The sequence below is a fragment of the Exiguobacterium sp. s143 genome (assembly GCF_018618895.1).
GTDB lineage: Bacteria > Bacillota > Bacilli > Exiguobacteriales > Exiguobacteriaceae > Exiguobacterium_A > Exiguobacterium_A abrahamii.
The window spans coordinates 1-54,350 of the sequence record NZ_JACSMX010000001.1; the positions used below are offsets into that span (position 1 = coordinate 1).

Sequence of the window (54,350 nt, forward strand, 5' to 3'; positions counted from 1 at the left end):
GATAGTTTGTATGCCACGATCTCGCGTGTGGCGACGTCCTTCACACAAGACAGATAGACGTTCTCGCCGGAGGCGATGGGGAGATAGGTAATATCGGTCACGAACACCTTCCCAGGCTCGCTCTGCCGGAACTCGCGATTCAATCGGTTCGGCACGACGCGGTGCTCGTGCGTCGCCCGAGAGAGCTTGCGGTACGGGTTCATCCTTCGGATTTTAGTCACGATGTTAAATTTGCGCATCAGTCGGAGAATCCGTTTATGGTTGATCGGGAAACCGATGGTGGCGAACACCTCCATGTACAGCCCCCGATAGCCGATTTGCCTTTATGGCTATCATGGATGCTCTTGAGGAGTGTCGCATCTAGATGATCACACTCTTCCCGGAGGGAATCCGCCTCGGCACGATTCAACCAAGCGTAATAGCCACTGCGGCTCACTCCGGCAATCTCACATAGTGGGCGGACGAGATTCTTAATCTGTGCGGTGCGGATGACGGTGTTGATGACCTGATATTTCTCTGCTGGTGTCAGTTCGTACGTTTCGCCTGCCCCTCTAATTGCTCTAGCTTTTTTAAGAGCTCGTTCTCTGCCGTCAGGTATTTGATCCGTGCCTCTGCCTTCGCCAACCGTCTCTCCATCGACTCGTCTGTCTTCGGGCGTCCGCCTCCCAGAGCCTTTCCACGTTTATCGTTCCGGAGACCCTCCTCTCCGTCTTTTCGGAACGTTTTGCGCCAGCGAATCAACGCAGAATGCGCTTTTCGTTTCCCGATCACCGTCAGGTCGAATCCGGCCTCCATGAAGATTTGTTGAGGTCCCTTTCCTTCCATATTCTCACGTACGGCCCTGACATTGAACTCGGTCGTGTACTGGATCGAGCGTTCTGATACGGAAGCGACGTTCGGATTTTCTTCGAGCTGATTGATTTGGGTCATGGTGAAGATGATTTTACTCATGATTGTTTCTCCCGTCTGATTGAATAGGTTCATTATAGCGATTCGTATCCACACGAAAAACCCCGAATGATGCACTTTTTTTTAAGTGTCTATCATTCGGGGTTCAGTTCACTGTGAATTTTATCATATTTAGAATAGACCAGTTTATTGGTTATCCTGAACTTTTTAATAAGGGTTTTGGAACGAGAATGATAAAGTTATTCATTGAAGATATTGCTCGAGACAAGGAAGTAAATCGAATTATTTTAGATCCCACCGTAGCAAATCTTAGAGCAATTAGAGCTTATGAAAAATGCGGGTTTCAGATAGTGAAAAAAATCAATGAAGATACATGCTGGATGATGGAGTATACGATTGACCGTTTATAATGTGTGCCTATAAATTTGCATAGAAAAGATCCATGAAACGATTGTCTGTTTCGTGGATCTTTTGCGTATGAAATGTTTCGGGTCATTCAACGATGAGCGAATCAAATGAATAGGTGACGATCGCATCGCTTCGTTTATGTCCGAGATCGGTCAGAACCGGTGGACGGGGCGACAAGACATGAAAATCCTGCTCGAACGCACGGAGCCAGTAATGGACCCAGTCTTTTGTAGGATCGAGTCCCATCATTTGTGACTGCAAAGAGGAAGACAACAATCCACGACGATTTAAATCCAACACTTCTCGAATCAAATACTTCTTCGCTACACTGTATTTAGAACAGATGTAGGGAGATGAACTAGGAGTGGAAAAGTGGATGATCTACGGAACGATTCATCAATTAAAATCCAAAGGATTTAATGTTTCTCAAATTGCAACGCAGCTCAACGTGAGTAGAAATCGTGTCTATGATTATTTATCAATGGATAGAACGACGTTTGATCAGTGGGATAGCAAACGACAGCGTAAAGTGAGAAAGTTGGATCCCTATCGGGAAGAAATTTTGTCATGGCTACAGGAATACCCAACCCTGAAAGCTTCCCAAGTGGAAGACTGGCTCAGAGAACGTCATCCAAATCTTCAGGTCGGAGAAAGTACGGTCCGACTCTATGTACGTGATTTGAGAAAAGAGCATGGTATCAGCAGAATGACGAAAGAACGAAAGTACGTTGCCGTTCAAGAGTTACCGCCAGGTCAACAGATTCAAGTCGATTTCGGGATGGTTACGCTCTCCCATGAAGATAATTCAGAAACGAGAGGACGGTTTATCGCCTTCGTTTTGGCACATTCTCGTTACAAGTATGTCGAATGGCTCGATCGACCGTTTAAAGTAGCAGACATGATGAGGTGTCATGAAAATGCGTTTCGTTTCTTTGGCGGACGGACTCGTGAACTGGTCTATGACCAAGATGCTTTGGTAGCCGTAAACGAAAATAAGTGAGACTTACTTTTAATGGAATCGTCACAGCTATTCTTGATCGGCTCTTACATCGTGCAGAAATCATTCAAATGGACGAGGAAAGCTACCGGATGCGCTATCGGTCTACTATTTTTACAGAACATAAAGAATGATCGAAAAGTTTTGTGCTTAAATCATCGTAATATGACTTTTCTTCTTGACGGTCACACCGAATTTAGCTCAGGAACTTCTTGTAAAAAACTTTGATCTAAAAATTGTGATACGTTATTCATTAGTTTTTTTGGATCGCTTAATATTTGATCACTTACAACTACTTTTTTATTTGTTGTTTTAATACCTAAAACGTTAAACTTAGATGTCATACCAAAATCATTGATTAAAAATTTCATCGAATATCTCATCCATTTTTCATCTAATACGCTGTGTTTGTTTTTCTTCTGATTGCGTAAGGTGCTGGGAATGTTGAATTCATAACTTTTAAAACTGCTTTTGCTTGTAGTGATACTGTTTTAATAACTTCAAGAGTTGAATCGTCATCTTGGATTAATCCTGTTTCAAACAGTTCAGCATATATTAATGATGTACATATACGTACTAAAGGAGATAAGCATGACAAAAATCTGAATTGAGGAATATGCAGTGACGGGTGATTTAGGTCGTCTGTTCGGTCACTTTTTAGATATGGACGAGTCAATTAAAACGGCATACTTAATAAGTCCGTCAGAGGGAGACGAATGTATTACACCGACGAAGAAAATTTTGTTTGAGTTTTTAGAGCATCGAAATGATTTTCCACTGTATCTGTATTTTTCAGATGAATATGTATTAAGAGAACGACATCAGCAGTTCTTTCAGCAACAGGATGTTGACTATACCATTCAAATGGTTTATCCGAATCGCAAACATCATTTAGATCCGCTTGTCTATTTTACAGTCGAGTTAAAGAACAAGAAAGCACTCAGACGCGTCGTTCGTAAGACGTACTGGTTGGGAGAAGAGAATGTCTTCTACGTGATTTCGAATTATGATAATTTAAAATTTACGTTTGAGGAAAGGTAGCATTGGGGGTTTCAACAATATCTGTCAGTTGCTTCATTTGATCGAACTCCTCCATCAGTGCTTATTAAGCCTGGTCATGACGGATGTGGTTTTTTCATATGTTCAAACGATCGATCGGTGAATTCGTTAGAAAACGTCATTCGGAGTATGTCAGAAGAAATCATCACGTATCAAGTCAATGATGAACTATATGAAGCTGAGAATGAAGAGTAAATTCACTCTTCAGCTATCGGAGGTGCTGCATGAAACCAGCCATCAAACAGATCAATCCATCGTCTAAACGCCCGGGTGTATCACTAATCGATCTAAAGCGTGCAGAAAAAATCCTCGGTGTAAAATTCTCGACGGATTACATTTCACTCATGCAGGAATCAAATGGTGCAGCCTTTCATGACTGGCAACTCTATTCGATACCTACTGAATCGAGTCATTCTGAAGTCGAAGATATCATCCACCATCACATAAATCGTCCAGATGGTTTACCGGAGGATATGATCTGCTTTGGTGAACATTTAGATGGGAGACGGTTGTGCTACCGGATTCGACGTCGTTTTTTACAAGAGCTCGTCTTCACGTGGCATCCTAAAAAGGGACTTGAAAAATATTGTGCCTCTTCACTCAACGAATGGGTAGAATCCGAAATGTTACGTGACCGGGCAAATAAAAAGATTGCCCTTGGTACTTTTAGTGTTAGTAGTCATCGACTGCTCGTGACGGATTCAAATGAAAAAGACGTAGCATCGATTGTCTTGGAGCAAGTGAAGTCTGGGGCATGGACGGCTTCCGTCACATATGATTCAGATGGAACGGTTCGTTTGCTTACAGTATACGAAGGTGTCGATCAGCCGACGGGCAGATGGACGCGCTCGCATGAGATTGCGATTGATTCGGGATTTGTACTGATTGGTGATGATGTTGCGTTTCGTGAGGAGGAACTAGCCGAGGAACTCTTTTTCGGTCAAAAGGACGTCCATTTGTTTCAAGCGGGTATCATGACCGAGTCTGGATATGGAGACGGCATCTATCATCTAAAAGTAAAGAAAAATCGAGATAAACAAATCATCGGAGTACGAATCAACTTCTTGGAGTAGCAATTGAAAGACCGGTCGAAGGATCATTCCTTTGACCGGTCTTTTTGCGATATGTAGTTATTTGATATTGTCGATGGCGTTTCCGTCCTGATCGACTTGAGTAGAAAGTCCTGTCCAGCCACGACCTTTTGTCTCTAGCCAGCTTGTAAATTCGACGAGAAATTCTTCTTGTGGTAGATGGCCACCTTCTTTTTTGACGACGACGTACCCGTCAAGCATTACATATCACTCCTTCAGCGATTCCATTCATGATCTCCTTCTAAGCAGTGGATGCGAAAGTAAGAGTATATAACTCGAAACACTCATTTACAAATGATATCCATTTATCTTCCTACATCAACAAATGATCCGCTCGACATAAGATCGTCACCTTCACACCATCAGCGACAGAAAAGCCATTCATTCGCGTGCCATCATTCATGCGAAGCGATGTCGTTTGGACGATGTCCTGAAAGAAAAATAGGTCACTTCGTAAACGACGGAGAAGCTGACGGACATGATCGTACGTTATCGCTTGACCACTCAATTCCGTCAATCGATCGGCTAGCGCAGGATATGTTGATGTCGTGTTCGTCATAATCATGAAGAGTGTCAAGAAACCGTTCGGATTCAGTAAGATGGTTTTATTTCTCCACTCGACAAAGGTTCCCTCTGAACTGCTCCGTAAGACGATTTCTTGATCGTCAGCTTGATATTCTTGAAACGAACGTTCATTGATTAACGTCTCCGTTCCGTCTTGAATTTTTCGATAATAAAGACGATCAAACAGGTGCTCATCTTCAACGAGTAATTCGTTTCGATATTTGTTGAGTCGTGCCGCTTCGCTCGGATGCTCCTCGTGTTCTCGGTATTCGAGTTCAGCAAGTGATTCGCGCGCTAGGTAGATGCTGCAGTTGACGACAAACATATGCGTCAGTGTCGTCTGGATGTCGCTCAGAGCAGCGTCGACCGTACCGTCGAGCGCTCGGCTGAAGTGACGTATCGCTTCCGCATACTGGCGTTTGACATAAAGAATATAGCCAAGACGATAATTCGCAAGTGGATGCTTCGGACGAAGGCGGATTGCCATAGTCAATGCGCGACGCGCTGCGCCATAATCCGGCGTCTCCGAAAATTTCGAGTACTCCGCTTGGCGGACGTACAGATTCGTCAGTTCGTCTTCCAATTGTCTTCTTTCATCTCGATCCGTCGTTTCCCGAATGGCGTGCCGGAGTTCTTGCGCTCGTGCATAACTCGTTATCATCCCGTTCATCCTTTCTGTCTCTTTTCTTTCATCATAGGGCTGACCAACGCGTGTGACAAGCTGTCACAGTGGTGTTGCTACTCTATAGGTATCAACATTAAAGGAGTCGATGTGAGATGAAAAACGAAACCAAATGGATCCGATATGGCATTTTAAGTGGGGAAGTCATCAAAGAACCAACATGGTCAGCTTGTGTACAAGATGTCGTGCAACGTGCGGGTCAACAAGAAGCGACGGATGAAGAGATTCTTGATTGGATCGAACAAGCAAAACATCGCTATGCACCACTTGACGATCATGGGGTGGAAGCATTGTTTGATCCAAGAAGACAGGCGTTACCCTATCACCTGTTTGACGGGCATGTCCGAGGCGTTGTCCGTATGTTGAACGAACTTGGGATTTTGACAAGTTCCTGTTGTGACGGTCACGGTAAACGAGCTGCTCGGGTTTATACGCAGGATCTGCTGACGAACCAGCAACGGTATCTGCTTCGTTTAGCGGCAGATGCGGTTCCAGGGTTGACTGTGTCCTTACAGAGTCGGTGGATTCAACTTGAAGTGAAAGATCAGCGTTCGCTGTTGCTGGATTTTGCGGAAATCTTATATCGCATCAAACAAGACGCATCAACGATACAAGAGCTGGAATTGCAACGCTTCAGAAAGCGTCTTTTAAGATGGCTCGCTATTCCTGGACAAAGCAGAAGGGAACAGATGGTTCGTAGTCGTGTACAACAGGCAGTCCGCCGGTTTGCTGACGATTCTTTTGTCGATGAAAAAGGGAACCTGCTCGTGACCTACCATCAAGGGGAAGGACCGGTCATTTTATTATCGGCACATCTTGATACCGTCGAACGTATCGATTCGTACCGGACGCTGTTTCAGGAAGGAACAATCTTAACGAGCTCAAACGGGATTCTCGGGGCAGATGATCGAGCGGGCATCGCTGCGATTCTTGAACTCATGGAACGCATCCCAGCGACTGACTTCCGCGGAACGATCAAGCTCGCTTTTTCAGTCGAAGAAGAAATCGGTTGTCGTGGTGCGGAAGCGATGGACGCGTCCTTTTTAGAGGACGTCGACGCAGCAATCGTCTTTGATCGCCGCGGTACACGCGACATCGTTACAGGTTGTTATGGCGAGTTTGATTTTTGTGAGACGGCTTTTGGCGCATATTTTGAGCAAGCCGGTCTGTTGAGTGATATGCCAGATTGGCGAACGACACGGTACGGGGGGAGCAGTGATGCGAAACTATTCGCGCTACGAGCTATTCCAGCTGTCAACTTGTCCGTCGGCTATCTGCATGAGCATACGGATTTTGAACAGGTTGATTTTGCAGCGACGCTCGAAACCGTCCGTTTGGTCGAAACGTTACTCCATCATCGGCTGCTCGAGCGTTATTTCGCTGAGCGAACAGAAAATCCAACTCTAGGCGGATATACCGAGTAATGGATTCCAAATATAGTAAAAATGAGAGGTGAAAGGAGACGATACGATGTGGATCATACTGGGTTTACTGGCGATTGGATTTACGGCACTGAATATTATCTTTTATTTGATCGGTAAGGACTATCGTTTCCTGATGGTGCTCGGACTGAGTTTTACGGCACTGACGCTGTGCGCCGAATACCGACTTGTCGCGGAATTCGTGGCGCGAGAGGACTGGGCAGCGTTACAAGACGTCGTACCGGGCATGGAGCGGGCACTGTGGGTGTTGACGTTCATTTCGATCGGATTAAACGTATTGCCGCTACTGTTAGACTACCGAAAGAATCGATCTCGTTGAGGAATCCAAGAGGAGCTGAATCCTGATGAGCTATACATTTTCACCGCTGACGCAACGACAGGCGGAACAGATCGCCTACGAGTGGCAATATGACGGGACGTTTGCATTTTATGATATGCCGAATGACGAAGAAGATTTAGCAGAATTTCTCGATCCAGCAAAGCGAACGGAACATTACTTCGCTGTGTTGGATCGGGAAGAATTGATTGGTTATTATGTATTTGAACCAAACGCAGACGTCGTTGATGTCGGGCTTGGCATGCGACCAGACTTGACAGGACGAGGAAATGGAGTGGCATTTTTAGAAGCCGGTCTTGCGTTCATCATGGACCGGTATGCACCTAAACAAATTGAATTAGCTGTCGCGACATTCAACGAGCGGGCGATTCGCTTGTATACGAATAGTGGCTTCCTTCCCGTCGAACGGTTCCAACAGGCGACGAATGGTGGAAGCTATGAATTTTTGAAGATGCGTTTACAACCCATCCACTCGACGGAACCTTTTCCAAAATCTATAAGTAGATAACAGAAAAGGGGATGATGTCATGGCACGCTGTACGAATTGTCAGTATAAGTTCAACACAAAAGAACTACTCGCTGTCAGTGTTGCGATACATGGGAAAGGCAAGACGTGTCCGAACTGTGGCGTGAAACAATACATGTCCCGAAAGTCACAATTTTATCTCTCACTTGGGAATATCAGTCTCTTGTTCGTCCTGTTCTTGCCGTTTCTGATTCGGTTGAGCGGCCGAGAAGAATCGATGAGGTAAGATGTCGATTACCTTCGATTTCATGAAACTTTTTCCTGAATCCACCAGTAGATAAGGAAGAAGGAGATGATCAGATGGTACGTTGTACGAATTGCCAATATAAGTTCAAAACGAAAGAAGTGCTCGCTGTTGGATTTGCGAAACATGGGAAAGCATGTCCGAACTGCGGCGTGAAGCAATACATTTCAAAAGACTCGCAACATTACTTATCGCTCGGTTATGTCAGTCTCTTGTTCGTCTTGATCCTACCGTTCGTCATCAAACTGAGCGACAAAGAAGAGACGATCTGGTAAAGCATTACGCGCATGCCTGAAAACGACAGGGTGCGCGTTTTGTCTTATACTCGGGGCAAAGGAGCTGGGAAACATGCAAACCGTATACGATGCAACCGTACAAAATGCAGCGGGCGAGACTGTATCATTAGGTGACTATGCGGGGCGTGTCCTCGTGATCGTCAACACGGCAAGCAAATGTGGGCTCGTCAAACAACTTGGCGAACTACAGGCATTGTACGATAAATATGACGAGCAAGGAGTCACGGTGCTTGGCTTTCCGTGCGATCAATTCAATCAGCAGGAGTTCGCGAGTCAGGAAGAGACGATGCAGTTCTGTCAGCTGAACTATGGCGTGACGTTTCCGATGTTTCAGAAGATAAATGTCAATGGACCAAATGAACATCCGCTTTATACATTCCTAAAACGCGAACGGTCGGGTCTACTGTCGTCAAAGATCAAATGGAACTATACGAAGTTTTTAATCGATCGCCAAGGACGTGTCGTACAGCGGTTCAGTCCGGTCGATTCCGTCCAGTCGGTTGAGAAAACCTTATCCTTGTATCTATAATCATAGTAACCGTCCGGCGCGAGTCGTTGGGCGGGACGAACGAATACCCTACCTTTGGCGAGGTAGGGCTTTTTTTATGTCATTCAACGATGAACGAATCAAAGGAATGCTTGACAATCGCATCGCTGCGCTTATGCCCGAGATCGGTCAGAACCGGTGGACGGGGGGACAAGACATGAAAATCCTGCTCGAACGCACGAAGCCAGTAATGAACCCAGTCTTTTGTAGGATCGAGATTCATCATTTCACGTGCGAATGTCAGCAGCTTTGAATCGGTCAGCGTCAGAAGTGGAATCGAGTTGATCTCGACATCTTCTTTTAGTTCATAGAGGTCCGGTGAACGAAGCAGAATCGCATCCGCCTCGAAGGTCAATCGGAAGTAATTACAGCTGTAGTCGCCGACGATGACCATCGTCTCCTCCGTATGCCCACGAAAATGAAAGATCAATCGGTTACCATTTGCGACATCCATCAAGAACTGATTGAGTCCGATGTGATAATCTTCACGAAATTGTAGTTTCTCAAGCGTGATTTCTTGCATGATTTAGCCTCCAGTCCGAGTTTGTCGTTCTTCTGTCAAAACGGTTTGGCGCGCTGCTAGGCGAGACGAACCGATCAATAAGGCGATTCCGAGTAACAATAACGAGATCCCGAACCAAGCCGTGCCACTTAACTGTTCGCCGAGGACGAATACACCGAGCAAGGCAGCTGTCAGCGGTTCACCGAGCGAGAGCGTGACGGCAGTCGACGATGGTACGTTCGATAGTCCTTTTGCGAATAACCAGTAAGCGATTCCGGTCGCAACGACACCGAGATGGAGGCTGATTCCAGCACCACGTGACGTGAACAACCACGAGAGGTCGAATAAGAAGAGCAGAGGTGACAACAGCAAGGCGCTTGTCGTGAAAATGACGGCAACGACTGACAGCGGCGCGTGTGTCTTGACGAGGTCACGGCTGACGAACGTATACCCGGCAAACGATAGTCCGGCACCGAGTGCAAGGATGATCCCGATTGGATCGATCGCAACCGTTCCTTGATTGTTCAGAAGCAACAGACATCCGGTGATCGATAGTCCGGTCGATGCCCACCACAGCAGCGCTGGACGTTTCTTTAGGAACAGCCACTCGATACACCCGGAAAAGATCGGTGCGCTACCGATTGCGACGACGGTACCGACGGCGACACCGGTCATCAAAACAGCTGAGAAGAACAGCGGTTGGTAAGCCGCCATGCTGACGGCAGCAAGTAAAATCGTCCGCACCGGCCAGTCGCGTAACGTCAGCGTTCCTTTGAAGAGAACGAGACAGAGTAAGAACAGTCCACCGACAGCCAGACGAACGGCACCAATTGCAATCGGATGTGCATCCTCTGGCGCAAAGGCTTGTGAGGTTCCCGTCGTGCCCCAAAAGATCGCAGCAAGTAATATGAGCAACATCGATGATGATTTAGACATGGGTCACCTCAATTCTTATTTCATAAAGAGGATTAAATATATAGTCACAATTTATGTGTGAAATTTACTTACCTAATAAGTAAAAAAAAACAATTTATAAATAAAAAAAGGAATAAAATAGTATTTATAAAACTATTGATGAGGAGTGAATAGATGAGTGTATAATGAAACGAATATTTTAAAAATTGCGGCGGACTTTAGTATTAGTTTAGATGAAATGATAAATGAACTTGATGCATCTGGGTTCCACATACAACACGGTCAAATTAATATTTCTAGAGAAAATGGATATAAAATATACAAAATACTATCAGAAAACAGAAAAGAATTAGACGCAGGTAATAACCATAAAACAGAAATCGAAATGAATTCAATTAGAAGATTAAAACATTATGTTAAAAATTTTAAAATATTTTTAGATACAAGTAGTTTGTTAGATGATGAAATTAATTTATTTATCAAAAATATAATTCCGATATTAAAAGAAACCAACGGGAAATTAATAATAATTCCTCAAGTTGGAATGGAATTAGAAAAACATGCAAATGAATCTTCAAACAGACAGCTTAAAGAAAAATCCAAAAAGATTATTTTAATTTTGAATCAACTTAAAAAGCAAAATTTAATTGAGATTAGAGGAGGTTTTGATGAATCATTCGCCGATAATGTTTTTTTATCAGTTTTTACGAAGTTAAGAATTAATCACAATTTACTACTGATTACCAAAGATAAAAAATTGGCAAGTGATATAGAAAATTTAAGTAATATAACCTCTGTAAAAACTAATAAAGTAATAAATGTAAGAACGGTGAATAGATACGGATTTCTAAGTAAACATAATATAAGTAAAAATATCATTAAAGATGGATCAAATAATAAAGGAATAAAAATTTCTGATAAAAAAACAAATAATACAAAGCATGAGGTATTTAAACTATCTACAAAAGTTGTTGAAAAAGCAAACTCTCCGTTAGGAATTTTAAAAATTCCGATAAATGGAGATGTATTACTTAGTGGTAAGGGTCTTGAAATTAAACTTATTAGTGAAATTGCCAGCGGAGGAGAAGGAGTTATATATGATACTAATACAAAATATCTAGCTAAAATATATAAAAAGGATCAACTGAATACAAGAAAGTTTGAAAAAATAAAGAAAATGATTAGCATAAAAATTGAGAATGAAAGCATTTGTTATCCTCAAGACATACTTTACACAAAAAACAATGAATTTGTAGGTTATCTTATGCCTAAAGGAAAAGGAAAAGAACTACAAAAAACCCTTTTTATTAATCAATTACTACAAAAAAACTTCCCTACTTGGAATCGAAAAAATTCTGTAGAGTTATGTTTAACCATTTTAAAAAATATAAAGTATCTTCATGAAAGAAATATAATCTTAGGTGATATAAATCCTATGAATATATTAATAGTTTCTTCTAAAGAAGTATATTTTGTAGACACCGATAGCTATCAGATTGAAGAATATCCTTGTCCAGTTGGAACTATAAACTTCACTGCACCTGAAATTCAAAGAAAATCTTTTCATAATTTCTTAAGAACGTTTCAAAATGAATATTTCGCAGTTTCAACATTAATGTTTATGATCATGCTACCTGGAAAACCGCCTTATTCTCAACAAGGTGGGGAAAGTCCAATTGATAACATTATAAAAATGGATTTCTCATATCGACTAGGTGAAAAAACTAATCATAAAACTCCAATCGGACAATGGAGATTCATGTGGAGTCATCTTCCTTATTTTATAAAAGAAAGTTTTTATAACACTTTCCATTTTGAAGGGTTAAATAATAAACCGGAGAATAGAATTAATGTAGATGAATGGATAAAATTTTTTGAGCGTTATGAAAGATTAATAATAGACGGTACTCTTATCAATCAAGATGAAATGGCACTAGATGTATTTCCTAAAAGAGCAAAAAAAATATCAAAGTTTAATTATGAAACGTGTACTATCTGTAAAATGGAGCATAAAGATAGCTACATGACAAATGGAATGTGCAATGAATGTCTAAAAAAAGGTGAACATTATCCATGTGAGAATTGCGGAAAACTTATAATCTATAGTAATAGGCAAAAGCTTATCCAAAATAAACCCAAATATAAGACTTGCTATGAATGCCATGATGGAACTAGAAAATCATATCAAACGTTTAATTGCATTGATTGTCATTCCTCATTCTCAGTTTCTAATGAAGAATACAAAGTATTGAAAAGAGAAAATCGTCGAATTCCTAATAGATGCAAAAATTGTGATTTTAAAAATAAAGAAAGAATCAGAAAAAATACTACTGTATCTAAAAATATAAATTCAAATAATACTCAAAAAAATAAACAAACTAATAGTGGTCCATACAATGTTTTAAATAATGCTTTAACAAACTTTTTGAACTTTTACAAAAAATAAAATTACTAAATAGGAGTGTTTAACATGAATGAATATGAATTAATGGTTCTAAGACAAGAAGACTTAATAAGTAATCCTACTGCTCGCGTTCCAGTATGCTTGTGTTTAGATATTAGTAGTTCAATGAATGGATTAGCAATTGATGAACTAAATAAAGGAGTAGAAATGTTCTATGAAGCTATTAGAAATGATGAAACCGCTCTGTTTGCAGCTGAAATAAGTATTGTAACGTTTGGTGGAAACTATGAAGCGACATGTCTTCAAGATTTTTCTAATATTCAAAGACAAGAAACACCAGTTCTAAGTGCTAACGGAATGACACCACTAGGTGAAGGCGTTGAATTAGCCTTAGAATTATTAGAAAGAAGAAAGCAAGAATATAGAGATAAGGGAGTTGACTATTATCAGCCTTGGTTAGTGTTAATGACCGATGGTGCTCCAAATGGTAATCAAGAAACTCTAAAATATGCTATTTCAAATACAGTTGATTTAGTCAAATCGAAAAAATTGACTGTGTTTCCAATAGGTATTGGACAATATGCTGACATGAGTGTACTGGGTAAATTCTCTCCAGATCGCTCTCCGTTGCGATTACAAGGATTAAAATTTAAAGAATTTTTTGCTTGGTTAAGTAATAGTATTTCAAGAACTTCAATGTCAACTCCAGGAGAAGAAGTGAAATTAGATATAGATGGAGTAAAAGGATGGGGAAGTTTGTGATAAACGAATGGAGTGGTCTATCCTTAAGTTTAAAAGGACGTAGTCACGAATTATCTGGAATGCCATGTCAAGATAGTTCTAAATTTTCTTCAGAAAATGGTGTTTATTATGGAATACTATCTGACGGTGCTGGGTCGGCTAAAAATTCGGATGTAGGTTCATTGACAGTAGTAAATGTATTGAGTAAATACGTTTCTTCTTATTTTGAAAAAATTTATAATGAGGAATCAGTTGAAAATGTGCGAATTGAAATTTCTAAGCTTATAAAATCAGAAATTCAAAAAGTTGCTGACGCTGAGAGAAATAAAATTGAAGATTATGCTGCCACAGCAATGTTCGTAGCTATAAAAAACGATCGTTTTATAATAATGCATTTAGGAGATGGATTAATTTCATATTCAAAAAATGGAGAGATTAAGGTAGCATCAGCTCCTACAAACGGTGAATTTATCAATTCAACTATTTTTATAACCTCCAAAAACATTGAAAATAAAATTAATCTAATCAAGGGAAAACTTGATAGTATAGATGGTTTTATTTTAATGTCGGATGGAACAGCCGAAAGCTTTTACCAAAGAGAATCTAAAGTAATTGCTCCTATTTTAAATACCTTGCTTCATAGAAGCTTGATTTCATCAAAACAACAATATACAAAAATTTTAAAACAATCTTTTGAAAATACAGTTCTTAGAAATACGAAAGACGATTGTAGCATAGTTATGATGTGTAGAGAAACTGACAATTTGCCTAATATAAACAGTATAGAAAATTACAAAAAATATGATCTCTTCAAAATTAATACTAAATATAACAGGAAAAAAAAGAGACTAAACAGATTACTATACATTTGGGATTTCTTAGAGAAAGACAGGAATCTAGATGAAATTTCAAGTAATATAGGATTACCAGAAAAGTATACTAAAAAGCATTTAAATCATTTGTTAAATTTAGGGTTTATAAGTAAAGATAAAAATAAAATGTATTCAAGGAAATAATAAATAGAGAACCTTTAGACACAAAAAAGTCTAAAGGTTCTCTATGTTTTGTAAAGAAATTTAATTTCAAATTTAAATAAATAATATTGAATTAAAATTTCTTAATTGTATAATAAAGGGAGGGAAGAGAAAGGGTGAAGCAGATGTTAGATCAATTAGCAACGGAACGTCGGAATGAACAGACGATGCAACTCGATGAGATGACAGTCGAAGATGTCTTACGGGTGATGAACGCTGAGGATCAAACGGTCGCGTCGGTCATTCGGGAACAAATTCCTGTCATCGCGGAAGTCGTCAAACATGTCATTGCGTCATTCAAAAACGGAGGACGCTTGATTTACATCGGTGCTGGTACGAGCGGGCGGCTCGGGATTCTCGATGCGGCAGAATGTGTGCCGACGTTCGGGGTCTCACCAGACATGGTCGTCGGTTTGATTGCTGGCGGCGAACGCGCGTTAATCAAGGCGGTCGAGGGAGCAGAGGATAGTCGGACGCTTGCCGTCGACGATTTGAAAGGGCTCCAGCTAGAAGCTCGTGATACGGTCATCGGGATCGCAGCAAGCGGTCGGACGCCGTATGTCATCGGCGGGCTTGATTACGCGAAGGAAGTCGGAGCGGTGACGGCAGCAATTTCTTGCAACACGGATGCGGTCATCAGTGGGCACGCGCGTTATGCGATCGAAGTCGAAACAGGTCCGGAAGTCTTGACGGGGTCAACAAGACTAAAGGCTGGAACGGCACAAAAGCTCGTCTTGAACATGGTTTCGACGGCGGCGATGATCGGTGTCGGCAAGGTCTATCAAAACCTGATGGTCGACGTCCAGTCAACGAACGAAAAACTGGAGATTCGGGCGAAGCGGATGATCCGTGAGGCGACAGGAGTCGATGCCGTAACGGCGGAGCGTGTCTTCCATGAAGCACACGGGCACGTCAAGACGGCAATCGTCATGATTCTCGCGAATGTTCCGCATGCGGAAGCCGTCGAACGATTACAGCAAGCGAACGGATTTGTCCGAGACGCACTCTAAGGGGGAAACACGATGAAGAAGGAAGAAGTGCTGGCACACGCGATTCTCGAGCACGTCGGTGGAAAAGATAATCTCCGGCAGCTTGCGCACTGTATGACGCGGGTTCGTTTATCGCTAAAGGATCCGACGCAAGCAGATATCGATGCGTTAAAGCGGATTGATGGGGTCATGGGGGTCATCGATGATGAGACGTTACAAATCGTCGTCGGTCCGGGAACGGTCAATCGGGTAGCCGACCACTTAAGTCGCGAAACAGGACTCGCGATCGGGGAAGAGTCCGTTGATCCGAACTTGACGCCAGAAGAACGAGCTGCCGTCGAACGGCAAAAAGTAAAAGCAAAACAACAGTCACCGTTCAAACGCTTCTTGCGCCGAATCGGGAACATCTTCATTCCGCTCATTCCGGGTCTTGTTGCTTCCGGTATCATTAACGGTGGTGCGAACTTTGCTAAGAATGCGGGTGTCGATGCAACACAGACATGGATGCAGATTTTACTCTTGATCGGTGGGACGGTCTTTTTATATCTCGCAATCCTTGTCGGATGGAATACGGCGAAGGAGTTCGGCGGCACGCCGGTGCTCGGGGCGATTGCTGGTGGGATTCTATTCAACCCCGTGCTTGCGGACATCACGATTTACGGGGAACCGCTCGTTCCAGGCAGGGGCGGCTTGTTTGGTGTCATCTTCGCCGCTTGGCTGATGACCTATCTTGAGAAACACATCCGTCGCTTCATGTTCGCATCGATCGATATCATCTTTACACCACTGTTGACGGTGCTGATTGTCGGATTTGCCTCGCTCTATGCGATCATGCCGGTTGCTGGACTGCTGTCAGACGGTATCATGAAAGCAATCAATGCCGTACTTGAGGTCGGTGGACCACTCGCCGGGGCAGTACTGGCCGGCTTCTTCCTACCACTTGTCATGGTTGGTCTTCATCATGGACTTACACCAATCCATCTCGAGTTCTTGAACACGATTGGCAACACGCCACTCTTACCGATTCTTGCAATGGCAGGAGCGGGTCAAGTCGGGGCGGCAATGGCGATTTTCGTCAAGACGCGCAATCCGCGCCTGCGTAACATCATTAAAGGTGCGATTCCGGTCGGTTTCCTTGGAATCGGTGAACCGCTGTTATACGGTGTTACGTTGCCGCTCGGCCGTCCGTTCGTAACGGCATGTCTCGGCGCAGCAGTCGGTGGTGCCTTCCAAGCAACGATGAAGACGACGGCGCTTGGAGTCGGCGTATCCGGTTTATCATTGACACCGTTGATCGACAACGGAATGTATTTGACGTACATCGGTGGTCTCGTCATCTCGTACGCGGCAGGATTCCTGTTCACGTATTGGTTCGGTTTCAAAGAAGAGATGGCAGACGGTATTTAAGGTGTTGACCAGCAGTTGAATCCTTCTCAAAAGAAGGAATCAGCTGCTTTTTCTCTAAGTAGAGAAGAGAAGGAGTGAGTCGATGAAAGGATTATCAATCTATTTAAGTGAACCGATCACAGACGAGACGAGCGAGTGGCTACAGCGGATGCGCGCTGTTGGCTTTACGTCGCTCTTTACATCGCTACATATTCCCGAGGACGATTCTTCACTGTACGTCGAACGCTTGCAAGCGCTCGGTCGTTTAGCATGTGAGCTCGGATTCGAACTCGTGGCGGACATCGCACCAGCGTCGCTCGCGACGCTCGGCAAGACATGGGAAACGGCAGCGACGTTAACGGACTGGGGTGTGACAGGACTGCGTCTTGATTACGGCATCAGCCCGCAGCAAATCGCGACGTTATCGAAACAGATGATGGTCGCACTGAACGCCAGTACGTTAACAGCAGATGAATTGACGGAGATGAAGGCACACGGGCTGCGAATCGATCGAACGGAAGCGTGGCATAATTTTTATCCGCGACCGGAAACGGGACTCGACCGGACATGGTTCGACGAAAAGAATGCCTGGTTGCAGGCGCAAGGATTACGAGTTCAAGCGTTCATACCGGGTGACGGGACACTTCGTGGACCGTTGTTTGAGACGTTACCGACACTTGAAGAACACCGGCATGCGGCACCGTTCGTCAGTTACATCGACTTACAATCGACCGTTGATCGAATTCTTGTTGGGGATCCACGATTGACGGAGGCGACGATTCGGCAATTCGAAGCAGAGCAAGACGGCATCATCATCCTCCGAGCCGTGGCGAACGGACGACAGGTACAACGAGATACGGAAACGAATCGGTTTGATCCGGCGCGGGATGTCATTCGGTCCGTCGAGTCGCGAATGAAGCCGTCGACGATCGATCTAACACCGCAAGATCCGTCTGCCCGTCCGCTTGGAACGATCACGATTGATAATGAAAAATACGGGCGATACGCGGGCGAGGTTCAAATCACGAAACGTAATTTGTCGGCAGATGAGCGAGTCAACGTCATCGGACGCGTGATTGAGGCTGATCAACCATTGATCGCACGGCTTGGTCCAGGAAGTAAGTTCCGGATCGAATGGGTGACGCCATGAAGCAGCTCGTTGCGGAACGACTCGCCTATCTGTACCGAGGGGAGCTGTTCACGGTCGTCACGATTTTACCGCTGAGTTGGTTTGGTAATCGTGTCTTTCCACGACTGCAGTTATTTGAACTCAGTGCCTTTTGGATGTCACTGTTTTTGTTTGAGCTGTTGTTGATTCAAGGAGCTTGGTATTGGTACAGCAAGTCAAGGCGTCTGAAGAAGGAAGGAACGTCAGTCACCCCGGTACCCGTCGTCCGACGATTACGTCACTGTCGTGTCATCAATCTGGCTTTGATCGTTCTGACAGCGTGTGCGTTCGGAATCGATTGGATGCGTTTCCGATCCGAGCTTCCCGTCTCCGGAACACAACTTGCCTTGTTATTATATGTATTCGCAATTCTCGAATATATCAATTATTTCCATATCCAACTTATGTACGATAACCGGTCAGATGTGCAATACTTAATACGGAACAGACGTTTGAAACGATCAGCATTGAATAAGGATATGCAACGACTTCGTCAAGTAGTCTAAGGGTTCATAGAAAATAGGAGGGATTGTATGCTCGATATGCTCATTCGTGGCTATCGAAAGTTACGGAAGCTAAGAGGACGTTAATAAGTTTTGCAAAATGGATGGTATGGAGTGTGATGAAAAGTGAAACGAATTGGTTTACTCATCATGTTAAGTCTATTGATTGGAAGTGCGATGCCACTCGATGGACAGGCGAAATCGACGTCAAAGAAGGAAACGATTTGTATTGATCCAGGTCATCAAAAAAAGCAAAACTTAGCAAAAGAACCGGTCGCTCCACGTTCGAAGGTCATGAAAGTGAAAGTGAGCGCGGGGACGAGCGGAGTAAAGACGAAAATTCCAGAGTATAAACTGAATTTACAAGTCGGATTGAAATTAAAAGCTGCATTAGTGAAAAAGGGATATCAGGTACATATGACGCGAACGACACATGATGTCAACATCAGTAATGCAGAGCGTGCAAAATATTGTAATGCGAAGAAAGCTGCCTTAACCGTTCGGATTCATGCAGACGGAAGCACGGATCGAAAGGTAGAAGGAATCTCCGTCTTATATCCAGATGATCAAGTGACGAAGGCGATCAATAAGACGAGTAAAAAACAAGCAACCATCATGTTGAAGCACTTGATTGAATCGACGAAGGCGAAAAAGAGTTACGGAACTGGACTTGTTCCACGAAAAGATCTGACGGGTTTCAATTGGTCGAAGACTCCTGTTGTGTTGATTGAAATGGGCTTCATGTCAAATCGAACAGAAGATCAAAAATTAGCATCTGACAGTTATCAAAAAAAGCTCGTGAACGGGATGGTAAAAGGGATTGATGCGTCGCTAAAATAAAGAGGCAATCAATCATCAATGATTAAAAAGGGGAGAATTCGATGAAGAATACAAGTTGGTTAAACCCACCGACACGTATCGAACAGGAAACACCGTTACGTTTCATGACGGATCCGGATACGGATTTTTGGCGCAATACTCATTATCAGTTCAACCGTCTGACGGGGCATGCACTGTTGCAGGATGCTCCGGAAGGGGAGTTCAAGTGCCGGATTGAAGTAAAGTTAAATCCGAATGCGACATATGATCAGGCGGGGATTTTGCTTTATGTGAACGACGATCACTGGGTGAAGGTCTCGGCTGAGTTCATTCCGGATGGTCCATCGCATCTTGGTGCCGTCGTGACGAGCTTCGGGTACTCGGACTGGTCGTGTCGGGATGTCGACAATACGCTGTTTGATGCACCGCTTGTCTTTGAACTCCATTACCTCAATCAAGACGTCACGCTGTATCACGTGACAGGAGAGCACAAAGAGCAACTCCGAATCGCACACTTACATGATGTGACCGATTTAAAGATTGGACCGTATGCGTGTAGTCCGGATGTAGAAGCGGCAGGGTGTGAAGTGGAAGTACTAGATTTCTCATTAGAAACTATCGTTAAATAAAACGCCATAGCAAATGGACCGATGTCAGGCATCGGTCCATTTTTTGATCGTAACTAGAGATTAATCAAAACTTAGCTGCTTGTTCCGGCATCTGTCCTGTATATGACGATTGAGGTCTGAAGATCCGGTTGTCTTGCGATTGTTCGAGGATGTGTGCCGTCCAGCCGATGATACGGCTAGAGGTGAACGTCGGTGTGAACAGTTCTTTCGGAATGTCGAGTCCTTTTAAGACGGCTGCCGCGAAGAATTCAACATTCGTATACAGTTTTCTACCCGGTTTGTATTCCTCGAGTAAATCGATCGCTGTTTGCTCCATTTGTGTAATCAGGTTGAACCAATCGCTCTCTTGTGCGAGATCCTTTGAGACGACTTTCAAGGCTTCTGAACGCGGATCGCGTGTTTTGTAGACGCGGTGACCAAAGCCCATCAGTTTTTCGCCTTTCTCTAACTTGTTCCGGATCCACGGTTCGATGTTGTCGATTGTTCCGATCTCATCAATCATCTCAATGACTTCTGACGGAGCACCACCATGAAGCGGTCCTTTCATGGATCCGATCGCGGCACAGACGCCAGAAATCATTTCCGATTCCGTCGAGACGACGACACGAGAAGCGAACGTTGAAGCATTCATGCCGTGTTCAATTGTTAGGATCAGATACGCCGTCAGTGCTTTGATCTCAACTTCACTCGGCAATTGTCCTTTGATCATATAGATGTAATTCGCGACGTGATCAAGTTCCGGATTCGGTTCGATGAAGTCAGCACCTTGATTTTTTTGATATTTATAGGCAATGATTGTTGGTAAGAGTGCTGTTACGTGCATCGCTTGATCAATTGTCGGTGGCCAAGCGAAAGCGGGTGTACCAAGTGCCGAGATTGCTGTTCGCATCGTACTCATGACATCCATCTCGTTCGGCAATGTATCGAGAATCGTTTTAACGTAAGAAGGAAGTTCGCGATAACTCGTCATCTGTTCTTTGAATGTCAAAAGTTCCGATTCAGTTGGGAATTCACCATTCCAGATGAAATACGCCACTTCTTCGAATGAATAGGATAATGCGAGTTCCTTTGCCCAGTGTCCGCGATAGATAAGGTGACCTAACGTTCCATCGACTAAACCGATTTGTGTTTCAGCGGCAATGACGCCTTCGAGTCCTTTTTTGTATTCCATCTTCAACACTCCTTTTCTAATATCTACTGTCAGTATGACTTACAACGATACCAAATCACCAGTTATTTGAATGCGTTTCCAAAATTATTCTGAGGTGTTCTATAATCAAAGAAGAAATTATAATGGTTTAATAGAAAATTGTATCTACTATGACGTACATAGTTGAAGAAGGAGTACATATGAATAAAGCAATGATAATTCGCTTATTGGGATTTTTCTTTGTATTACATGTCTTTTTAATGATCGATATTTTCTTTTCAGTGAGCCGAACGATTCTTGAGCCAATGGCATTAGTCGTTGCTTCATTGACCATGCTCATTCCCGTAAAACGATTTAAGCCACTAGAAGAACAAACGCTGTCGGTTTTCAAATCGAGTATCGCTGTCCTAGTAGGAATGCTCTTGATGAGCGGATTATTCTTACCCATCGTATTCATCTTTGGATGAGTAACTATTGATAGAGATTTAACTATTGATCCGAAAATTTCACCAGGCGTTATTTAGGAATACGACGTGGAATAGACGTATTTTTGGCTTAGATGCCTGATTTGTTCGACTATGTGAGATTCTAAATGACTGGTGGAGTCAATGGTGTGATCTGCGTAAAAACGGAGTGATTTATGGCTTCCGATCATGACCGCATACTGTGCTCCTTTGAATAGCTCGATATCATTCGCGTCATTCCCAAAAGCAATGTATCCCTCGTTCTCGATACCGAGTGTTTGTAAAGCAGTCCGTTTATTGATGGTAGTCGGACTAATGTCCAATACTTGTTCCGATCCATGATAATGAACAACGACATCCATTCGAAGTAGCTCGTTTTCTAAGGCTTTCAGATTGTTGGCACTCAAAATAAGTATTTTTATGATTCGATCATGGTGAGCTAACGGAACGTTTTGTGCCGTCTTAGCCGGATCTAGATTGTTCAGGATAGGATGGTCTTGCGGTCCGTTATATGTATAATTCCAGTCACTATCGATTAAATATGTGGCTTTATGCTTGTCGAGTAATCCCGTAATAAGGGAAAGCTCACGATCGTCGAACGATTTGGACTGAACGATTGTTTGTTCCGATGCGACCAACGATCCGTTTCCGCCGATTAAGATATGGTCGTGGAATGAAGGATGAATGACGGGTAGCATGTCACGGATAGGACGTGCTGAAGCAAAAATCACACGGTGTCCGTCGTCCTCGACTGCATGAAGCGCCTGTGCGATGTCTTGAGACATCGGTTTTCCTTTAAAACAAATTGTTCCATCGAGATCAAATACAAAATTCATAAGCAACCCTCCGAAAGTCAGTTGATGTACTTATCATAACAAATATTTACAGATAACATACCAATTCTTTATTTTGAGAAAACAAAAAGACTCCAGTCAATGCTGAAGTCTAATCATTGGTACCTTATGCTAAAAACGTATCTCGCTGGTCCTGACGTTTATCAATCATGATTTGTACTGCCGGAATGTTAGCAGCCTGCAACACGTCAATCGTGTCTCGGAGAAATTCATCACTACCAACGATGTAGAACAACCCTTCCTTGTCCGCTGTCATCGCTTTGACAGCATCGTAGTAAGCGGAGCGACTCTCGACATAAGCGGGGCTAAACTGCTCGTGCGAAGGAAGCTGAGTTTTGAATAGTTCAGTGCGCGCCGAGTCGACATTCAACGAGTACATGTGCGGAATGCCACTTCTGTCAGCCTGATGTTGCAGGATGATTGGTCGAAACGTTGCCAGACCAACGCCTGCTGACAGTAAGTACACCGTACGATTTTCCCGGCGTAGCGGAACGTTCGAATGCGTCTTAAACAAAGCAATCTTCTCACCTAGTTTCAGCTGTCGAAGTGTCTCCTTAAAGACGGAACATTCCGGTTTAATCCGTGTCGTGATGCCAATCGTTCCTTCATGAGGGAGCGTCGAAATCGACATATGCCGAATCAGACTGCGGTTCGGCTTATCGCCTGCATTAAACCCTTCTAGCGCCATATGCGTATGGGCGCCTTCCTCCCAAACGAAACCATCTGGGCGTTGCAAATGAAACGTGTAAGTGTGTTCGCCTTCTTGCGTTACCTGTTCTAGTGGTAGCCAATCGATCTGCATCATTCATTCCTCATTTCTATATAAATATCAATAGACAGCAATTGGACCGTATGGACCTTCGATGATCTCAAGATGAGTCTCAAAGATCTCGGATAATAGCGCTTCATCCATGACTTCGGCAACCGTTCCGAAGGCGGCGATTTGTCCATCCTTCATCGCACAAATGTGGTCTGCGTATTTCGCAGCAAAATTGATATCGTGCAAGACGGTGATGATCGTCCGTCCGAACGTATCAGCGACGTGTCGTAGATAACCCATCATCTGGACCGAGCGGGCGATATCAAGGTTATTGAGGGGTTCGTCGAGTAGAATGTATTCTGTTTCCTGACAGAGTACCATCGCGACATATGCCCGTTGCCGCTGTCCGCCCGATAATTCATCGAGGTAGCGGTTCTCAAGCGACGTCAACTCGAGAAAATCGATGTATTTCGAGATGATCGTCTCATCGTCAGCCGTCAAGCGACCTTTTGAGTAGGGGAAACGTCCGAAGCCGACGAGCTGCCGGACTGTCAGCCGGGTTACGAAATGATTTTCCTGCCGCAGGATGGTGATGATCTTCGCTAAGTCTTTCGATTTGCTACTCGTGACATCCATGCCAGCGACTTCGATCTGCCCGGCATCGAGATCAAGCAAACGACCGATCATCATTAATGTCGTCGACTTCCCGGCACCGTTTGGACCAATCAACGCCGTGAATCCACCTTTTGGAATCGTTAAGTCGATTGGACCGATCCGGACCTCATCCGTATACGATTTTTTAACGCGTTCGAGTGATATCATAGGGACCTCTTTCTAAGCAACACGACAAGGAAAATCAGACCGCCGAACAGTTCGATGATGACGGAGACGACGCTTGGCGTGTTGAAAATGTGATACATGAAGAAATAGGCAGTCGTCAAAACGAAGAAACCAATCGCGAATGCCATCGGGAAGACGTATTTGTGATCATACGTCGCAGCGACCTGATAACTAAGTGTCGCGACTAAAAAGCCGAAGAACGTCAACGGTCCAATCAATGCCGTCGACATCGACATCAGGAGTGAAATCAGAATCAAGAAGTAGATGACACTGCCACGATGATTGACGCCGAACGATGTCGCGACCTCTTTTCCAAGCGCGACGACGTTGAGTCGTCTTGACGAGAAGAAGAGCAACAGACCGACGATGAGGACGACCGGAATGACGATCGGGAAGTAAGCCGCGTCGGCATTCGTAACCGAACCGAATAATCGTGCTTGTAAGATATCGAACTCGGACGGTGCGAGCATCTTTCGCATGAATGACGACAGCGAGTTCAGACCAGTGCCGAGAATGATTCCGACGAGCAACATCAGCTGCAGGTTCGCGTATTTTCCGGATAAGAGCCATCCGTATAATAAGAGACTCATCGCGAGCATGATCGCGACCTGTGTCAAAAAAGCGCTCGTGCCGGTAAAGCCGACGAGTGCTCCCGCACCGAAGAAGAAGATCATCGATGTCTGGATCGTCGAGTAGAGAGCGTCAAAACCAAGCAGGGATGGTGTGATGATTCGGTTGCTCGTAACCGAATGAAAGGCGACGGTCGCAAGACTTTGACAAATTGCTGCAATCGCCATCGTGATGACTGCGGTGATCCGGCGTTCGACGACCGGCCAAAAGGACGGAGAATCAAACGGAACCGGATTATTGTAGAGCAAGAGACCGATCGTACTGAGCACTCCGCCGCTGAGGAACAGGATGAGGAGAATCCAGTAGCGGCGCTCGAGTCGTTTCGACTGAAACGCAGACGCCCGGCGATTGGTTTCACGTGTAACGCTCGGTTGAATTCGTGTATGTTCTTGTTGTTTGATTGCGGTACTCATCTGACACCTCCAGTCTTCCGTCGACGTAACAGAATGATGATGAAGACGGCTGCCCCGACCGTTCCGAGAATCAAGGAGACCGGTAGTTCAAACGGACGGATGATCGTGCGTGAAATCAAATCACTGATTAGAATCGTCGCCATCCCAATCAGACAGACCCACGGCAGATTACTACGGAGATCGTCACCGCGAAACATCGAGACGATGTTCGGAACGATCAAGCCGAGGAAGGGCAGATTGCCGATGACGGTCGCGACGACACCGACTGATAGGGCGATCAGCCCGGTCGCGATCAGCATCAGTCGATTGTAGTTGACGCCAAGACTCGTCGCGACGTCTTCGCCGAGTCCGACGAGCGTCAAGCGACTCGCAAGAAAGAAGATACAGACTGTGACACCGATGATGATCCAGAGGTATTCGTAGCGACCGATCTGGACGGATGCGAACGAGCCGACGAACCAGCCTTCGATCGCCTGGCTGGCACGGAAAAACAACCCGAGGAACGTCGAAATCGCGGAGATGACAGCTCCGAGCATCAGACCGATGATCGGGACGATCAACGATGAACGCAGTCGGACCGAACGGAGAAACCAGAAGAAGACCATCGTCCCGATGAACGCAAAAAGAATAGCACCGCTCATCCGCATCATCAATGACGGTGCCGGAACGAGTAAGTAAACGGCTAACAGTCCGAGTCCCGCCCATTCGATCGTTCCCGTCGTCGTCGGTTCAACGAGCCGATTTTGCGTGATCAGTTGCATGACGAGTCCAGCCATTGCCATCGCAGCACCCGTCAGCATCAAGGCGAGTGTCCGCGGAACACGTGTGATCCAGAACATATCGAAATCGTTCGCTGCACTCCGTAGTTCGTAGACGCCCGTGAAGAGGGAAGCCGCTGCGAGCGCTAAGACGAGACATAAGGTCAAGACGAACGGCTTCGTCCAAACGACAGAAAAGGAAGGTCGAGCGGGTGGCTCAACTCTTCCATTCATTTGTTGCTGTGCGTGTGCCATTACTTCGCAAGTGCTTTCGCGATATCGTTGAAGAATTCCGAGTAAGTCTGGATCGATTCATTCAAGTACGTATCTTTTGGTGCGTAGACAATATTGTCGTCTTTGATTGCTTTTGTTTTCTGCAGGGCAGGCGCGCGGTCGATGACGTCTTGCGCCGGTACGGCACCTTCAGCGTTTCCAAGTGGTGCGTCGCGGTCAAGGACGAGTAACCAGTCCGGGTTACTTTGAGCGATTGCTTCGACCGAGACTTCATCACCTTGGTCGTTGCCCGATTTTTGTTTGACTTCGAGTGCTGGTTTCCAGTCGAACAAATCATACATCGGTCCGAAGACACGTCCACTCATCGGAGCCGAGAATCCGATATCGCCGCCCGAGACGATGACCGACATGACGCTGTCCTGTCCGTTATACGATTTTTTAACGTCTTTGATCGATTGCTCAAGCGTTGTCACGAGCTGGTCCGCTTCTTGTTTTTTATCGAAGATTTGTCCGAGTGTCTCAGTCGTATCTTCAAGTCCTTTGACGAGTAACTCACCTGGCGTACCGGAGTCTTCCGGTAAAGTGATGTCAAGGTCGATGACAGCAGCGTTCGGAACGAGTTTTTTGATGTCTTCATAATGATCAGCGAAACGTTGTCCGACGATGACAACGTCCGGATTAACACCAGCGATTGCTTCGAGATTCGGTTCGAAGTGCATGCCGACATCGACGATATCCTTATCTTTCGCATACGGTGACTCAGCCGGGAGCAGTCCGACTGGTGCTGCTGCAAGTTCGACGTCCCATGCGGCAAGTGTTTCGAATGTCCGGTTGTCGAGTGCGACGACCTTCTTCGGATCAACCGGGACGTTGACCGTTCCGTGAGCGTCCTTGATTTTGACCGTCTTCGGTGCTTCCGCGTCCTTCTTTGTGTCTGCTTCTCCTGCGTTCCCGCATGCCGCCAGTAAGACAGCAAGCGAACTCACGACGAGTGGTGTTTTCCATTTCCCCATGATGATTCAGCTCCTCTTGTTTAATTTGATAACGCATAAATCACGGATTAAGTAGCAGATGGATTATGTAGTTCTATCTGAGTCATCTGCTCTCAATAAGTGATAATGATTATCATTGTCATGTTCACCGAGAATGATAGCAGACGATTTTAGAAGACGCAACGCTCATTTCCAGCCAAATGGCTGTCCGAATTTTTACCTTCTATAAACTATACGAAAATAAAAAAATGATAATCTTTCTCATTTAGGACTAGAAATAGGACCATCGAACGCTTTTTACAAAAACAGGTTTAAACGATAGTCAAAAGAGAAAGTGGTAATAAATGTAACCTTTTCGTTTTTCAAATCAGAGACGCTACAGAAGATGACTTCGAAATGAGGTGCTGTATGAATCAACCATTTGAAGACTTGAAGATGTATCAAAATTTTGATGAATTGGCAGATGATGTTCTCGATTTCGCAAAAGAGATTCTACCGGACCAGATGCTGTATTTATCAGCGATCGAAGCAGGACAACAACGGATGTTGAAGATCACGAACGATAAAGCAGATATCCCGATGGTGGAAGGCATGCAGATTGAACTGAACCAATCGTTATGTAAGCTGATTGATTTCGAGACGAGACAGCCGGTCGTGCTCGAAGATATTCCGAACGCGGAACAACTCGGCGACTGGCGAAAGGGCTTGGAGGAGGCTCACGTCCGCTCCTATCTAGGTATTCCAATCGTCTTGACGAGCGGGGAGACGTTCGGCACATTATGTGCAATCAATAATCGGGTCAGCTTGTATGAACAGAAGAATGTTCAGCTATTGCAACGGATCGTCCGACTCTTCTTGTACTATTTGGAGCTTGAGCGTCATGCTTGGAAGGACGCGTTGACAGGACTGCACAATCGGCGGTACTTAACGAAGCAGTTCGAGGAGCATCCCGGGCAGACAGGAGCCGTCTTCTTCCTTGATCTCGATGGCTTTAAGCAGGTCAACGATGTCTATGGACACGAGACGGGGGACATCGTCCTGCAAGAAGTCGCGCGACGCTTGCGACAATTCGTCCGCGAACAGGACGACGCGGTGGCCGTGCGATTAGGCGGTGATGAATTTATCCTCCATTTCGGTCATTCGGATTCGAGGGAAGGGTGGGAACGACTCGCAGAGCAGGTCGTCACTGCGTTAAGTGAGTGGGAAACGGACTACCGCGTGTCGACGAGTATCGGGATCGTGATGTATGACACCGCGTTTCGTCCAGAGTTGCAAGCATTGTTACAACAGGCGGATGTTGCACTATATGCCGCTAAGTCGTCGGGAAAGAATACGTATCAGTTCTATGAGATGGCGAAGAAATGAACGAATATCAAAAGACCTGACGCTTCTGAATCCCTTCAGAAACGATCAGGTCTTTTAGTTGCCATGAAGACGGTAGACGATCCGAATGATGTCCTTTTTTGGAAGCTCAGGGTATTTAAGGCATAACGTCTCGACGCAAGTCACGGGATCTTCATTCTCTAACAAGCGTATGGCGTCCTTTACGACTGGATCATGTGGTTCGGTGACTTCGGAAGCTTTAACAGTGGCGTCGCTCGATTGATGAATCAGGTAAAACAATAGCGTGTGTACAGATACGAGCACGACTTTTGTCGCAAGCGAGATTGTAATGGACTCCACGTAGAGATCCATCCAGAGTAAGACGCTCAAACTGACGGAACCGTTCACGACAGCAAACAGTATGTCCGAGAAACGACGCTTAAACAGTCCGCCAAGCGCACGCATCATCCCGTCAAAGACGACGCTGACGACCAGGCTAGCGAGATAGAAACATACGAGAAACACCAGACAACCAACGAACGAATCGTAGGACACATCTCCGACGTAGAAAATCAGTCCATCGATCATCAGTAAAGGGAGCACTAAGAGCAGACTGAGCAACACAAGCGAGACGGAGGAAACCAGTCGTGACATCCTATCATCCTTTCCGTGCAAATGATTTCGTTAAACAAGAAACGCAGCATCCAAACTAGGATACCGCTTAACACAGCTGATTACAATTATTAACAAAAAAGAAGCGTACACAGAATGTTACTCAGTTATGCGTGGAAATCCTGTCAAAAAGCGTCTTTAGGTCCAGTTAACATCTGGATTATCCATTGACAATCCTTACCTTTCCCTCTTACAATTGAAAATGATTATCAATACAAGTTGGGAGTTCTGCCTACCATGAACGTTAACCGTAAAAAATTACTGATTTCTACTGTCTCGATCCTGTCTTTGACATCATTATTGATCGGCTGCTCGAACCCGGGCGAGTCGACAGGAGAGCGAAAAGATAAAGATACATTGACGCTCGCGTGGCCACGCGACGTCGGAACGATGAACCCGCACGTCTACAACCCATCACAACTGTTCGCACAGTCGATGATCTATGAGCCACTCGTCCACTACGGAGAAGGTGGAAAGCTCGAGCCATACTTAGCCTCGTCTTGGAAGATTTCTGAAGACGGAAAAACGTATACGTTCACGCTCCGTGACGGCGTCAAGTTCTCGGACGGTTCGACGTTCGACGCAGCGATCGTCAAAAAGAACTTTGACGCGATCCTCAAACAAAAAGCCTTACATAGCTGGCTTGGCTTCATCACGAAAATCGAGAAGACAGAAGCCGTTGATGCGAAGACGTTCCGCCTGACATTATCCGAAGCGTACTACCCGACGATTCAGGAACTCGCGGTCGTCCGCCCGGTCCGTTTCCTCGGAGAAGCGGGATTCCCTGAAAACGGAGATACGTCGAAGGGTGTCAAAAAGGAAGTCGGGACAGGTCCATGGATGCTCGACGAATACAAACCGGATCAGTATGCGACGTTTAAGGTCAATAAGAACTACTGGGGTCCGAAACCGAACATCGATCACATTAAGGTCGACATCGTCCCGGATGCGGAGACACGTGTCTTAGCACTCGAAAAAGGACAAGTTGATCTGATTTACGGTGAAGGGGCGATCAGCATCGATGCCTTCAACCAGTTGAAGACGGATAAATCCTACAAGACAGAGATGTCCGAACCAGTCGCGACGCGTCTTCTCGTCTTGAATACGAAAAATAAGCGTCTGTCTGACGAACGCGTCCGCCAGGCGCTCCAGCACGGGTTTGATAAAGCCGCTCTCGTCGAAGGGATCACGTCGGGAATAGAAGCACCAGCTGACTACCTATTGCCACCGAACATGCCGTACACGTCGAACCTGAAAGTGAAGCAACGGGATTATGACGTCAAGGAAGCGAATCGTCTCCTAGATGAAGCAGGTTGGAAACTGCCGAAAGGTGAAAAGGTCCGCGTCAAGAATGGTCAGCCGCTGCAAATCGGGATGATGTATGATGCGGCAGAACAGGTCCAAAAGGCAATGGCCGAGACGTTACAATCGGAATGGTCGAAAATCGGCGTCGAGCTGAAGACGGAAGCTGTCGAATTACCGGATCAAGTCCAGCGCTTCAAAGACAACCGATTTGACATCAACTTCTACAGCAACTTCGGTGCACCGTATGATCCGCATACGTTCGTGAACCTGATTGATACGGATGGCTTCGGCTTCAAAGAAGCGATTTCGGCTTATCCGAATAAAGAACAACTGTTGCAAGAGATCAAAGATGTCTTGAAGACGACAGACGAGACGAAGCGTCAGAAGATGTACGCCGACATTCTGCCATCTCTCCAAGATCAAGGGGCATTGATTCCGATCTCGTACTTGAAGAAGATGGCGGTCTATCAGTCGGACGTGACGAACTTCCAGTTCCCGGCTAACCGGGATGAGAGTCCATTTGCCCGAATCGGAATTAAGTAAAGGAGGGATGACATGGGGGTCTTCCTCGTCAAACGCATATTATCCGTCATCCCGATCTTGTTACTTGCTGTCTTGATTCTGACAGGGTTGATTCATTTGTCACCAGTTGATCCGGCACAGGCCTATCTATCTGCTGCCCACATCCAACCGACGGATGAACTGCTCGCTGCAAAACGAGCAGAATTCGGACTCGATCAACCGTTCTACAAACAATACTTCGATGCCGTCATCCGCTTGGCGCAGCTCGATTTCGGCACATCGTATCTTTCCGGAAAACCGGTTTTAGAAGATGTCTTGCTTCGCTTACCACCGACGGTCGAGCTGGCAGTGACGAGTCTGCTGCTCGCACTCGTCATAAGCATCCCGCTCGGGTTCCTTGCTGGGATCAAGAAGAATGGCTTCTTTGACCATCTCAGTCGGGGGATCGCATTCATCGGTGCCTCGATTCCGTCGTTTTGGCTCGGGTATCTGTTCATCTTCTTCTTTGCCGTAAAGCTGGATTGGTTTCCGGTCGGTGGAACGGGAAGTGTGATGCACTTGATCTTACCGGCATTGACACTCGCGTTTCCGTTGATTGCCCTTTATACACGATTGCTACGCGGCAGTGTGATCGAAGCATTGAACGAACCGTATGTCTTGTTTGCCCGGACACGTGGATTAAAGGAAGGACGGATTCTTGGGAAACACGTCCTTCGGATGGCGATTCCGCCGATGATCACGGGTCTTGGGATGAACCTTGGGAAGTTGCTGACGGGAACGATCATCGTCGAGACCGTCTTCTCGTGGCCAGGATTCGGTCGCTACTTCATTGAAGCAATCTTTGATCGGGATATGCCGGTCATCCAAGGCTACGTCTTTCTCGCGGCACTCGTCTTCATCGGCAGCAGTTTGCTCGTCGACATCATTCAAGCCGTGCTCGATCCACGACTAGCGAAAAAAGGAGGGACGGTATGAATACTCCACTTCCAGCAACGATGATCCGGTCGCGGTATACACCGCTTCTTTATCTTTGTGCCCTCGTCTTAATCGGGATGGCAGGCATAGCTTTGTTTGCGCCATGGATTGCGCCGCATGATCCGAACCTCGTCGACTTGACGCAAAAGCTTCACGGTCCGTCGTCAGCCTATCCGCTCGGAACCGACCAGCTCGGACGCTGCCTCTTATCGCGCTTGATTTACGGCGCGCGGATTTCACTCGGTTGCGCCGTGTTGATTTTCATCGCCTCACTTGCGATCGGACTGTTTGTCGGAACACTAGCCGGCTATCGTGGCGGTTGGGTCGACCAACTCTTGATGCGTCTGTGTGACGGTGTGATGGCATTTCCGAGTCTGATTCTCGTCCTCGGCCTCGTCGGTATCTTCGGTCCAGGTCTCAAGCAAGTCATCATCGCCTTAATGCTCGTCCAGTGGGTCTACTACGCGCGGATGTTCCGCGGAATGGTCATGACGTTGAAGACGGAAGCGTTCATCGCCGCCGCTCGCGTCAACGGTTCGTCTTCGTGGAAGATCATTCGGACGCATATCCTGCCGAACATCTTACCACCGTTGCTCGTCATCGGGACGCTTGAGATGGGCTGGGCGATCATGGATATCTCGGCGATGTCGTTCCTCGGGCTTGGTGTCCAGTCACCGACAGCCGAGTGGGGGGCGATGATTCACGAAGGAAAATCGTACATCCGGACGAATCCGGAATTGATGATTTATCCGGGACTTGCGATCATGCTCGTCATCATCAGCTTTAACCTAGTAGGAGAACAGTTAGCAGAACGATTCGGTGTGTCAAAAACGATGAAATGAGAGGAGGTGCCCGTATCGAACCGATTTTAGCTGTCGACGGTCTGACCGTCCGTACGAAACAACAAGTGACACTGATTGAAGAGGTATCATTCTCGATTCAACCAGGTCGGATCCTCGGTCTTGTCGGAGAGAGTGGCTGCGGAAAAACGGTGACGAGTCTCGCTTTGATGCGTCTGCTCAATCCGCAGACGACAGACGTCACCGGTGACATCCAACTGAATGGCAGATCAATCATGTCTCTATCCGAACGAACCGTCCGAACGATTCGAGGCGGTGAGATTGCGTTCATCATGCAAAATCCGATGAGTGCCTTCACACCGGTCTACTCGATCGGGCACCAGATGATCGAGACGATTCAGACCCATTCACGTTGTTCAAAACGTGAAGCGAAACAACAAGCGATGACGGCACTCGAAGAAGTCAATCTGACGGACGCCGCCCGGTTGCTCAAAGCTTATCCATTCGAACTGAGTGGCGGGATGTTGCAACGGATCATGATCGCCTTAGCTGTTGCCCTGCGCCCAAGCGTCTTGATTGCCGACGAACCGACGACGGCACTCGATGTCTTTAATCAGAAGACAGTTCTTGAGTTACTCGAACGGATGCGCGCGACCTATGGAACGGCGATGTTACTCATCTCACACGATCTCGGTGTGATCGCTGAACTCGCAGACGATGTTCTCGTCATGCAGCAAGGACGGATCGTTGAGCAAGCAGATGTTTTTGATTTGTTTGATCGACCGCAACATCCGTATACACAGTCCCTTCTCGCCCAGCATCTAGGAAGGGAGGCGTTCGGATGAGTTTACTACAGATCGATCAAGTCTCACACGTCTATAAACGCCGGTTTCAACCAGCAGAGACCGTCTTACACGAGGTCTCATTGACGCTTGAAGCAGGACGCTGTCTCGGATTGCTCGGGTCGAGTGGTGCCGGGAAAAGTACGCTCGGACGATTGTTGCTCGGACTCGAACGTCCGTCAAGCGGCACGATTTGGTTCAATGGTGTCGATCGCCACGCGACAAAACGACCATTTCAAGGTGACGTCCAAGTCGTCTTTCAGGATTCCTTCGCTGCGGTCAATCCGAAGCTGACGGCTGCCGATATCATCGCCGAACCGCTTGATAACTTCATTCGTTTAAAGGGTGAAGCACGGCAACAGCGTCTCGTCACGCTTATCGAACAAGTCGGGCTCAAGGCGGCGGATCTGACAAAATATCCGGCGCAGTTCAGTGGTGGGCAACTGCAGCGAATCGCGATTGCGCGAGCGATTGCTGCTGAACCACGTCTGATCGTTTTAGACGAAGCAGTCAGTAGCCTCGACATGGTCAACAAACGATTGATTCTCGCATTGCTAGCTGACTTGAAACGGCTACACGGTCTAACATATGTCTTTATCACGCATGACATTAAAGCTGCCGAGCAACTTTGCGACAGCTTCGCGATCTTAGAGCAAGGACGCCTCGTCGGGCATTACCCGAGTCTAGTTGCATTTGATGCTGCGACGGATCCTGCCGTTGAACGGATGCGCCAAGCAAAGCTTGCCGTGCATCCAAGGCAACGAACGATTCGAAAGACACAATCAAACAAAGGATAACGGACTGCTGAACGGCTCCGTTATCCTTTTTTGTTGTAGAGTCGGATTAGTAAGACGTTTTTCGAAACCGAAGACCAGACCAGCCAAGTGTTAGGGCAATCCAAACGAGACAAGAAGCGACACCGATTAGATGGGACGAAGAAAAAAACGACGTGTTCGATGGAAGCGACAGAAGCGCACCAGGCATAAAGAATAGAATGTCTGGCATTAGCGAAGGAAGTGCAACAAGTAGTAAGGAAACGACGAGCGACAGGATGCCGATCGGAACAGCGCGTTGCAAAAAGGTGCTGATCAGTAGTGTCAGACCGACGACGAATAACGTCCAAAGACTAAAATCGAGGATGATGCGTAGCGCAAGCATCGGCGAAAGGGATCCGAACCAATAGACGGTCAGACAATAGGACGTGAGTGCGCCGATCAGAATCCCGAATAGACTGATCATCCCGTGACTGAACCATTTCGACAGCAGATAAACATTCCGAGAGACAGGGCGCGTCAGAATGAAATCCTGCATGCCGGTTTGTCGGTCTGAAGCGAGCAGTCCCATGAAGCTCATGATCAGGACGATCAAGCCAAGCTGATTGAATTGCCCATGGATTGTTGCGCTGAAGACGTCAAGCGGTTGCGGAGTAGGACGATTCGGATCAACGATGATTCCGTCTGCATTTCCGACGTGTGCGAGCAAGACATCCATGTACATCAACAGTAATGGTTGTGTCACCCCGAGGGCAATGAAGAACAGCGGTAACCAAACGATCTTCCATTCTTTCCATGCTTCCAACCACTCGGTCCATGTCAGCGTATAAAAGGTCCTCATACGTCTGCCACCATGTCGAGGAACCGTTCCTCGAGTCCGATCGGTTGATAGGCAATCGAAGCAATCGACCATCCTAGCTGAATCAGAGTAGTCGCTAACTGCGAGAGATCAAGCGGCTGCTGCGCGGAGAACTGATAGCAGCATGGGTTGATTCGATCAATCTCGACTTGTGGAAATCGTGTCGCAGAAAACGACGAGACAGGGAGAAGCGTCTCGACTTGAATCCGATATTGATCCACGTTACGTTGATTATCGAGCGGCCCCAGCAATTTTCCGTGTTTAATGACGAGGAAGCGATCGCAACACGTCTTTGCGTCTTCTAACAGGTGCGTTGAGACGATGATCGTCATCCGTTTCTTTAAGCGGAGGATCAATTGATTGATATCATGTCGACCACTCGGATCAAGTGCAGAAGCCGGTTCGTCAAGAATCAAAAATGTCGGTTCATGTAAGATGGCTTGGGCGATTCCGAGACGTTGGCGCATGCCGCCGGACAGGCGTTCGATGATTTCTGTTTGTTGATCGTAGAGTCCAACTTCATGTAGAACGTCCGGAATCCGCTTATTTAACGTTGCGCGATCAAGCCCCGACAAGCGTCCGAAAAAACGTAATGATTGTTCGCACGTCATCCAAGGCTTAAAGTCGGTCTGTTGTGATAAGTAGCCGATCGATTGCTGCTGTTGACGGATGGGGCGCGAAGACATCGTGATGGAACCACGGTCACTCTCGATCATGCCGCTCAGACATTTCAGGAGTGTCGTCTTTCCGGCACCATTCGGACCAATCAGTCCAAGACATTCATGTTCGTGAATCGTAAAGGAAATATCGTCTAAGATAAGACGTCGTTGAAGTGAAAGCTGGAGATGAGAAATCTGAATCATGCTGTCATCCTCCTTCCGAGGACGAAGTAGAGAATCGAGCCAATCGGCTGGACGAGGAGAATAATCAATAACCAAGTAGTCGGTGTCGCGATCCGGTCCTTCCGTCTAAACCAATCGATACAGGCGCAGCTGAGTAGAATCAGGTTGATGGAGATGTAAATCAATAATAGGGGCAGGAATTGTTCCCAGTTGATTTGTGATAAGGCAGAGAAATCTGTGTTCATAAAAAACCCTCCTTTTCTATTACCATTATCAATAATGAAAATAGAAAAGTCAATGCCATAGACGAATCATCGTTAGTTCTCAATCAGTTAGAGCTATGATAAACTTCTCTTATCAAAATTTTCCAAATGCGATTTGAATCAAATCGTTTAGATGAAAGGCGAACTATCAAACGAATCATGATGTCGAGGAGGATTATATGCAGATTTATCAATTCAAAAAAGAGGTTGGTAAGAAGATTACGAAATTCGATTCGAACTTCGTGATGTCACGGATCATGCAGACGGAAAAAGTGACGCACATCGGATGCATCCATTTAGAGAAGGATGGCGTAGTCGGTTATCACCAGGCGGTCGTGCCGCAACTCTTGTTAATTGTAGAGGGTGAAGGATGGGTAAGAGGGGAAACGGATGACTACATAAACGTTCAGCGTGGGGAAGCCGTGTATTGGAATCAAGGAGAATGGCACGAAACGAAGACGGGTACGGGGTTAACAGCGATTGTAATTGAAAGTGAAGAAATCGATAGATCATCTCTCGTTTCCATATGACGAAACTAAGTGCGATACATAAAGAGGCTGACTCAAAAAAAGAATGATTCGCTTCCTCACGCGAGACACAAGCCAGTATTCCTGCTTCATTCAAGCAGGAATACTGGCTTGTTTGTCTCTGACAGCGCAAAAATGCGCTTTTCCTGTAGGAGTGGCGTGTAAAGCATCATTCTTTTTATCTTTGTAGAGACTAAAGTTTGCGTCAGCCTCTACTCTGATTCAGTACACCATTTTTCTAATTCTTCGAGGCATAGATGTAACCGAGCAGTGATCATTTCTCGATTACCCATCTGTTGCGTTGTTTTATGAGTGAGTTGAGGCTGATGTAGAATGTCGTAGTGCTCATACGCTTCTTGCAATATCCATAATGTATATTCATCCAGTAATCGTTGAATTTGAGTGGTGCGTTCGTCTCCAACCACGTTAAAGCAATATCCACTTATGAATCCGTCAGCGATTTTGTTAAGAATATTATTTTTTTCTTGATACGCTTGCTTTATGTATCGTGGTGCATTTGAAAAGGCTGGTAGCAGAAATTTGTAACAAAAAACGAAGTAAGCCGCATATTTCAAATCAAAATCCAATCTTGGAAACGGGTCAATGATTGCAATGTGTTCATCACTTAAAATTAAATTTTCTGGGGTTACATCTTGATTCACGAGAGAGATGTTTTGAACCTGAGTTCGTCTATTTTCAATTAAAGCATGAATATGTTTACCGACTTTTTCTTTATCAAAGCAAAGACTAGAGTGAATGAGAGCATTTAAGGCAGTTAAGACGTGTTCATTTTCTTCCTGCCATAATTCATCCTCGTTTCTTAAATCACTACCTTGTAAAGTTTCCCCTTGCCAGTGCAGTTCCCCGAAACCAACAATAGAGGTTTTCTGGTTGTGTATACGATGAAAAATTTGTCCTAATTTCGTACCGTAAGAATGGGCTTTATTCTGATCGAGTAACAATAAATCTGTTCCACGACCCATGAACGTTTCTACTGTAAATACTGTGTCATCTTCAATAAAATACTGATAAAAGTCAGGACAGACATTTTGGTCACTTGTATTGGCATGTAAATAGTAAGCTTTCGTAGACTCATACTCTGTAGTCAGCTCTTGTTCATCAATCTGTTGCAACTCCCCATAAGCCTCATTCTTTTTTATGCGAATTACAAGGTCTTGATCATCTACTCTCTTTAACTTATATACAGTGTGCCAAGCTCCTTCACCAATCTTTAGAATCTGTTCTGCTTTTATGTTTAACGTATCCAGTACAATTGCATCAAGATCTTCTTTGATCCGTTTCATGGGGTCTATTTTCTCTCCCTCACAATGTTGTCTCGTTTCAGTTTGGTGAAAATACGCTTCTAGAAACGGAGCGTGTTTAGGGCAAGATGACGAGTGAGACGGTCCGTTCAGTTGCCTGGTCTTCTGTCTCTAGGTGATGATATTTTTCGAGCAATGTTCGCATGTCCTGTTGGAAATCGTTGAAGGTTTCATCCGTCAGGTGCAATTTCGCGATCGAGAACGTCGAATGGTCCTGACCTTGCGTTTGAACGGTCTGTTCGAAGTACGTCTGGTACTGCTGCAAGACATACATGAAGTAGAACGAGACGAAGTTCACTTTTTCATCGTACGTCGCACTGTTCCAGTCTGCTTCGCTGATTTGATAACCGCTCGTGTTCAAGGCATAGATTTTTTCCTCGACTTTTCCGACGCGCTGGACGGCGACGATTTTCAACAACTGATCGTCCATCATCGCATTGACTTGCCGGTACAAAGTAGACTGCGGTACATCCGTTAAAAGTTGATTCAGTTGCATGATTGATAAGCCGTCTTCGCGATCAATCAATTCGAGTGCAATCTTAAACCGGACATGATTTTTGAATAAGTTAAAGTTCACGACGTATTCCACTCCTTCGTTCAATCGATTCTAAAACTATCTTATCATGCTTTTGGAAACATTCTTAAAAATGATAATGTAAAAAGAGGTAATTTGATATGTTCCTTGAATGATTTACATTAGAGTATGTTTAGAAAGGAGCCTTCATATGAAAAATACAAGTTATCGCTACGGTACATATGCCCTCATTACAAGTTTTTTCTTATTCTTCATCGTTCAGATGTTCCGAGCGTATATTGAATTATCTCCAGAATTTCTAGGAGAAAACCTTGGTGAGTATTACTTAACATATTTCCCGATGAGTGCGTTGATTCTTGGACTCGTCTTACTGATCCACGGCTGGTGGACTGAAGATGAGAAAAAACAGCGTGAAAAGCTAGTTGCAAAAAATCAGCAAGAATCAAATGAATCGGTGTGACATCATGCCGTTGATAAAGAAGACCGACAACGAATTTTCGTTGCCGGTCTTTATTGTTTCATATGTCTTATTTCGCAAAACGCTTAATCGCGAAAGGTCCGATCGGTTCAGTCGTCGATTGTTCCATAATCAATTCACTAAGTACTTTTCCGACTAAGCTACTGAACTTGAATCCGTGACCGGAAAAGCCAGCGGCGATCGCGATGTGCGGATAGTCCGGATGCAAATCGATGATGAAATCCTCATCTGGCGTTATCGTATAGAGACACGTTTTGCCGTGAGCTAAAGTATCGATCGAGGGCATGAACGTATTCGTGAACTGTTGTAAATCAGCCAGATCACTCGTCTCTTGACCGAATGGACGGCGTGGTTGATTCGGATCAACGGGAATCCCACCGTCGTGGCGTCCGATTTTCAGGCCGGCTTGAGCAATGCTTGGAAAACCGTAATAATAACCGGCGGGTGTATCAAAGGCGAAGGCAGGGAACGCCGCGTCGTTAAATATCTCTTCGGCTGCTTCGAACCAGGCGAACGTCTTGCGGACCGGGCGTAGCGGTAAGGAGAGTCCAGTCTGTTCGAGTAACGATCCGGACCAGGCACCGGCTGCGACGATCAACTCGTCAGCCGAATAGGTGTCTGATCCGACGGTCACGTCAACGCCAGTGGCGTGGGCAGTGAGCGTCGTCACTTTCGCATTCGTCCGAATGTCGACGCCGTTCGCGACAGCAAGATCGCGATACGCTTCAATACAATCCGCGCACTTCAATACACCAGACGTCGGTTCAAAACAACCGATATAATCGTCGGGCATCGTTAAGCCGGACCAGCGGGTTCTCATTTCCTCAGCCGTCAGGACCTCGAGCGGCAAATCGTATTGCGCTGCACTCCTGATGATCGTCTGCATCGAACGGGACGAGCGGTGACCAGCGTTTAAGACTCCGGTGTTCAGGAACAGACTCCGACCGCTGATCTGTTCTAACTCATACCACAAGCGTTGCGCGGCTAACGCCAGCGGCACATAAGCTTCACCTTCACCGTAGGCATGGCGAATGATCCGAGTCTCCCCGTGATGGCTCGCCTGATCATGCGGTGGATTATGGGCATCTAACAATAGGATTTTTTGATCGGTTCGTGAGAGATAGTAGCTGGCTGCCATCCCCATGGAACCGGCACCGACGATGATGACATCATAATGGGACATCTGGTTCGACTCCTTCATATGTAAGTTCACACCAGTATAGAGTGAGAACTAGAAAAGAACAAATGAAAGATTAAATCTCGAAGCGACGGGCTTCTTGTTCTAAGTGTTCTGTCCGCTCGTTCAAATCACCGACGAGCGTATGCAGCGTCGTGATCGTCGCGATCATCTGTTCAGATGCAGCGGCGACTTCCTCGTTACTTGCCGTATGTTCTTCCGCGACAGCGGCAATTTCCGTCAAGGCATTACGAATGAACCGTTCTGCCTGCAAGACGTCTTCCATCTGTTGGGTCATCTGCTGTGTTGCCGTTGAGACGTGCGTGACTTGATCCGTCAACCGTTCGAACGTCGTATCCGTATCGAGAACGATCTGTTCACCGGCTGCAGTTGCTTCGACCGTCGTCTTGAAGCTATGTTGCATCTGCTGCGCACTGGCTTCAATCGACGTGACGATTGTTGCGATCTCACTGACACTGCTAGCGACATGGCTTGAGAGATTCTTGACCTCGGTCGCAACGACGGCAAATCCTTTTCCTTGTTCACCAGCTCGTGCCGCTTCAATCGCGGCATTAAGCGCGAGTAGATTCGTCTGCTCGGAAATACCGCGGATGATGCCGACGAGCGTTTGGATATCCGATGATTGCTGTTTCAGTAGATCAATCTGTTCAGCAGACTGCGTGACGTGCTGATGAATGTGGCGCATCTGTTCGACGGAAGCGGACATTTGATCCCGTCCGACTCGTGTCAGTGTTGCCATCTGCTCCGTCGTTCCTTGAATTTCGACACCAGACTGATTCGTCGTTTCAATCAATGTTGCGAACCGATTCATCTCATCATTCAATGAGAGCGTGACTTGGGTCTGACTTTCCGTCCCAGTCGCGATTTCCGACATCGTATGAGCGATTTGTTCGGAACCGTCGAGTACTTCCGACGTACTTTGATCAATCGATTGACTCGTCGTCGAGACGAGAGTAGCTGTCTGTTTGATGTCGACAATCATCGTCCGCAGCATCTCGTTCATATCACGAATCGAGATCGCAAGCGCATAGATTTCGTCTCTCGAAGCAATCGTCAAATCGGTCAACGTCTGTTTTGCCTGATCCAGTCGCCCCTCGGCAATCAAGGCAGCGACTTTCTGTAACGTCTCGAGCGGACGTAATTTTCGACCGAGGACGAAGTAGAGCAAGACGAGTGTGATCGTTAACAGAAGAAGTAAAAGTCCAATGAAAATCGGTGCATTTTGTTTTAATAATTCTGTTGTGAGGGCATCGATTTCCTTCGCAGCGATGTCGACGCCAAGAATTCCGATGATTTGACCAGACGCATCCTTTAACGGAACGTAGACACTCATATACTGTCCATATACAGAATCATCAATGATGTCCGTCGCGTGTGTTCCACCATTTAATACGTCCTTCATATCAGCGACTTTTGCGCCACTCGCCGGTTCATTAATCTTTGCGGCATCTTTCTTAGGGAGACCGTCAATCAGCAAACGGACCTTGTTTTGGTCGATGCGTGCTGTGTATGTATACAAGAGTCCGTTTTGTTTACGTAAGGTATCAAGTTGATTCCGTAGGGTTTCATACTGCTCGGACGCGACAGGCGATTGTAGGAATTCGCTATAAGCCACTGTGTCGAATGTTTTGCTGATGCGAAGCGCGTCCTTTTCGGCGGTCGCTTTCAGCGTTGAGACTGCAGTTTGTTTCGTATTGAAGTATAAGGCCAGACTACTAAAAACAAAAAAGGCAATCAAAATCAAACTGATCATTACTAAAAGACGTGTTCGGATGGAATGGTTCTTGGTTGTGTTTTTCACATGCAACCGTCCTTTCAACTCATATTTTCTATCTGTAATTCATTTATCGGTCGTTAAAATACATATTAAACAGGACCTTTTGACGATTTTTTTATAAAAGGTCGTAAGAAAAACCGTTTTTTCTTAAAAAAGGATTTATTAAGAATGATTCAGGGCACATATTAGATAGAAAGAAATACAAGTTGAGGGAAGAGGGATTGAGATGGAAAGTGAAGTCGATCATCGAATCAAGGCAAGACATGTATATGAAAATGAATTACGAAGACACGCGATCAGCACAAAAAAAACCACATTTCGATTGATGACATGTCTACGTTGCCAATCGAAGATTCTGTTGAAACAGGGACATCAGGATAGCCATCAATGTGACGCGAACTAAAAAATCCCGCTCTTAGGAGCGAGATTGAACAAAGTGTATAGGTAGGAAAAGCAACGGCTAGAATGACAAAAACAATCATGAGCACTTGTTTTTCGGTCGTTCACGTTAGGATTTCATAGGCAACACATAGCGTAATAATAATTGTTGGATACAGGCAAGTAGCGTTCCGATTGTCAACGGAGCAAGAATCAAACCGATTCCGATGATAATCAGACCAGGCGCGTCGTCAATCTGACCAATATAGAAAAAGACGGGAAAGAGACATGCCGTTAAAATGGCGACGATATAAAAAGACAATTTCATCGATTGAATGGAAGCTGTGATGAGTGGAAAAGCCGGAGGAGCCATCGACATATATCGAAGGATGCGGAGCGCATGGAATAAAATCAAAAGAGTCGGGATGAAGATAAGGTATGCGGTCAATAGAACACTGTAGCCAGGTCGCTCGAGTAACAAGTTTTTCGTGATACCATGCCAGACAAGTGGGATACCAAGACCAGCTAAACCGAACAGACTGAAGATGATACCGAAGACGATAAAGCGTAAAAACCGGACTTGCCAGACGAAATGATTCACGATATCAACTCCTTTCGAGGCAACAAACGTTTCTTTTAGTATACTGCATCCCCCGAGAGGCAAGTAGAAAATTCAAGTGAAGAGGCAACCGCACTTTAAAATAGTGTCATGAAGATGAAATAGATTAAGGAAATGGAGGTCACGTGATGAAACGAGAGCAACATGTCACGCCGCATCCAAAAGGTGGCTATCAAGTGAAAGCTGCCGGTGCGACTCGAGCAACCAAACGATTCGCTACACAGAAAGAAGCGATTGCAGAAGGGCGTCGCATTGCGAAAAGTCAGAAGACAGAGCTCGTCATTCATAACAAAGAAGGGCAGATTCGCGAAAAAGATTCCTACGGACATGATCCATTTCCACCACGAGGTTGAGCCATCATATACGACACGTTCTGATCATGAGAGCGTGTCTTTTTAATGATTTTTATGTCAAAAGTTTTTGACATGAGGATGGAAGTTCATTACAGTAGAGATGTAAAAAGAATTTGACACGTCGTGGAGGAATGAACATGAGAAACCACATCAAGGAGCGACGTCTAGCGGCAAAATTATCGCAACAAGAACTGGCTGATCGTTGTCAAGTCAGTCGGCAAACGATTAATGCGATTGAAAACAACAAGTATGATCCGACTTTACAATTAGCGTTTAATATCGCCAAAGTCTTACGGACAAAAGTCGATCATCTGTTCATTTCAGAACAGGAGGAATGGGATGTCTAAGAAAAAAACGGGTTTATTTTTAGTAACGCTCGTGATACTTGCGAGTCTTACAGTCATCAGTATGATCATCGAAAACAACGTAACGTTCTTCTCGATTGTTCAATTGGCGATTCTGTTGATCATGTTCTTCTCGTATTTTACGTGGGCGCGGACGACGGAGGACGAGCGTCCGGTACCTGATGACGAACTGGGCAAAAAGATTAGGACGGAGAGCGGCTTAATTAGCTATAAAATCCTGACCGTACTGATTTTCGGATTTATCTGTCTCGATCAATGGATACATGAATCAGCGAATCTGTTATTGATCGTTTTGTTCGCGATTGCTTTAGTTACACTACCAATCATTGAGTTTATGAAAGCACGTTCCTATCGATGAAGCGGTTTGGAACGGAAAGGAGTAAAGCATGGACGAACAACGATACTGACTTCACTTCCGATGGTACATTTACTATATTATATGGAATGTGCCTGCTGCACCATGCACGAAAAGCGATTGAGCTCGCTCCACTAGGTGTTGCTTATTATGAATTTATCTTGTTTTTTGAGGGCAATCCCATGTCTATCTGTTTAAAGAAGAAATAACTGATACCCACAAACGAATCAAAGAATTGCATAAATGATGAAAAAAAATACCTAGATGAGATGACTAATAATCTCTTCTAGGTATTTTTTTTATTATTTTGTCAGTACAGGTGAAATCAATGTAGTAACTGTACTGTTTCCTTCTGCAGTTACACGAAGATTCGCCACACCCGTGACATCAATATCAAAGTCTATTTCATCCGCGCCATATACAACATCATAGCGACCGAGTTCTTTTCCGTTATTGTCGGAGAATACAAGTGTCATTTCATCTTCTGGACTCGCATAGTTCAAGTCACTCGAACTTTTTGTCAAAGCTTGTTCAGTCAAAAGGGACAGTTGACCAGATAATTTTTTATATTTTCGATCAAGACTAAAAGTAGCATATTCATCATTGAAGAACCCTGATAAGATTACGTTTTGATTATTTAGTTTACCATTCGCTAAAATGGATTGATTTTTTTCAATCGATTCAAACGATGAAGAGGCGATATGGATCGATGAAAGTGATGTACCTGAAAGTGGTGTTCCGACTTCATAAGCGGTGGAAGTCTCGATTAGAGGTAATCCTGAAAGGTCTGCTAACAATTGTAATGGTACGTATGGCGTTTTACCAAGCATCAACAAACTTTCTGTATTTTTGTACTTACCAGTTACGACTGCTCCGTCTGTGACAAGTGATTTTGAAGATGCGAGAAGGCGATACCCAGTCGAAAGCTCTTTGATCTTCTTTTTGTTCCCTTCGTTCTCGATTTGAAGATTCTTGTACTTAGTATCAAGTGATTTATAAGACTTTGAGAGGCTCGTGTGCTGTCCTTGTAACGTCTTATAAGCGTTTTCCGACTTTTTTGTTTTTTTCTTTTCGTCGGCTAGTTGTTTTTGGAGTGCTGCTTTTTCCTTTTTCAGTTTAGCCACTTCTTTTGAACTTGAACTTGCTTCAACGATTGATGTCTGCATGACACCGAATGCTAATGATGATACAAGACCTGCTGCGATCCATTTCTTCAAGATGGTTCCCCCTTAAATGACAAAAATGATTTCTTACACCTAACAGTATATTCCAATATCACCTTTTTAGATTTCAATCATTTTGAAATGAAGGGAATGTTTTTATAGATTAAATTTGAAACCAATCACTTCGCAATATCGAGTACATATACAAATCATCGAATTGTCCACGCGTTTTCTCATATTGACGAAGCAACCCTTCACGCTGGAATCCGAGCCGTTCAAGCAATCGTTGCGAAGCGGTGTTTGCTGGTAGGACAAGTGCTTCGATCCGGTTGAGCGAAAGTTCTGTAAAGCCATATTCGATGAGCGCAAGCGATGCTTCCTTCGCGATGCCTTGTCCCTGATAGGCAGGGCTCAACTCAAACCCAAGTTCTGCCCGCTGATGGCGTTCCGCTTGATTCAAGAAACCGCAACTGCCGATGATGACATCGTCTTCTTGTAATGCGATCCCGAACCGGATACCCGTTCCATCTCGACGAATTGAGGCATACCAGTCAATCTCTTCAAGCGCGTCTGCTTCTGATTGAAAGGCGGCGAGTCCCATCTGTTTGACGACGTGTTCGTCTGATAAATAGGCTAGGACACTCGTAGCATCTTCGGGTAACACTTCGCGTAAGACGAGACGATCCGTTTTAAGCGTTGGGAAAGTATGTAACATTCAAAAAACTCCTTTGCAAGAAAATGTAAAAAGTTATTGTGCAGTGTTTAAGGCATATGGTAAGATTCTCCACAACAAGAGCATATCATTTCGTTGACGAGAAAGAGTAATGATTGTCCCTCTGCCTTACAGAAAACCGGGATTGCTGAGAACCGGTAGCCAGATCAATCATGAAGATCCTCTCTGAGAAGTCACGCTGAACCATTCAGTAAGCGTGACCGGGTGTCCACCGTTACATGGAATGCACATGATAGTGTGCAACTAAGTGCTGTCGAGAACGAGTATTCTCGACGGAATATGGGTGGTATCGCGGTGAAGTCCGTCCCTGTCAAAGGGGGCGGACTTTTTTGTATTCTCTTAGTTACTGACAAAGGAGCGAACAAGAGATGACGTCACAAAACCAAGCAGAAACCGTACAACAACGCGAGGCGCGTGTCCGAAACAGATGGAAACAAGACCAGGTCTTCGCACGATCGATTGAGCAACGCACGGAAGCGGAATTCGTATTCTACGAAGGACCGCCGACTGCGAACGGTTTACCCCACGTCGGTCATGCGCTCGGACGAACCGTCAAGGATACCGTCGCCCGCTATAAGACGATGAAAGGGTTCCGGGTCGAGCGAAAAGCTGGCTGGGATACGCATGGACTACCGGTCGAACTCGGTGTCGAGAAACAACTCGGAATCTCCGGCAAACAAGCGATCGAAGACTATGGTGTTGAAGCATTCATCGCACGCTGTAAGGAAAGTGTCTTCTCCTACGAAGCACAGTGGCGCTCCTTCACGGAAAAACTCGGCTACTGGGTCGATATGGATGACCCTTACGTGACGATGGAGGACGAGTATATCGAAAGCGTCTGGCATATCCTCGGGACGATCCATGACAAAGGCTGGTTGACGAAGGGACACCGTGTGTCACCGTATTGTCCGAGCTGTCAGACATCACTCAGTTCCCATGAAGTCGCGCAAGGCTATCAGGACGTGACGGACTTATCGGCGACGGTCAAACTTCCGATCGTCGGTATGGAGCAGACGTTTCTACTTGCATGGACGACGACACCGTGGACGTTACCGGCAAACGTCGCGGTGGCGGTTCATCCGGAATTGACGTACGTCACGGTAGCGTTTGAAGGAGAGCGATTCATTGTCGCAAAAGCGTTAGTCGCTGAACTGTTCTCAGAATCCGTCGAGGTCGTATCCGAACAGCTCGGTGCGGAACTCGTCGGTTTGCGTTATGAACCACCGTTTGATTTCGTGACGCCAGAGAATGGTCATACGGTCGTCGGGGCGTCCTTCGTCCAAGCAACGAGCGGAACCGGACTTGTCCATCTTGCTCCAGCATACGGGGAAGAAGATTACCGGGTCGTCCGGGAAAACGGTCTGTCGTTCGTTAATGTCGTCGATGCTGCTGGCTGTTACACGGATGCCGTTCCATCACTCGTTGGTCGATTCGTCAAAGAGTCAGACGTCGCGATCATCCAGCTGCTTGCTGAACGGGGACGCTTGTTTGCGAAAAAACGCTATACGCACAGCTATCCGCATTGTTGGCGATGTGACTCACCACTGCTCTATTACGCACAAGACAACTGGTTCATCGAGACGACAGCCGTCAAGAAACAACTCCTTGCGAACAATGCGTCTGTGACGTGGTATCCTGATCACGTCAAGGAAGGGCGGTTCGGGAAATTCCTTGAGCAACTCGTCGACTGGAACATCAGTCGTAATCGCTACTGGGGTACACCACTGAACGTCTGGGAGTGTGAAGCGTGTGACACGACGTTCGTTCCAAAAAACAAGGCTGACTTGTTGCACCGGACGACGACATCGACGGAATCCGTCGAGTTGCATAAACCATACGTTGATGCGTTATCGGTCTCGTGTCCGACGTGTCAGGGAGTGATGCATCGGACACCAGAAGTCATCGATGTCTGGTTTGATAGCGGAGCGATGCCGTTCGCGCAACAGCATTATCCGTCACGGACGCAGACGCTTAACCGCTATCCAGCCGATGTCGTCATCGAAGGCATCGATCAGACGCGGGGCTGGTTCTACAGCTTGCAAGCGATCTCGACACTTTTCACGGGACAGCCTGCCTATAAGCGTGTCCTCGCACTCGGGCACGTCCTCGATGAGAACGGGCAGAAGATGTCGAAGAGTCGTGGAAATGCCCTCGACCCGGTGGCGTTAATCGAAGCATATGGTGCTGATAGCTTACGCTGGGCGCTACTCGTCGACAGCAGTCCGTGGAGTGCGAAACGGTTTGCTGAGCGGATCGTCCAAGAAGCAAAATCAAAACTAGTCGATACACTGGATCATGCCGTCCAGTTTTATCTGACGTATGCAGAACTGGACGGATTTGATGGCTCACGTCCGCAAAAACGGACGCGTCTCGACGAATGGTTGCTCTCGCGTGTCCATCAGACGACGCAAGACGTGACGGATGCGATGGACGATTATCAATTGACTCAAGCAGCACGGAGTCTTGCGCAACTCGTCGATGAGATCAGTAACTGGTACATCCGCCGTTCGCGGGAACGTTTCTGGCAAGCTGACTGGTCGGAAGAGAAACAAGCCGCGTACACGACGCTCCACTTCGCACTTTCGACGACGGCACGACTACTCGCTCCGTTCACGCCGTACCTTGCTGATGATGTCTATCAGCGATTAACAGGAATGAGCGTACATGTAGCGGATTATCCGGTTGCCGATCCATCGATGCTCCGACCTGATCTGGAATACGAGATGATGCAAGTCGTGTCTGTCGTCGAGTTAGGACGACAAGTTCGTAATACGCACGCTTTAAAAGTTAAACAACCGCTTGCTAGCTTAGGCGTCCAATCGAGTGAAACCTTTTCGTGGTCGGACTATACGGCAATCATCCAAGAGGAACTGAATGTAAAAGACGTCCAAATCGTTCCGACGACGCAAGCGACGACACGGTTCCGTCTTAAATTGAACTTCCGCGCAGCCGGAGCGAAATTCGCACAGCAAGCGAACGCGATCCATCAATGGCTACAACAATTGTCTGCACAGAAGACTTCAGACTTGCTCGAGACCGGAAGATTGATCTACCGGACCGCATCAGGCGATGAAGTCGAGGTGCGTCAAGCGGACGTCATCGTCGAACCAATCGTCCAGACGGGCTTTGCTGCTGCGACGAGTGGTGGACTCACCGTGACGCTCGATACGCGGATCACGGAAGCACTGGAGCAGGAACGCTGGATGCGAGAGCTCGTTCGCTATATCCAGTCGGAACGAAAGGCACAAGCATTATCGCGGGACGCCCGAATCGATCTCGTCTTATCGGTCGATACGACGTTCCAACCAATCGTCGAGACGTTTGAGCCTTTGTTATTCAAACACCTTGCTTTATCGTCCGTGCGAACTGAACCGCTACAGGGAGCAGGGGATGTTCAGCTAGGCGGACACGATGTCGGTGTCTCGTTCACACCAACGAAAGAATATTGTTAAGGAGAAGAACATGATTGCATTAGAAGCATTAAAAGGTCGACTCGTCGACGGTTTGTTAGAGGTCCAAAAAGAAGAAGGATATGTTGCCGGAGAACGTTTCATCTTTAACCGAGGGGCGACGGACGAACAGCTCGCGCTGTTACCTGCGTGGACGGCAGACGACTATCAGGCGTTCTTGCGTCAACATAACGGGGCGAAGCTGTTTCAGCACGAAACGTTATCCTACAACGATGGATTCGAACTCTTTTCGATCGAGGATTGCCTGACGTATAGCGAGATTTGGGAATGTCCCGAAAACTTCTTAGCGATCGGCGCAGGACCAGACGGGGAGTGGATCGTCTACGAGATGAATCGCCCGGCAGGAAATCGGATCTGGAGTGGGGAATTTCTTAATTTCGAGGAATGGGAAGAAGACGCAATGCCGTTTGGCTTCGAGCGATGGCTCGACTACTTGATCGTCGCGCAAGGCACGCAATTTTGGGAATGGTTCCGGTAAGAGAGGAAGAGGTTCAGTGGACATTCAATTACAGACAGCTTCTCTTGCAGACGCTGCGAAGCTTCATACGCTTCAACTCGAGGCGTTTTCAGAGACGCTCGAGCGGTATCAGGATTTTGCAACGAATCCGGCGAACGAATCGATCGATCGTGTCATTCACCGGATCACGCATCCAAGTAGTACGTTTCATCAAATCATCGTCGACGATGTCGTCGTCGGCGGGATTTGTGTCGTTGCGAAAGCACCGAGTCGCTACGCGATCAGTCCGATGTTCTTAGATCCAGCGCGTCAAGGTGAAGGGATCGCCCAACGCGCATTACAGCTCGTTGAAGCAGCTTATCCGACTGCAACGACATGGGAACTGCGGACGATTCGTGAAGAGACACGTAACTGTTATTTCTATGAGAAGATGGGCTATCGATTGACCGGTGTCAGTCAACCGCTCAACGAACGGGCGACACTTGTTTCTTATCAAAAATCGGTTTCGGCATGAGCGGGTTTTGTCGGAAGGAAGAACCACCACAGATTCGTTAATAGAGCGGCAAGGACGGCAAAGTTAAACAGATAAAGACAAAAGAAGAAGACGAACTCACCGATGTCCTCAAGGTTAGCTAACGGATTATCGACCAAGTACGATTCGTGACTGACCCCGAAGATGAACAAAGGAAAGAAGACATAGAAGTATCGTTTCCAAAAGAATGACGCACGACCTGTTTGAGACATATGAGTACCTCCTGAAGGAATAGCACGCTTCTTCCAGTCAGAAGAAGCGTGTGTTCGTTTACGATAAAGAGGGTGTACCGACGACTTCGACGTGACGCGTGACCGTATCAAACAGACGTGTCCGCGTATCGTTATGAGACAACAGCAACGGTTCACCGGTCTCGTCATAGATGAAGGCAATCGGAATCGAAAAACCACAGTTGCGGTACGAACCATCGGCATGACTCGTTCCGATCATGAGTGCTCGTTGCGCCTGACTGATGATACGCGCTTCACCGGACCACTCAACGTACTGATCCTCGCTAAACATGCCGACGCCAATCGGATTGAAGATGAGATCAAGTCCGGATTCCTCGCGTAGTCCATCTTTTCCTAAGAAGATTTCACGGCAGAGGACGTATCCATAGCGGAACGACCCGTCGTTTGCTGTTGATGGTATATAAAGCGGTCCAGCTTCTGGTGTTTTTGCGCGATCCAGCAGAATCGTCTCGGTCGCATCGATGATGACAGCGCGATCGAGATTCGCTTCATCTTTGTAACCGAGGACGATTGCTGTTTCGAACTGCTTGGCAAGGTGTTGCACGCGTTCGAGTTCTGCGACCGTACAATAGCCTTCCGGATAGACAATCAGGTCGACTTCAGGATAAGCGGCGATTTCACGTTCGAATTGCTCGAGCCCGGTCTCGCGTTTCGGTTGGGCGATTAATAATTTCATCAAAACATCCTCTCAGGTATAAATATATCTGAAAAATCAGACTTTCCATTCGTCATGATTTTACCATTAGTGGTAAAATAAAGCATATCGCTTTTTGATAAATTTTACTGCAAATGAAGGAAGGTCATCAGCTTGAACATTTCAAAAACCATTCTTGTGACACGCCATCTACCGGCGATGAAGGCTTTTTACATAAACCAGATCGGATTCCCGCTCGTCTCTGAAACGGACGACTCGTTTACGATGCAAATCGGTACCGATCAACTGACATATCGACAGATGGACGATGTTGATACGCAGTACCATATGGCGTTCAACATTCCGGAAAACGTCTTCCAACAAGGGAAAGCGTGGCTCGTAGAACGGACACCACTCTTGATCGAAGATGGACAGGACGAGATTTATTTTGACTTCACGGACTCGCATTCCTGCTATTTTTATGATCCAGATGAGAATGTCTTGGAGCTGATTGCACGGCATCAAATCAATCCATCTAAAGCGGAACTGACGTTTGATGTATCGGACATCCTCGGAATCGGTGAGATGAGTCTGACGGTGAAAGATGTGCTTGAAGTCGGTGAGCAGCTAGCGGAGATCGGCGTTCTCGAGCGACGGGAACGTCCGCTCAACGGCGCGTCACTCAACTTCCTCGGACCGGTCGCAGATGGAACGCATATCTTGCTCGTCCCAGAAGGTCGGACATGGTTGTTCTCACCGAAGACGGCGAAGATCAGTCCGATCGAGATGGAACTCGACGGCAGACATCGGGTCCGGCTTGACGCAGCGGGTATATGGCATCAAAGTACCGTGTCTTCATAATTCATTATTCTAAAAAGTGAGGGAAGTAAGATGAACAAAGCGGTGAATGCGAGTATCGCGTTCGGATTATTGTTGTTCGTATGTGGTTTCTTTTTTCTGTTTGGCTATTTGACCCGGTCGATGCCGATTCAGCAAGGCGGTGACCCGGTCATCTTACCGGTCGCAGCACTCCTCGTTCTCCTACCATTCGTGATCCGTGAAGGCATGCGTGTTTTGACGTATGTCTCGCTGACACGTCGACAGGTCGGCGTACTCATCTTACTTGCAATCAGTGGAATCATACTAAGTAGTTGGATTGAGGTGCAGCAGAATGTTGCCGTAATCGATTTCCGTTCCCTCTTTACGATTCACACGTATGTACTGTTCGTTTCGGGCATCATCTTGTTGTGTCTCCTATTGACGGGGCTCAAACGGATGCGCGTCCGAACGAGAGTGATTTAAATGGAAAAGGACTGAATGACATGGGATACATCACAGAATTACGCAAACTCGTCGGCACACGACCGCTCGTCATGGCAGGAGCGTGTGTCATCGTCGTCAACGATAAACAAGAAGTCTTATTACAACTTCGGCAAGATAACGGATGCTGGGGACTCGCTGGTGGAGCGCTTGAGATCGGGGAAACGCTCGTAGAGACGGCAAAACGAGAATTAAGGGAAGAGACCGGTCTTGAAGCAGAGCACCTCGAATTATTGAACGTCTATTCGGGTGATGCGTTTTACTATAAGTATCCGCACGGGGATGAAGTCTATAATGTCATCTCAGCATTTCTGTGTACGGCTTATACGGGTGAAATCGTTCGGGATCCGTCAGAAGTCGCAGAATTACGCTTTTTCGCTATGGATCAGCTACCAGAAAACCTCAATCCACCGGAACGACCGATCTTGATGGAGTATGTTCAGAAACAACAGACAGCGCATCACGTCTCCATTTGAAGCAAAGGGTAAAACAAAAATCTTGAATGAACTGTTCATTCAAGATTTTTTGTTGCACTGGGACGCGTTTCAGCCTTTAGCATCAAGAAGACGATAAAAGATGGAAAAGTGATGCGTTTATTAGAAGGATTGGCTGGATGATTTGAGAAACGACCTAACGAAATAAGTGATAGGAGAAATATGGCGATGACTAACGTAAATAAAGGTTCTACCGCAACCGTGATGACAATCTCTGACGAACGAGTACGCAAATACTTCCATGAATCGATTGAAAAACAACGAATCGTACAGGAATTTCGTATGCTCGAAGAACTCGAGCGGACGGTTATCCCGACGCCAAACGTATATGCTGTTGCATTAGAAGATTCGCCGTTCATTGAGATGCAGCAGATCGACGGCAACGAAATGTTAGAGTTGTTTGATCCCTCCCGAATAACGGATTTTCTTAATGCCTTCGCGACATTACATCAACGGATTCATCAGCATCAATCTCGTGTAGCACCTGGATGGCACGATGTCACCCATCAAAAAATGCGTCATCTATCACCTGCGTTACGCTTGAAGGCGGAACGATTGTTAGAGACGCTTCACATTCCGCAACAACAAGGATTGCTCCACGGGGACTACCATTTCCAGAATATCCTCGTGACAGCGGATAAAACGTTCGTCGTCATTGATTGGCATGATGCGACGACAGGGCCACCGATCGCGGATGTCGCGCGGACGTTGCTCTTGCTGCGAATAGCAGGTGAAATAGCAGTGCCGGACGAGGTACGACGATACGTCTGTCGCGAATACCTCGACCGCTATCAAGCTGTTTCGTCAATTCAGCTATCGAATCTTGCAGACTGGTTACGACTCATGGTCATTCTTAGGACGCTTGAGCAAATCCCGGATGCTGAACAAAGTCGGTTAAAGGAATTGATCAGTCATCCAGACCTCAG

At 46.0% G+C, this 54,350-nt stretch carries 65 protein-coding genes, 2 pseudogenes and 1 other annotated feature (1 of these 68 running past the window's edge); of the genes and pseudogenes, 39 read left to right on the forward strand and 28 right to left on the reverse strand.

The window, feature by feature from the left end; genetic code table 11:
* Both KNQ03_RS00005 and KNQ03_RS00010 read right to left on the reverse strand, forming a co-directional pair.
* Positions 1–296 (reverse strand): annotated as a pseudogene (locus tag KNQ03_RS00005) (IS3-like element ISBsp3 family transposase); the annotation flags it as partial.
* 229 nt (positions 297–525) lie between these two features.
* Complete coding sequence (locus tag KNQ03_RS00010; protein WP_214722795.1) at positions 526–951, reverse strand: HTH domain-containing protein; 426 nt, start codon at positions 949–951, stop codon at positions 526–528.
* A 113-nt stretch (positions 952–1,064) separates the two neighbouring features.
* Here KNQ03_RS00010 and KNQ03_RS17230 point away from each other — a divergent pair, with 113 nt between their 5' ends.
* On the forward strand, positions 1,065–1,319 hold the full coding sequence (locus KNQ03_RS17230; protein WP_214722797.1) for a GNAT family N-acetyltransferase: 255 nt from the start codon (positions 1,065–1,067) through the stop codon (positions 1,317–1,319).
* An 82-nt stretch (positions 1,320–1,401) separates the two neighbouring features.
* Here KNQ03_RS17230 and KNQ03_RS00020 read toward each other — a convergent pair whose 3' ends face one another.
* Positions 1,402–1,617, reverse strand: coding sequence for a hypothetical protein (locus KNQ03_RS00020; RefSeq protein WP_214724329.1), 216 nt, complete (start codon positions 1,615–1,617; stop codon positions 1,402–1,404).
* 76 nt (positions 1,618–1,693) lie between these two features.
* Between KNQ03_RS00020 and KNQ03_RS00025 the strand changes: the two genes are divergently transcribed.
* On the forward strand, positions 1,694–2,317 hold the full coding sequence (locus KNQ03_RS00025; protein WP_214722799.1) for a DDE-type integrase/transposase/recombinase: 624 nt from the start codon (positions 1,694–1,696) through the stop codon (positions 2,315–2,317).
* Between the two features lie 14 nt (positions 2,318–2,331).
* Positions 2,332–2,448: pseudogene (locus KNQ03_RS16955) on the forward strand (ATP-binding protein); the annotation flags it as partial.
* 51 nt (positions 2,449–2,499) lie between these two features.
* On the opposite strand, the gene KNQ03_RS00030 reads toward KNQ03_RS16955, so the two are convergent.
* Positions 2,500–2,685: a hypothetical protein gene (locus KNQ03_RS00030; protein ID WP_214722801.1), complete on the reverse strand. Its 186-nt coding sequence runs from the start codon at positions 2,683–2,685 to the stop codon at positions 2,500–2,502.
* A 250-nt stretch (positions 2,686–2,935) separates the two neighbouring features.
* Here KNQ03_RS00030 and KNQ03_RS00035 point away from each other — a divergent pair, with 250 nt between their 5' ends.
* Complete coding sequence (locus tag KNQ03_RS00035; protein WP_214722803.1) at positions 2,936–3,355, forward strand: hypothetical protein; 420 nt, start codon at positions 2,936–2,938, stop codon at positions 3,353–3,355.
* A gap of 242 nt (positions 3,356–3,597) precedes the next feature.
* Positions 3,598–4,446 (forward strand): SMI1/KNR4 family protein, encoded by an 849-nt coding sequence (locus KNQ03_RS00040; RefSeq protein ID WP_214722824.1) that lies wholly within the window; start codon positions 3,598–3,600, stop codon positions 4,444–4,446.
* 57 nt (positions 4,447–4,503) lie between these two features.
* Here KNQ03_RS00040 and KNQ03_RS00045 read toward each other — a convergent pair whose 3' ends face one another.
* Together KNQ03_RS00045 and KNQ03_RS00050 are read right to left on the reverse strand one after the other, a co-directional pair.
* The gene (locus tag KNQ03_RS00045; protein WP_214722827.1) at positions 4,504–4,665 is read right to left on the reverse strand and encodes a hypothetical protein; all 162 of its coding nucleotides are present in this window, start codon (positions 4,663–4,665) and stop codon (positions 4,504–4,506) included.
* Between the two features lie 112 nt (positions 4,666–4,777).
* Complete coding sequence (locus KNQ03_RS00050) at positions 4,778–5,698, reverse strand: tetratricopeptide repeat protein (protein WP_214722829.1); 921 nt, start codon at positions 5,696–5,698, stop codon at positions 4,778–4,780.
* Between the two features lie 107 nt (positions 5,699–5,805).
* Between KNQ03_RS00050 and KNQ03_RS00055 the strand changes: the two genes are divergently transcribed.
* The 6 genes from KNQ03_RS00055 to KNQ03_RS00080 all read left to right on the forward strand — a co-directional run bounded on the left by KNQ03_RS00055 (position 5,806) and on the right by KNQ03_RS00080 (position 9,084).
* Positions 5,806–7,134 carry a M20/M25/M40 family metallo-hydrolase gene (locus KNQ03_RS00055; RefSeq protein ID WP_214722832.1) on the forward strand — a complete coding sequence of 443 codons (1,329 nt, stop codon included), beginning with the start codon at positions 5,806–5,808 and terminating at the stop codon, positions 7,132–7,134.
* A 46-nt stretch (positions 7,135–7,180) separates the two neighbouring features.
* Positions 7,181–7,471, forward strand: a complete 291-nt coding sequence (locus KNQ03_RS00060; RefSeq protein WP_035397924.1) for a hypothetical protein — start codon at positions 7,181–7,183, stop codon at positions 7,469–7,471.
* Between the two features lie 25 nt (positions 7,472–7,496).
* A complete protein-coding gene (locus KNQ03_RS00065) occupies positions 7,497–7,997 on the forward strand; it encodes a GNAT family N-acetyltransferase (protein WP_149427146.1) in 501 nt (166 codons plus the stop codon).
* 19 nt (positions 7,998–8,016) lie between these two features.
* A complete protein-coding gene (locus KNQ03_RS00070) occupies positions 8,017–8,241 on the forward strand; it encodes a hypothetical protein (RefSeq protein WP_149427147.1) in 225 nt (74 codons plus the stop codon).
* A 74-nt stretch (positions 8,242–8,315) separates the two neighbouring features.
* Complete coding sequence (locus tag KNQ03_RS00075) at positions 8,316–8,534, forward strand: hypothetical protein (protein ID WP_029341406.1); 219 nt, start codon at positions 8,316–8,318, stop codon at positions 8,532–8,534.
* Between the two features lie 73 nt (positions 8,535–8,607).
* On the forward strand, positions 8,608–9,084 hold the full coding sequence (locus KNQ03_RS00080) for a glutathione peroxidase (protein ID WP_064300093.1): 477 nt from the start codon (positions 8,608–8,610) through the stop codon (positions 9,082–9,084).
* Between the two features lie 79 nt (positions 9,085–9,163).
* Here the strand turns inward: KNQ03_RS00080 and KNQ03_RS00085 are convergent, their stop codons facing one another.
* Together KNQ03_RS00085 and KNQ03_RS00090 are read right to left on the reverse strand one after the other, a co-directional pair.
* Complete coding sequence (locus tag KNQ03_RS00085) at positions 9,164–9,625, reverse strand: hypothetical protein (RefSeq protein WP_214722835.1); 462 nt, start codon at positions 9,623–9,625, stop codon at positions 9,164–9,166.
* Positions 9,626–9,628: 3 nt separating this feature from the next.
* Positions 9,629–10,540 carry an EamA family transporter gene (locus tag KNQ03_RS00090; RefSeq protein ID WP_214722837.1) on the reverse strand — a complete coding sequence of 304 codons (912 nt, stop codon included), beginning with the start codon at positions 10,538–10,540 and terminating at the stop codon, positions 9,629–9,631.
* Between the two features lie 157 nt (positions 10,541–10,697).
* Here KNQ03_RS00090 and KNQ03_RS00095 point away from each other — a divergent pair, with 157 nt between their 5' ends.
* The 9 genes from KNQ03_RS00095 (at position 10,698) to KNQ03_RS00135 (ending at position 20,192) form a co-directional block, all read left to right on the forward strand.
* Positions 10,698–12,965, forward strand: coding sequence for a protein kinase domain-containing protein (locus tag KNQ03_RS00095; RefSeq protein WP_214722839.1), 2,268 nt, complete (start codon positions 10,698–10,700; stop codon positions 12,963–12,965).
* 24 nt (positions 12,966–12,989) lie between these two features.
* Positions 12,990–13,685 carry a vWA domain-containing protein gene (locus KNQ03_RS00100; protein WP_214722841.1) on the forward strand — a complete coding sequence of 232 codons (696 nt, stop codon included), beginning with the start codon at positions 12,990–12,992 and terminating at the stop codon, positions 13,683–13,685.
* Complete coding sequence (locus tag KNQ03_RS00105) at positions 13,670–14,680, forward strand: PP2C family serine/threonine-protein phosphatase (protein WP_214722843.1); 1,011 nt, start codon at positions 13,670–13,672, stop codon at positions 14,678–14,680. The genes KNQ03_RS00100 and KNQ03_RS00105 overlap by 16 nt, the downstream gene beginning before the upstream one ends.
* A 143-nt stretch (positions 14,681–14,823) precedes the next feature.
* Positions 14,824–15,708 carry an N-acetylmuramic acid 6-phosphate etherase gene (gene murQ, locus KNQ03_RS00110; protein WP_214724248.1) on the forward strand — a complete coding sequence of 295 codons (885 nt, stop codon included), beginning with the start codon at positions 14,824–14,826 and terminating at the stop codon, positions 15,706–15,708.
* A 12-nt stretch (positions 15,709–15,720) separates the two neighbouring features.
* A complete protein-coding gene (locus KNQ03_RS00115; RefSeq protein ID WP_214722846.1) occupies positions 15,721–17,094 on the forward strand; it encodes a PTS transporter subunit EIIC in 1,374 nt (457 codons plus the stop codon).
* 82 nt (positions 17,095–17,176) lie between these two features.
* Positions 17,177–18,223, forward strand: coding sequence for a DUF871 domain-containing protein (locus KNQ03_RS00120; protein WP_214722848.1), 1,047 nt, complete (start codon positions 17,177–17,179; stop codon positions 18,221–18,223).
* Positions 18,220–18,747, forward strand: coding sequence for a general stress protein (locus KNQ03_RS00125; RefSeq protein ID WP_214722850.1), 528 nt, complete (start codon positions 18,220–18,222; stop codon positions 18,745–18,747). The genes KNQ03_RS00120 and KNQ03_RS00125 overlap by 4 nt, the downstream gene beginning before the upstream one ends.
* A gap of 123 nt (positions 18,748–18,870) precedes the next feature.
* Positions 18,871–19,584, forward strand: a complete 714-nt coding sequence (locus KNQ03_RS00130; protein WP_371743227.1) for an N-acetylmuramoyl-L-alanine amidase — start codon at positions 18,871–18,873, stop codon at positions 19,582–19,584.
* A 41-nt stretch (positions 19,585–19,625) separates the two neighbouring features.
* Positions 19,626–20,192 (forward strand): DUF1349 domain-containing protein, encoded by a 567-nt coding sequence (locus tag KNQ03_RS00135; protein WP_195865294.1) that lies wholly within the window; start codon positions 19,626–19,628, stop codon positions 20,190–20,192.
* A gap of 64 nt (positions 20,193–20,256) precedes the next feature.
* Here KNQ03_RS00135 and KNQ03_RS00140 read toward each other — a convergent pair whose 3' ends face one another.
* Positions 20,257–21,363 carry a citrate synthase/methylcitrate synthase gene (locus tag KNQ03_RS00140; protein WP_214722853.1) on the reverse strand — a complete coding sequence of 369 codons (1,107 nt, stop codon included), beginning with the start codon at positions 21,361–21,363 and terminating at the stop codon, positions 20,257–20,259.
* A 179-nt stretch (positions 21,364–21,542) separates the two neighbouring features.
* On the opposite strand from KNQ03_RS00140, the gene KNQ03_RS00145 reads away from it, so the two are divergent.
* Positions 21,543–21,809, forward strand: a complete 267-nt coding sequence (locus tag KNQ03_RS00145; protein ID WP_214722855.1) for a hypothetical protein — start codon at positions 21,543–21,545, stop codon at positions 21,807–21,809.
* A 53-nt stretch (positions 21,810–21,862) separates the two neighbouring features.
* Here the strand turns inward: KNQ03_RS00145 and KNQ03_RS00150 are convergent, their stop codons facing one another.
* The 6 genes from KNQ03_RS00150 to KNQ03_RS00175 form a co-directional block, all read right to left on the reverse strand.
* Entirely contained in the window at positions 21,863–22,642 is a 780-nt protein-coding gene (locus KNQ03_RS00150; protein WP_214722857.1) for an HAD-IIB family hydrolase, read from the reverse strand.
* A 124-nt stretch (positions 22,643–22,766) separates the two neighbouring features.
* Entirely contained in the window at positions 22,767–23,462 is a 696-nt protein-coding gene (locus KNQ03_RS00155) for an FAD-dependent oxidoreductase (protein WP_214722859.1), read from the reverse strand.
* Between the two features lie 27 nt (positions 23,463–23,489).
* A complete protein-coding gene (locus KNQ03_RS00160) occupies positions 23,490–24,242 on the reverse strand; it encodes an iron ABC transporter ATP-binding protein (RefSeq protein WP_214722862.1) in 753 nt (250 codons plus the stop codon).
* On the reverse strand, positions 24,239–25,303 hold the full coding sequence (locus KNQ03_RS00165) for an iron chelate uptake ABC transporter family permease subunit (protein WP_214722864.1): 1,065 nt from the start codon (positions 25,301–25,303) through the stop codon (positions 24,239–24,241). Before KNQ03_RS00165 ends, KNQ03_RS00160 begins: the two co-directional genes overlap by 4 nt.
* A complete protein-coding gene (locus tag KNQ03_RS00170) occupies positions 25,300–26,295 on the reverse strand; it encodes an ABC transporter permease (RefSeq protein WP_214724252.1) in 996 nt (331 codons plus the stop codon). Before KNQ03_RS00170 ends, KNQ03_RS00165 begins: the two co-directional genes overlap by 4 nt.
* A 20-nt stretch (positions 26,296–26,315) precedes the next feature.
* Positions 26,316–27,308: a siderophore ABC transporter substrate-binding protein gene (locus tag KNQ03_RS00175; protein WP_029341428.1), complete on the reverse strand. Its 993-nt coding sequence runs from the start codon at positions 27,306–27,308 to the stop codon at positions 26,316–26,318.
* A gap of 387 nt (positions 27,309–27,695) precedes the next feature.
* On the opposite strand from KNQ03_RS00175, the gene KNQ03_RS00180 reads away from it, so the two are divergent.
* Positions 27,696–28,652 carry a sensor domain-containing diguanylate cyclase gene (locus KNQ03_RS00180; protein ID WP_214722867.1) on the forward strand — a complete coding sequence of 319 codons (957 nt, stop codon included), beginning with the start codon at positions 27,696–27,698 and terminating at the stop codon, positions 28,650–28,652.
* Positions 28,653–28,706: 54 nt separating this feature from the next.
* Here the strand turns inward: KNQ03_RS00180 and KNQ03_RS00185 are convergent, their stop codons facing one another.
* Positions 28,707–29,264 carry a hypothetical protein gene (locus KNQ03_RS00185; protein ID WP_214722869.1) on the reverse strand — a complete coding sequence of 186 codons (558 nt, stop codon included), beginning with the start codon at positions 29,262–29,264 and terminating at the stop codon, positions 28,707–28,709.
* A gap of 255 nt (positions 29,265–29,519) precedes the next feature.
* Here KNQ03_RS00185 and nikA point away from each other — a divergent pair, with 255 nt between their 5' ends.
* The 5 genes from nikA to KNQ03_RS00210 are packed head-to-tail and all read left to right on the forward strand — an operon-like array spanning position 29,520 to position 34,523.
* Positions 29,520–31,130: a nickel ABC transporter substrate-binding protein gene (gene nikA / locus KNQ03_RS00190; RefSeq protein ID WP_214722871.1), complete on the forward strand. Its 1,611-nt coding sequence runs from the start codon at positions 29,520–29,522 to the stop codon at positions 31,128–31,130.
* Between the two features lie 12 nt (positions 31,131–31,142).
* The gene (gene nikB / locus KNQ03_RS00195; RefSeq protein ID WP_214722873.1) at positions 31,143–32,084 is read left to right on the forward strand and encodes a nickel ABC transporter permease; all 942 of its coding nucleotides are present in this window, start codon (positions 31,143–31,145) and stop codon (positions 32,082–32,084) included.
* The gene (gene nikC, locus KNQ03_RS00200) at positions 32,081–32,926 is read left to right on the forward strand and encodes a nickel ABC transporter permease subunit NikC (protein WP_370688682.1); all 846 of its coding nucleotides are present in this window, start codon (positions 32,081–32,083) and stop codon (positions 32,924–32,926) included. Before nikB ends, nikC begins: the two co-directional genes overlap by 4 nt.
* Positions 32,923–33,729 (forward strand): ABC transporter ATP-binding protein, encoded by an 807-nt coding sequence (locus KNQ03_RS00205; RefSeq protein ID WP_064300073.1) that lies wholly within the window; start codon positions 32,923–32,925, stop codon positions 33,727–33,729. Before nikC ends, KNQ03_RS00205 begins: the two co-directional genes overlap by 4 nt.
* A complete protein-coding gene (locus KNQ03_RS00210) occupies positions 33,726–34,523 on the forward strand; it encodes an ATP-binding cassette domain-containing protein (protein WP_214722875.1) in 798 nt (265 codons plus the stop codon). Before KNQ03_RS00205 ends, KNQ03_RS00210 begins: the two co-directional genes overlap by 4 nt.
* 46 nt (positions 34,524–34,569) lie before the next feature.
* On the opposite strand, the gene KNQ03_RS00215 is transcribed toward KNQ03_RS00210, so the two are convergent.
* Genes KNQ03_RS00215 through KNQ03_RS00225 form a run of 3 tightly spaced genes read right to left on the reverse strand, consistent with a single transcriptional unit; the run spans position 34,570 to position 36,445 of the window.
* Positions 34,570–35,340 (reverse strand): ABC transporter permease, encoded by a 771-nt coding sequence (locus KNQ03_RS00215; RefSeq protein ID WP_214722876.1) that lies wholly within the window; start codon positions 35,338–35,340, stop codon positions 34,570–34,572.
* Positions 35,337–36,221 carry an ABC transporter ATP-binding protein gene (locus KNQ03_RS00220; protein ID WP_214722878.1) on the reverse strand — a complete coding sequence of 295 codons (885 nt, stop codon included), beginning with the start codon at positions 36,219–36,221 and terminating at the stop codon, positions 35,337–35,339. The genes KNQ03_RS00215 and KNQ03_RS00220 overlap by 4 nt, the downstream gene beginning before the upstream one ends.
* Positions 36,218–36,445, reverse strand: coding sequence for a PLDc N-terminal domain-containing protein (locus tag KNQ03_RS00225; RefSeq protein WP_064300069.1), 228 nt, complete (start codon positions 36,443–36,445; stop codon positions 36,218–36,220). The genes KNQ03_RS00220 and KNQ03_RS00225 overlap by 4 nt, the downstream gene beginning before the upstream one ends.
* Before the next feature lie 197 nt (positions 36,446–36,642).
* Here KNQ03_RS00225 and KNQ03_RS00230 point away from each other — a divergent pair, with 197 nt between their 5' ends.
* On the forward strand, positions 36,643–36,993 hold the full coding sequence (locus KNQ03_RS00230; RefSeq protein WP_214722880.1) for a cupin: 351 nt from the start codon (positions 36,643–36,645) through the stop codon (positions 36,991–36,993).
* Positions 36,994–37,202: 209 nt separating this feature from the next.
* On the opposite strand, the gene KNQ03_RS00235 is transcribed toward KNQ03_RS00230, so the two are convergent.
* Positions 37,203–38,294 carry a hypothetical protein gene (locus tag KNQ03_RS00235; protein WP_214722882.1) on the reverse strand — a complete coding sequence of 364 codons (1,092 nt, stop codon included), beginning with the start codon at positions 38,292–38,294 and terminating at the stop codon, positions 37,203–37,205.
* 76 nt (positions 38,295–38,370) lie between these two features.
* Positions 38,371–38,889 (reverse strand): transcriptional regulator, encoded by a 519-nt coding sequence (locus tag KNQ03_RS00240; RefSeq protein WP_214722884.1) that lies wholly within the window; start codon positions 38,887–38,889, stop codon positions 38,371–38,373.
* 148 nt (positions 38,890–39,037) lie between these two features.
* Here KNQ03_RS00240 and KNQ03_RS00245 point away from each other — a divergent pair, with 148 nt between their 5' ends.
* The gene (locus tag KNQ03_RS00245) at positions 39,038–39,307 is read left to right on the forward strand and encodes a hypothetical protein (RefSeq protein WP_058705074.1); all 270 of its coding nucleotides are present in this window, start codon (positions 39,038–39,040) and stop codon (positions 39,305–39,307) included.
* Positions 39,308–39,374: 67 nt separating this feature from the next.
* On the opposite strand, the gene solA is transcribed toward KNQ03_RS00245, so the two are convergent.
* The 3 genes from solA to KNQ03_RS16960 all read right to left on the reverse strand — a co-directional run bounded on the left by solA (position 39,375) and on the right by KNQ03_RS16960 (position 43,279).
* On the reverse strand, positions 39,375–40,526 hold the full coding sequence (gene solA, locus KNQ03_RS00250; RefSeq protein ID WP_214722886.1) for an N-methyl-L-tryptophan oxidase: 1,152 nt from the start codon (positions 40,524–40,526) through the stop codon (positions 39,375–39,377).
* A 52-nt stretch (positions 40,527–40,578) separates the two neighbouring features.
* Positions 40,579–42,324, reverse strand: coding sequence for a methyl-accepting chemotaxis protein (locus KNQ03_RS00255; RefSeq protein ID WP_371743228.1), 1,746 nt, complete (start codon positions 42,322–42,324; stop codon positions 40,579–40,581).
* Between the two features lie 484 nt (positions 42,325–42,808).
* Positions 42,809–43,279 (reverse strand): DUF2975 domain-containing protein, encoded by a 471-nt coding sequence (locus tag KNQ03_RS16960; protein ID WP_133208171.1) that lies wholly within the window; start codon positions 43,277–43,279, stop codon positions 42,809–42,811.
* A gap of 146 nt (positions 43,280–43,425) precedes the next feature.
* On the opposite strand from KNQ03_RS16960, the gene KNQ03_RS00265 reads away from it, so the two are divergent.
* The 3 genes from KNQ03_RS00265 to KNQ03_RS00275 all read left to right on the forward strand — a co-directional run bounded on the left by KNQ03_RS00265 (position 43,426) and on the right by KNQ03_RS00275 (position 44,373).
* Positions 43,426–43,650 carry a DUF2188 domain-containing protein gene (locus tag KNQ03_RS00265; RefSeq protein ID WP_029341445.1) on the forward strand — a complete coding sequence of 75 codons (225 nt, stop codon included), beginning with the start codon at positions 43,426–43,428 and terminating at the stop codon, positions 43,648–43,650.
* A 137-nt stretch (positions 43,651–43,787) separates the two neighbouring features.
* Positions 43,788–43,997: a helix-turn-helix transcriptional regulator gene (locus KNQ03_RS00270; protein WP_058705222.1), complete on the forward strand. Its 210-nt coding sequence runs from the start codon at positions 43,788–43,790 to the stop codon at positions 43,995–43,997.
* Positions 43,990–44,373, forward strand: coding sequence for an accessory gene regulator B family protein (locus KNQ03_RS00275; RefSeq protein ID WP_214722888.1), 384 nt, complete (start codon positions 43,990–43,992; stop codon positions 44,371–44,373). The genes KNQ03_RS00270 and KNQ03_RS00275 overlap by 8 nt, the downstream gene beginning before the upstream one ends.
* Positions 44,374–44,672: 299 nt before the next feature.
* Here KNQ03_RS00275 and KNQ03_RS00280 read toward each other — a convergent pair whose 3' ends face one another.
* Both KNQ03_RS00280 and KNQ03_RS00285 read right to left on the reverse strand, forming a co-directional pair.
* Entirely contained in the window at positions 44,673–45,587 is a 915-nt protein-coding gene (locus KNQ03_RS00280; protein WP_029341448.1) for a hypothetical protein, read from the reverse strand.
* Between the two features lie 109 nt (positions 45,588–45,696).
* Positions 45,697–46,248, reverse strand: coding sequence for a GNAT family N-acetyltransferase (locus tag KNQ03_RS00285; RefSeq protein WP_214722890.1), 552 nt, complete (start codon positions 46,246–46,248; stop codon positions 45,697–45,699).
* An 84-nt stretch (positions 46,249–46,332) separates the two neighbouring features.
* Positions 46,333–46,578: a binding site (T-box leader), on the forward strand.
* Between the two features lie 56 nt (positions 46,579–46,634).
* Here KNQ03_RS00285 and ileS point away from each other — a divergent pair.
* From ileS to KNQ03_RS16965, 3 genes are read left to right on the forward strand one after another with little or no spacing between them, the layout of a single operon-like run.
* Complete coding sequence (ileS, locus tag KNQ03_RS00290) at positions 46,635–49,718, forward strand: isoleucine--tRNA ligase (RefSeq protein ID WP_214722892.1); 3,084 nt, start codon at positions 46,635–46,637, stop codon at positions 49,716–49,718.
* Between the two features lie 10 nt (positions 49,719–49,728).
* The gene (locus KNQ03_RS00295; protein WP_214722894.1) at positions 49,729–50,214 is read left to right on the forward strand and encodes an SMI1/KNR4 family protein; all 486 of its coding nucleotides are present in this window, start codon (positions 49,729–49,731) and stop codon (positions 50,212–50,214) included.
* A 16-nt stretch (positions 50,215–50,230) separates the two neighbouring features.
* Positions 50,231–50,707, forward strand: coding sequence for a GNAT family N-acetyltransferase (locus KNQ03_RS16965; RefSeq protein WP_214722896.1), 477 nt, complete (start codon positions 50,231–50,233; stop codon positions 50,705–50,707).
* Here the strand turns inward: KNQ03_RS16965 and KNQ03_RS00305 are convergent.
* Both KNQ03_RS00305 and KNQ03_RS00310 read right to left on the reverse strand, forming a co-directional pair.
* Positions 50,686–50,937 (reverse strand): hypothetical protein, encoded by a 252-nt coding sequence (locus tag KNQ03_RS00305; protein WP_064300058.1) that lies wholly within the window; start codon positions 50,935–50,937, stop codon positions 50,686–50,688. The two genes, KNQ03_RS16965 and KNQ03_RS00305, sit on opposite strands and share 22 nt — an antisense overlap.
* A gap of 58 nt (positions 50,938–50,995) precedes the next feature.
* The gene (locus KNQ03_RS00310; RefSeq protein WP_214722898.1) at positions 50,996–51,652 is read right to left on the reverse strand and encodes a carbon-nitrogen hydrolase family protein; all 657 of its coding nucleotides are present in this window, start codon (positions 51,650–51,652) and stop codon (positions 50,996–50,998) included.
* A gap of 132 nt (positions 51,653–51,784) precedes the next feature.
* Between KNQ03_RS00310 and KNQ03_RS00315 the strand changes: the two genes are divergently transcribed.
* From KNQ03_RS00315 to KNQ03_RS00330, 4 genes are all read left to right on the forward strand, one after another.
* Positions 51,785–52,471: a glyoxalase gene (locus KNQ03_RS00315; protein ID WP_251140215.1), complete on the forward strand. Its 687-nt coding sequence runs from the start codon at positions 51,785–51,787 to the stop codon at positions 52,469–52,471.
* 30 nt (positions 52,472–52,501) lie between these two features.
* Positions 52,502–52,912 carry a hypothetical protein gene (locus KNQ03_RS00320; RefSeq protein ID WP_214722900.1) on the forward strand — a complete coding sequence of 137 codons (411 nt, stop codon included), beginning with the start codon at positions 52,502–52,504 and terminating at the stop codon, positions 52,910–52,912.
* 20 nt (positions 52,913–52,932) lie between these two features.
* Positions 52,933–53,406 (forward strand): NUDIX hydrolase, encoded by a 474-nt coding sequence (locus KNQ03_RS00325; RefSeq protein WP_214722902.1) that lies wholly within the window; start codon positions 52,933–52,935, stop codon positions 53,404–53,406.
* Positions 53,407–53,592: 186 nt separating this feature from the next.
* Positions 53,593–54,350: the 5' portion of a phosphotransferase family protein gene (locus KNQ03_RS00330; RefSeq protein WP_214722904.1), read on the forward strand. It continues 22 nt past the right edge of the window; 758 of the gene's 780 nt are visible here — the first part of the coding sequence; the start codon lies at positions 53,593–53,595; its stop codon lies beyond the right edge, outside the window.

What these genes read in the sequence shown, in the direction of transcription:
- KNQ03_RS00010 (WP_214722795.1), bottom strand. Translation starts at nt 951, where the DNA reads ATGAGTAAAATCATCTTCACCATGACCCAAATCAATCAGCTCGAAGAA.
- KNQ03_RS00025 (WP_214722799.1), top strand. Translation starts at nt 1,694, where the DNA reads ATGATCTACGGAACGATTCATCAATTAAAATCCAAAGGATTTAATGTT.
- KNQ03_RS00030 (WP_214722801.1), bottom strand. Translation starts at nt 2,685, where the DNA reads ATGAAATTTTTAATCAATGATTTTGGTATGACATCTAAGTTTAACGTT.
- KNQ03_RS00040 (WP_214722824.1), top strand. Translation starts at nt 3,598, where the DNA reads ATGAAACCAGCCATCAAACAGATCAATCCATCGTCTAAACGCCCGGGT.
- KNQ03_RS00045 (WP_214722827.1), bottom strand. Translation starts at nt 4,665, where the DNA reads ATGCTTGACGGGTACGTCGTCGTCAAAAAAGAAGGTGGCCATCTACCA.
- KNQ03_RS00050 (WP_214722829.1), bottom strand. Translation starts at nt 5,698, where the DNA reads ATGAACGGGATGATAACGAGTTATGCACGAGCGCAAGAACTCCGGCAC.
- KNQ03_RS00055 (WP_214722832.1), top strand. Translation starts at nt 5,806, where the DNA reads ATGAAAAACGAAACCAAATGGATCCGATATGGCATTTTAAGTGGGGAA.
- KNQ03_RS00060 (WP_035397924.1), top strand. Translation starts at nt 7,181, where the DNA reads ATGTGGATCATACTGGGTTTACTGGCGATTGGATTTACGGCACTGAAT.
- KNQ03_RS00065 (WP_149427146.1), top strand. Translation starts at nt 7,497, where the DNA reads ATGAGCTATACATTTTCACCGCTGACGCAACGACAGGCGGAACAGATC.
- KNQ03_RS00070 (WP_149427147.1), top strand. Translation starts at nt 8,017, where the DNA reads ATGGCACGCTGTACGAATTGTCAGTATAAGTTCAACACAAAAGAACTA.
- KNQ03_RS00075 (WP_029341406.1), top strand. Translation starts at nt 8,316, where the DNA reads ATGGTACGTTGTACGAATTGCCAATATAAGTTCAAAACGAAAGAAGTG.
- KNQ03_RS00080 (WP_064300093.1), top strand. Translation starts at nt 8,608, where the DNA reads ATGCAAACCGTATACGATGCAACCGTACAAAATGCAGCGGGCGAGACT.
- KNQ03_RS00085 (WP_214722835.1), bottom strand. Translation starts at nt 9,625, where the DNA reads ATGCAAGAAATCACGCTTGAGAAACTACAATTTCGTGAAGATTATCAC.
- KNQ03_RS00090 (WP_214722837.1), bottom strand. Translation starts at nt 10,540, where the DNA reads ATGTCTAAATCATCATCGATGTTGCTCATATTACTTGCTGCGATCTTT.
- KNQ03_RS00100 (WP_214722841.1), top strand. Translation starts at nt 12,990, where the DNA reads ATGAATGAATATGAATTAATGGTTCTAAGACAAGAAGACTTAATAAGT.
- KNQ03_RS00105 (WP_214722843.1), top strand. Translation starts at nt 13,670, where the DNA reads ATGGGGAAGTTTGTGATAAACGAATGGAGTGGTCTATCCTTAAGTTTA.
- murQ (WP_214724248.1), top strand. Translation starts at nt 14,824, where the DNA reads ATGTTAGATCAATTAGCAACGGAACGTCGGAATGAACAGACGATGCAA.
- KNQ03_RS00115 (WP_214722846.1), top strand. Translation starts at nt 15,721, where the DNA reads ATGAAGAAGGAAGAAGTGCTGGCACACGCGATTCTCGAGCACGTCGGT.
- KNQ03_RS00120 (WP_214722848.1), top strand. Translation starts at nt 17,177, where the DNA reads ATGAAAGGATTATCAATCTATTTAAGTGAACCGATCACAGACGAGACG.
- KNQ03_RS00125 (WP_214722850.1), top strand. Translation starts at nt 18,220, where the DNA reads ATGAAGCAGCTCGTTGCGGAACGACTCGCCTATCTGTACCGAGGGGAG.
- KNQ03_RS00135 (WP_195865294.1), top strand. Translation starts at nt 19,626, where the DNA reads ATGAAGAATACAAGTTGGTTAAACCCACCGACACGTATCGAACAGGAA.
- KNQ03_RS00140 (WP_214722853.1), bottom strand. Translation starts at nt 21,363, where the DNA reads ATGGAATACAAAAAAGGACTCGAAGGCGTCATTGCCGCTGAAACACAA.
- KNQ03_RS00145 (WP_214722855.1), top strand. Translation starts at nt 21,543, where the DNA reads ATGAATAAAGCAATGATAATTCGCTTATTGGGATTTTTCTTTGTATTA.
- KNQ03_RS00150 (WP_214722857.1), bottom strand. Translation starts at nt 22,642, where the DNA reads ATGAATTTTGTATTTGATCTCGATGGAACAATTTGTTTTAAAGGAAAA.
- KNQ03_RS00155 (WP_214722859.1), bottom strand. Translation starts at nt 23,462, where the DNA reads ATGCAGATCGATTGGCTACCACTAGAACAGGTAACGCAAGAAGGCGAA.
- KNQ03_RS00160 (WP_214722862.1), bottom strand. Translation starts at nt 24,242, where the DNA reads ATGATATCACTCGAACGCGTTAAAAAATCGTATACGGATGAGGTCCGG.
- KNQ03_RS00165 (WP_214722864.1), bottom strand. Translation starts at nt 25,303, where the DNA reads ATGAGTACCGCAATCAAACAACAAGAACATACACGAATTCAACCGAGC.
- KNQ03_RS00170 (WP_214724252.1), bottom strand. Translation starts at nt 26,295, where the DNA reads ATGAATGGAAGAGTTGAGCCACCCGCTCGACCTTCCTTTTCTGTCGTT.
- KNQ03_RS00175 (WP_029341428.1), bottom strand. Translation starts at nt 27,308, where the DNA reads ATGGGGAAATGGAAAACACCACTCGTCGTGAGTTCGCTTGCTGTCTTA.
- KNQ03_RS00180 (WP_214722867.1), top strand. Translation starts at nt 27,696, where the DNA reads ATGAATCAACCATTTGAAGACTTGAAGATGTATCAAAATTTTGATGAA.
- KNQ03_RS00185 (WP_214722869.1), bottom strand. Translation starts at nt 29,264, where the DNA reads ATGTCACGACTGGTTTCCTCCGTCTCGCTTGTGTTGCTCAGTCTGCTC.
- nikA (WP_214722871.1), top strand. Translation starts at nt 29,520, where the DNA reads ATGAACGTTAACCGTAAAAAATTACTGATTTCTACTGTCTCGATCCTG.
- nikB (WP_214722873.1), top strand. Translation starts at nt 31,143, where the DNA reads ATGGGGGTCTTCCTCGTCAAACGCATATTATCCGTCATCCCGATCTTG.
- nikC (WP_370688682.1), top strand. Translation starts at nt 32,081, where the DNA reads ATGAATACTCCACTTCCAGCAACGATGATCCGGTCGCGGTATACACCG.
- KNQ03_RS00205 (WP_064300073.1), top strand. Translation starts at nt 32,923, where the DNA reads ATGAGAGGAGGTGCCCGTATCGAACCGATTTTAGCTGTCGACGGTCTG.
- KNQ03_RS00210 (WP_214722875.1), top strand. Translation starts at nt 33,726, where the DNA reads ATGAGTTTACTACAGATCGATCAAGTCTCACACGTCTATAAACGCCGG.
- KNQ03_RS00215 (WP_214722876.1), bottom strand. Translation starts at nt 35,340, where the DNA reads ATGAGGACCTTTTATACGCTGACATGGACCGAGTGGTTGGAAGCATGG.
- KNQ03_RS00220 (WP_214722878.1), bottom strand. Translation starts at nt 36,221, where the DNA reads ATGATTCAGATTTCTCATCTCCAGCTTTCACTTCAACGACGTCTTATC.
- KNQ03_RS00225 (WP_064300069.1), bottom strand. Translation starts at nt 36,445, where the DNA reads ATGAACACAGATTTCTCTGCCTTATCACAAATCAACTGGGAACAATTC.
- KNQ03_RS00230 (WP_214722880.1), top strand. Translation starts at nt 36,643, where the DNA reads ATGCAGATTTATCAATTCAAAAAAGAGGTTGGTAAGAAGATTACGAAA.
- KNQ03_RS00235 (WP_214722882.1), bottom strand. Translation starts at nt 38,294, where the DNA reads ATGAAACGGATCAAAGAAGATCTTGATGCAATTGTACTGGATACGTTA.
- KNQ03_RS00245 (WP_058705074.1), top strand. Translation starts at nt 39,038, where the DNA reads ATGAAAAATACAAGTTATCGCTACGGTACATATGCCCTCATTACAAGT.
- solA (WP_214722886.1), bottom strand. Translation starts at nt 40,526, where the DNA reads ATGAAGGAGTCGAACCAGATGTCCCATTATGATGTCATCATCGTCGGT.
- KNQ03_RS00265 (WP_029341445.1), top strand. Translation starts at nt 43,426, where the DNA reads ATGAAACGAGAGCAACATGTCACGCCGCATCCAAAAGGTGGCTATCAA.
- KNQ03_RS00270 (WP_058705222.1), top strand. Translation starts at nt 43,788, where the DNA reads ATGAGAAACCACATCAAGGAGCGACGTCTAGCGGCAAAATTATCGCAA.
- KNQ03_RS00275 (WP_214722888.1), top strand. Translation starts at nt 43,990, where the DNA reads ATGTCTAAGAAAAAAACGGGTTTATTTTTAGTAACGCTCGTGATACTT.
- KNQ03_RS00285 (WP_214722890.1), bottom strand. Translation starts at nt 46,248, where the DNA reads ATGTTACATACTTTCCCAACGCTTAAAACGGATCGTCTCGTCTTACGC.
- ileS (WP_214722892.1), top strand. Translation starts at nt 46,635, where the DNA reads ATGACGTCACAAAACCAAGCAGAAACCGTACAACAACGCGAGGCGCGT.
- KNQ03_RS00295 (WP_214722894.1), top strand. Translation starts at nt 49,729, where the DNA reads ATGATTGCATTAGAAGCATTAAAAGGTCGACTCGTCGACGGTTTGTTA.
- KNQ03_RS00305 (WP_064300058.1), bottom strand. Translation starts at nt 50,937, where the DNA reads ATGTCTCAAACAGGTCGTGCGTCATTCTTTTGGAAACGATACTTCTAT.
- KNQ03_RS00310 (WP_214722898.1), bottom strand. Translation starts at nt 51,652, where the DNA reads ATGAAATTATTAATCGCCCAACCGAAACGCGAGACCGGGCTCGAGCAA.
- KNQ03_RS00320 (WP_214722900.1), top strand. Translation starts at nt 52,502, where the DNA reads ATGAACAAAGCGGTGAATGCGAGTATCGCGTTCGGATTATTGTTGTTC.
- KNQ03_RS00325 (WP_214722902.1), top strand. Translation starts at nt 52,933, where the DNA reads ATGGGATACATCACAGAATTACGCAAACTCGTCGGCACACGACCGCTC.